39 protein-coding genes and 4 pseudogenes (1 of these 43 running past the window's edge) are annotated in these 57,671 nt (G+C 34.1%); 27 read left to right on the top strand and 16 right to left on the bottom strand.

Features of this window, described 5'->3' with window-relative positions:
• Nucleotides 1-314, bottom strand: a pseudogene (gene ligD / locus EPI11_RS19295) (non-homologous end-joining DNA ligase LigD) (it extends 192 nt beyond the left edge of the window).
• Between the two features lie 160 nt (nucleotides 315-474).
• Between ligD (EPI11_RS19295) and EPI11_RS18380 the strand changes: the two are divergent.
• Nucleotides 475-1,491 (top strand): chemotaxis protein CheB, encoded by a 1,017-nt coding sequence (locus tag EPI11_RS18380; RefSeq protein ID WP_128391455.1) that lies wholly within the window; start codon nucleotides 475-477, stop codon nucleotides 1,489-1,491.
• 68 nt (nucleotides 1,492-1,559) lie between these two features.
• On the opposite strand, the pseudogene ligD (EPI11_RS19290) reads toward EPI11_RS18380, so the two are convergent.
• Nucleotides 1,560-2,039, bottom strand: a pseudogene (ligD, locus tag EPI11_RS19290) (non-homologous end-joining DNA ligase LigD); the annotation flags it as partial.
• An 804-nt stretch (nucleotides 2,040-2,843) separates the two neighbouring features.
• Between ligD (EPI11_RS19290) and EPI11_RS18370 the strand changes: the two are divergent.
• Nucleotides 2,844-3,239: a hypothetical protein gene (locus tag EPI11_RS18370; protein ID WP_128391453.1), complete on the top strand. Its 396-nt coding sequence runs from the start codon at nucleotides 2,844-2,846 to the stop codon at nucleotides 3,237-3,239.
• Nucleotides 3,240-3,242: 3 nt separating this feature from the next.
• Here EPI11_RS18370 and EPI11_RS18365 read toward each other — a convergent pair whose 3' ends face one another.
• Nucleotides 3,243-3,593: a hypothetical protein gene (locus EPI11_RS18365; RefSeq protein WP_128391452.1), complete on the bottom strand. Its 351-nt coding sequence runs from the start codon at nucleotides 3,591-3,593 to the stop codon at nucleotides 3,243-3,245.
• Nucleotides 3,574-4,503 (bottom strand): IS1595 family transposase, encoded by a 930-nt coding sequence (locus tag EPI11_RS18360; RefSeq protein WP_128391451.1) that lies wholly within the window; start codon nucleotides 4,501-4,503, stop codon nucleotides 3,574-3,576. Before EPI11_RS18360 ends, EPI11_RS18365 begins: the two co-directional genes overlap by 20 nt.
• Nucleotides 4,504-4,882: 379 nt before the next feature.
• Here EPI11_RS18360 and EPI11_RS18355 point away from each other — a divergent pair, with 379 nt between their 5' ends.
• Nucleotides 4,883-6,301: an SDR family oxidoreductase gene (locus EPI11_RS18355; protein WP_128391450.1), complete on the top strand. Its 1,419-nt coding sequence runs from the start codon at nucleotides 4,883-4,885 to the stop codon at nucleotides 6,299-6,301.
• Between the two features lie 14 nt (nucleotides 6,302-6,315).
• Here EPI11_RS18355 and EPI11_RS18350 read toward each other — a convergent pair whose 3' ends face one another.
• A complete protein-coding gene (locus EPI11_RS18350; RefSeq protein ID WP_128391449.1) occupies nucleotides 6,316-6,549 on the bottom strand; it encodes a helix-turn-helix domain-containing protein in 234 nt (77 codons plus the stop codon).
• 204 nt (nucleotides 6,550-6,753) lie between these two features.
• On the opposite strand from EPI11_RS18350, the pseudogene EPI11_RS18345 reads away from it, so the two are divergent.
• From EPI11_RS18345 to EPI11_RS18325, 5 genes and pseudogenes are all read left to right on the top strand, one after another.
• Nucleotides 6,754-7,450, top strand: a pseudogene (locus EPI11_RS18345) (VIT1/CCC1 transporter family protein).
• A 76-nt stretch (nucleotides 7,451-7,526) separates the two neighbouring features.
• Nucleotides 7,527-7,958, top strand: coding sequence for a thioredoxin family protein (locus tag EPI11_RS18340; RefSeq protein WP_128391448.1), 432 nt, complete (start codon nucleotides 7,527-7,529; stop codon nucleotides 7,956-7,958).
• Between the two features lie 11 nt (nucleotides 7,959-7,969).
• The gene (locus EPI11_RS18335) at nucleotides 7,970-8,893 is read left to right on the top strand and encodes an FAD:protein FMN transferase (protein ID WP_206619143.1); all 924 of its coding nucleotides are present in this window, start codon (nucleotides 7,970-7,972) and stop codon (nucleotides 8,891-8,893) included.
• Between the two features lie 7 nt (nucleotides 8,894-8,900).
• The gene (locus EPI11_RS18330; protein WP_128391446.1) at nucleotides 8,901-9,122 is read left to right on the top strand and encodes a DUF4266 domain-containing protein; all 222 of its coding nucleotides are present in this window, start codon (nucleotides 8,901-8,903) and stop codon (nucleotides 9,120-9,122) included.
• 19 nt (nucleotides 9,123-9,141) lie between these two features.
• Entirely contained in the window at nucleotides 9,142-10,326 is a 1,185-nt protein-coding gene (locus tag EPI11_RS18325) for a DUF3570 domain-containing protein (protein WP_128391445.1), read from the top strand.
• Nucleotides 10,327-10,353: 27 nt separating this feature from the next.
• Here EPI11_RS18325 and EPI11_RS18320 read toward each other — a convergent pair whose 3' ends face one another.
• Both EPI11_RS18320 and EPI11_RS18315 read right to left on the bottom strand, forming a co-directional pair.
• Nucleotides 10,354-11,739 carry a sensor histidine kinase gene (locus EPI11_RS18320; protein WP_164879215.1) on the bottom strand — a complete coding sequence of 462 codons (1,386 nt, stop codon included), beginning with the start codon at nucleotides 11,737-11,739 and terminating at the stop codon, nucleotides 10,354-10,356.
• A gap of 8 nt (nucleotides 11,740-11,747) precedes the next feature.
• Nucleotides 11,748-12,419 carry a response regulator transcription factor gene (locus EPI11_RS18315; RefSeq protein ID WP_128391443.1) on the bottom strand — a complete coding sequence of 224 codons (672 nt, stop codon included), beginning with the start codon at nucleotides 12,417-12,419 and terminating at the stop codon, nucleotides 11,748-11,750.
• A gap of 92 nt (nucleotides 12,420-12,511) precedes the next feature.
• On the opposite strand from EPI11_RS18315, the gene EPI11_RS18310 reads away from it, so the two are divergent.
• On the top strand, nucleotides 12,512-13,318 hold the full coding sequence (locus EPI11_RS18310) for an IS3 family transposase (RefSeq protein WP_241657654.1): 807 nt from the start codon (nucleotides 12,512-12,514) through the stop codon (nucleotides 13,316-13,318).
• Here the strand turns inward: EPI11_RS18310 and EPI11_RS18305 are convergent.
• The 3 genes from EPI11_RS18305 to EPI11_RS18295 form a co-directional block, all read right to left on the bottom strand.
• Nucleotides 13,295-13,960 (bottom strand): IS6 family transposase, encoded by a 666-nt coding sequence (locus EPI11_RS18305; protein ID WP_128391441.1) that lies wholly within the window; start codon nucleotides 13,958-13,960, stop codon nucleotides 13,295-13,297. The genes EPI11_RS18310 and EPI11_RS18305 overlap by 24 nt on opposite strands.
• 861 nt (nucleotides 13,961-14,821) lie before the next feature.
• The gene (locus tag EPI11_RS18300; protein ID WP_128391440.1) at nucleotides 14,822-15,850 is read right to left on the bottom strand and encodes a S41 family peptidase; all 1,029 of its coding nucleotides are present in this window, start codon (nucleotides 15,848-15,850) and stop codon (nucleotides 14,822-14,824) included.
• Nucleotides 15,851-15,947: 97 nt separating this feature from the next.
• The gene (locus tag EPI11_RS18295) at nucleotides 15,948-17,099 is read right to left on the bottom strand and encodes an aspartyl protease family protein (RefSeq protein WP_128391439.1); all 1,152 of its coding nucleotides are present in this window, start codon (nucleotides 17,097-17,099) and stop codon (nucleotides 15,948-15,950) included.
• A gap of 189 nt (nucleotides 17,100-17,288) precedes the next feature.
• On the opposite strand from EPI11_RS18295, the gene EPI11_RS18290 reads away from it, so the two are divergent.
• On the top strand, nucleotides 17,289-17,921 hold the full coding sequence (locus EPI11_RS18290) for a TetR/AcrR family transcriptional regulator (protein ID WP_128391438.1): 633 nt from the start codon (nucleotides 17,289-17,291) through the stop codon (nucleotides 17,919-17,921).
• Nucleotides 17,922-18,101: 180 nt separating this feature from the next.
• Here the strand turns inward: EPI11_RS18290 and EPI11_RS18285 are convergent, their stop codons facing one another.
• On the bottom strand, nucleotides 18,102-18,728 hold the full coding sequence (locus EPI11_RS18285; RefSeq protein ID WP_164879214.1) for an RNA polymerase sigma factor: 627 nt from the start codon (nucleotides 18,726-18,728) through the stop codon (nucleotides 18,102-18,104).
• A 239-nt stretch (nucleotides 18,729-18,967) separates the two neighbouring features.
• Between EPI11_RS18285 and EPI11_RS18280 the strand changes: the two genes are divergently transcribed.
• The 7 genes from EPI11_RS18280 (at nucleotide 18,968) to EPI11_RS18250 (ending at nucleotide 30,451) form a co-directional block, all read left to right on the top strand.
• Nucleotides 18,968-20,008, top strand: a complete 1,041-nt coding sequence (locus EPI11_RS18280; RefSeq protein WP_128391436.1) for a FecR family protein — start codon at nucleotides 18,968-18,970, stop codon at nucleotides 20,006-20,008.
• Between the two features lie 161 nt (nucleotides 20,009-20,169).
• The gene (locus EPI11_RS18275; RefSeq protein ID WP_128391463.1) at nucleotides 20,170-23,349 is read left to right on the top strand and encodes a TonB-dependent receptor; all 3,180 of its coding nucleotides are present in this window, start codon (nucleotides 20,170-20,172) and stop codon (nucleotides 23,347-23,349) included.
• 126 nt (nucleotides 23,350-23,475) lie between these two features.
• A complete protein-coding gene (locus EPI11_RS18270; protein WP_128391435.1) occupies nucleotides 23,476-24,333 on the top strand; it encodes a T9SS type A sorting domain-containing protein in 858 nt (285 codons plus the stop codon).
• Between the two features lie 157 nt (nucleotides 24,334-24,490).
• Complete coding sequence (locus tag EPI11_RS18265) at nucleotides 24,491-25,264, top strand: hypothetical protein (RefSeq protein ID WP_128391434.1); 774 nt, start codon at nucleotides 24,491-24,493, stop codon at nucleotides 25,262-25,264.
• A gap of 55 nt (nucleotides 25,265-25,319) precedes the next feature.
• Nucleotides 25,320-25,601, top strand: a complete 282-nt coding sequence (locus EPI11_RS18260) for a hypothetical protein (RefSeq protein WP_128391433.1) — start codon at nucleotides 25,320-25,322, stop codon at nucleotides 25,599-25,601.
• 584 nt (nucleotides 25,602-26,185) lie between these two features.
• Entirely contained in the window at nucleotides 26,186-28,630 is a 2,445-nt protein-coding gene (locus EPI11_RS18255; RefSeq protein WP_128391432.1) for a T9SS type A sorting domain-containing protein, read from the top strand.
• 69 nt (nucleotides 28,631-28,699) lie between these two features.
• Complete coding sequence (locus EPI11_RS18250; RefSeq protein ID WP_164879213.1) at nucleotides 28,700-30,451, top strand: choice-of-anchor tandem repeat GloVer-containing protein; 1,752 nt, start codon at nucleotides 28,700-28,702, stop codon at nucleotides 30,449-30,451.
• Between the two features lie 89 nt (nucleotides 30,452-30,540).
• Here EPI11_RS18250 and EPI11_RS18245 read toward each other — a convergent pair whose 3' ends face one another.
• The 3 genes from EPI11_RS18245 to EPI11_RS18235 all read right to left on the bottom strand — a co-directional run bounded on the left by EPI11_RS18245 (nucleotide 30,541) and on the right by EPI11_RS18235 (nucleotide 32,567).
• Entirely contained in the window at nucleotides 30,541-30,891 is a 351-nt protein-coding gene (locus EPI11_RS18245; RefSeq protein ID WP_128391430.1) for a nuclear transport factor 2 family protein, read from the bottom strand.
• An 82-nt stretch (nucleotides 30,892-30,973) separates the two neighbouring features.
• A complete protein-coding gene (locus EPI11_RS18240) occupies nucleotides 30,974-31,981 on the bottom strand; it encodes an LLM class flavin-dependent oxidoreductase (protein ID WP_128391429.1) in 1,008 nt (335 codons plus the stop codon).
• A 199-nt stretch (nucleotides 31,982-32,180) separates the two neighbouring features.
• Entirely contained in the window at nucleotides 32,181-32,567 is a 387-nt protein-coding gene (locus tag EPI11_RS18235) for a hypothetical protein (protein ID WP_128391428.1), read from the bottom strand.
• A 453-nt stretch (nucleotides 32,568-33,020) separates the two neighbouring features.
• On the opposite strand from EPI11_RS18235, the gene EPI11_RS18230 reads away from it, so the two are divergent.
• From EPI11_RS18230 to EPI11_RS18205, 6 genes are all read left to right on the top strand, one after another.
• Entirely contained in the window at nucleotides 33,021-38,231 is a 5,211-nt protein-coding gene (locus EPI11_RS18230; protein ID WP_128391427.1) for a hypothetical protein, read from the top strand.
• The gene (locus EPI11_RS18225) at nucleotides 38,218-40,986 is read left to right on the top strand and encodes a hypothetical protein (protein ID WP_128391426.1); all 2,769 of its coding nucleotides are present in this window, start codon (nucleotides 38,218-38,220) and stop codon (nucleotides 40,984-40,986) included. Before EPI11_RS18230 ends, EPI11_RS18225 begins: the two co-directional genes overlap by 14 nt.
• Before the next feature lie 7 nt (nucleotides 40,987-40,993).
• Nucleotides 40,994-44,371, top strand: coding sequence for a hypothetical protein (locus EPI11_RS18220; RefSeq protein ID WP_128391425.1), 3,378 nt, complete (start codon nucleotides 40,994-40,996; stop codon nucleotides 44,369-44,371).
• A gap of 121 nt (nucleotides 44,372-44,492) precedes the next feature.
• Entirely contained in the window at nucleotides 44,493-45,476 is a 984-nt protein-coding gene (locus tag EPI11_RS18215; protein ID WP_128391424.1) for a hypothetical protein, read from the top strand.
• 9 nt (nucleotides 45,477-45,485) lie between these two features.
• On the top strand, nucleotides 45,486-46,370 hold the full coding sequence (locus EPI11_RS18210) for a prenyltransferase/squalene oxidase repeat-containing protein (RefSeq protein ID WP_206619142.1): 885 nt from the start codon (nucleotides 45,486-45,488) through the stop codon (nucleotides 46,368-46,370).
• Nucleotides 46,371-46,561: 191 nt separating this feature from the next.
• Complete coding sequence (locus EPI11_RS18205; RefSeq protein WP_164879212.1) at nucleotides 46,562-47,734, top strand: hypothetical protein; 1,173 nt, start codon at nucleotides 46,562-46,564, stop codon at nucleotides 47,732-47,734.
• Between the two features lie 12 nt (nucleotides 47,735-47,746).
• On the opposite strand, the gene EPI11_RS18200 is transcribed toward EPI11_RS18205, so the two are convergent.
• Nucleotides 47,747-48,178 carry a DUF1801 domain-containing protein gene (locus EPI11_RS18200; protein WP_128391422.1) on the bottom strand — a complete coding sequence of 144 codons (432 nt, stop codon included), beginning with the start codon at nucleotides 48,176-48,178 and terminating at the stop codon, nucleotides 47,747-47,749.
• A gap of 220 nt (nucleotides 48,179-48,398) precedes the next feature.
• Between EPI11_RS18200 and EPI11_RS18195 the strand changes: the two genes are divergently transcribed.
• The 4 genes and pseudogenes from EPI11_RS18195 to EPI11_RS18180 all read left to right on the top strand — a co-directional run bounded on the left by EPI11_RS18195 (nucleotide 48,399) and on the right by EPI11_RS18180 (nucleotide 57,190).
• Nucleotides 48,399-49,151, top strand: a complete 753-nt coding sequence (locus tag EPI11_RS18195) for an SDR family oxidoreductase (RefSeq protein WP_128391421.1) — start codon at nucleotides 48,399-48,401, stop codon at nucleotides 49,149-49,151.
• Nucleotides 49,152-50,131: 980 nt separating this feature from the next.
• Complete coding sequence (locus EPI11_RS18190; RefSeq protein WP_128391420.1) at nucleotides 50,132-56,149, top strand: fibronectin type III domain-containing protein; 6,018 nt, start codon at nucleotides 50,132-50,134, stop codon at nucleotides 56,147-56,149.
• Nucleotides 56,150-56,255: 106 nt separating this feature from the next.
• Nucleotides 56,256-56,481, top strand: a pseudogene (locus EPI11_RS19190) (FAD-dependent monooxygenase); the annotation flags it as partial.
• A 280-nt stretch (nucleotides 56,482-56,761) separates the two neighbouring features.
• Complete coding sequence (locus EPI11_RS18180) at nucleotides 56,762-57,190, top strand: response regulator (RefSeq protein ID WP_128391419.1); 429 nt, start codon at nucleotides 56,762-56,764, stop codon at nucleotides 57,188-57,190.
• Nucleotides 57,191-57,453: 263 nt separating this feature from the next.
• Here EPI11_RS18180 and EPI11_RS18175 read toward each other — a convergent pair.
• The coding region (locus EPI11_RS18175; protein ID WP_128391418.1) for a T9SS type B sorting domain-containing protein at nucleotides 57,454-57,671 on the bottom strand (218 nt) is incomplete at its 5' end.

Raw genomic sequence — 57,671 nt, 5'->3', positions numbered from 1 at the left:
TAAGGAATATGCGCAAGCCATAGTTTTCCCTTTGCCATTTTGTAAAAAATCCAAATATATTTTCCCATTACGTTTTGCAGGACTCCTTTCTAAACTCGTAATTTTTGGTAATGCATTATTTACTGCCTGACTTATTATATGCGAAAATTCTCTTGTCTGATCATAAGTATATTTTGGTTGTATGGGAATAAATACGTGAAGCCCTTTGCCTCCTGAAGTTTTTAAATAACCTTTTATTTCTATATCTCCTTGACCTTTTTTGCAGTGGCAATAAGGTCTTTTAAGCTTGCTTCGTTAGGATCGAGATCGAAAATAATATAATACGGATTATTGATGCTACCAACCCGGCTGCTCCACGAATTAATTAAATATAAATGTTATCACTTACAAAATGCAAGAAGATTTTTCACTGGTAATCAGTATTTGATTTAGAAATTATCCTATTACATGTTTTTATACCTTAATTTCGTAGATATGAAAACATTAGTTAAAAATGTAGAACAAATAGTAGTAGTGGGAACTTCGGCGGGTGGAATGAAAGCACTCAAAGCTTTGGTTGAGCAGCTTCCTGAAAATTTCCCTGCACCTCTTCTAATTGTACAGCACATCTCTGCGGACGCTTCCGGAGATGCATTACTGAATGAATTAAATAAAATTGGAAAACTTAAATGTATCCATGCCAAAGAAGGAGAACGTGTCAAATCAGGTTATATTTATCTAGCTCCATCCGATCACCATCTAATGATTGAAAAAGATGGCAATCTGCTTGTGACAAAAGGCGCGCAGGAAAATCGTTCCCGTCCGGCAATTGACCCTTTATTTAGATCGGCAGCTGTTTCCTTTGGGAACAATACAATTGGAATTCTTTTAACGGGATATCTTGATGACGGTACGTCGGGACTGATTGCAATTCAAAGATGTGGAGGAACATGCATTATCCAAGACCCGACTGATGCTGATTATCCTGATATGCCCAACAACGCACTAAATCAATTGAAACCAGATTATTGTATACCGATAGCGGAAATGGGTGGTGCACTTTCCCAACTCATGGCAAATAACCTGGGGAAAGCACATCCGATTCCAGACGATATATTGAAGGAAGTAAAAATTGCTGAACGCGTACTAAGTGATTTACCTTCGGTCAATTCGCTTGGGGAACAAGTACCGTTTAACTGTCCGGGATGTGGCGGCGTATTGTGGAAAATGGACAAAGGGCCAGGGATGCGGTATCGATGTCACACAGGACATGCTTATACAGCCGAAACTCTATTGGCAGAACAAACTATGAAAATTGAAGAAACGATGTGGACTGCATTACGCATGTTTGAAGAAAGAAGAAATCTTCTGACCACTATTGGAAAAGAACAAAAAGGTGCTACTGCACGTTCTGCCACTGAAAGGGCCAAAATGTCGCAGGTTCACATTGATCGAATAAGGGCTATTTTACTGGCTGATGATAAATCAAGTATTAGTGATTCACCAGTGTAACAAATACAATATTCGAATTTTCGAGAGCATATTTTTTCAGTACTTAATGAGTTGATACCCTATCCATTTTATTTGAACTTATCTAAAATAGTCTTCAAATCTACTGCATCATTAAAGAAATTTTCCCATAAGTCACCTTTCACCTTTACTCTTTCAGGAACTGTCTTTATAGTATAATTTTTTATATCGAATGCAGCTGTCAGCTCATCCCATTCTAATGGTGTACTAACGGTGGCTCCTTCTCTTGGTCGTAAGGAATATGCGCAAGCCATAGTTTTCCCTTTGCCATTTTGTAAAAAATCCAAATATATTTTCCCTTTACGTTTTGCAGGACTCCTTTCTAAACTCGTAATTTTTGGTAATGCATTATTCACAGCCTGACTTATTATATGCGAAAATTCTCTACTCTGATCATAAGTATATTTTGGTTGTATGGGAATAAATACGTGAAGCCCTTTGCCTCCTGAAGTTTTTAAATAACCTTTTATTCCTACACCATCTAATATCTCCTTTACCTTTTTTGCAGTGGCAATAAGGTCTTTTAAGCTTGCTTCGTTAGGTAAATCTTAATTTGAAATACACAGCTTGAAGAATTATAGTTTTTGGATAACAATGACCTTTGGTTTTCATTACATTATGAATTTAGAAGAATAAAGGTAACACTCATTCTTAGATGCGACAGAACCCAATGTACTATTATACTTTATTTTAAGTACATTTATAGACTCCTATTTCTTTATAAAAAAGGCATTAATATACCATTTTACACAAACTTGCTTTGTGTTTTACACTTGTTAATATTTATTTGATTTAGTTTTCTTACTTTAGCTCTTTAAAAACTTACATAAAAGTATCGAATAAATCCTTCGTGGATAAACAAGATATTAATTTTAGTTTTTACAAGACTATGAAAATACTAAGGAAATTTCCGAAGTATAAAACTATAATGAAGATATTAAAAGTTCTAAAAATTACTTTTATTATTCTTTTATTAATAGTTTCTCTTTTATGTAAGTTAAAAGAACTAAGAGCAACTAACACTTGCTCTTTTTTGTTTATAACAATATGGGAAATAACTTTTAGCTGCTGAAAGCACTAGCTAAAAAAGTTATTCTCAGATTGTATATATTTGTAATTGAAAATATTTGTAGCGTTAGCTATTATCATGGTATTCGGAATCTGGACAATTCACAAATACGCCAAAAGATAATAAGACTATGCTCATGCCTTGGCGTGGGTATAACTTATCTTGGCGTAGGGTTTGTCCAGAACCTCGAATGCAGGTATGGTTATAAACCCACGCTTTTTTATTAACTAATATTCACTAGGGTTTAAGTGATTACTTAAATCTTATGAAATTATTTTACTTATTCTTATTAATTCCTTTTATCTCTGTTTCTCAAAATGATATAGCATTTAAATGTTATAGTTTAGGGATAAGCCCTATAAACGATAATACAATTACCAATCATGAAATTGATATTACATTTACTTTTAGACTTAAATTACAAGATATCGAAATGAAATCTTATAATTATTCTACACATGAATATGTTATAAATACATTTCATTATTATAGAGAGGAAAAAAAAGAGGATGGAACTAGATCATTTTTAATAATGAAATATGAAAATGAATCTTTACCTACAATAATTGCAGTTAATGCTTCTAAATATCAAATAATGACTATAGATAATGAAAATTATTGCATATTTAAATACAAAAATTTTGAAATAATTAAAGAGTAGAAATTATTCTTTTTTAGTTTTAATTAATTCAATTAATACTTTATCAAACTCAACAGTATCTGTACTTTTCTCAGGTTTAATAATATTAACCAATTTTTGAAATTCATTAAAATCTTTTGATACTTCTAACAAAGTATTGATTTTTATAGCTCTTGTTAGTATTTTTTCATTATCAAAATAATCTAGAGTCTTTACTTTAGATATATCTTTATTATGTTTATTAAGCACTTCTAATAAGTCTTTATCTTCTACAGCTTCAATAATGTACTTATAACAGAAATCATCAAATAAAGACTCGTTATGAGTTTTATTCTTGAACTCTTGCTTTAATTCATTATATACTTCCTTTACCATTAATCAATGATTTATAAGTTAATCTTTTACCATTTGTTGTTTCTAATAACATATTAAATCTTGTATCAGTTTGATTAGATTTAGTATTATATCTAAACACAGATTCATTTACATATTGTTGTAAATGTTTCCGTGATGTGTGATAATATACTCCTATAATACTTCTTTTAAAATGTGACCAGAAATTCTCAATTGAATTAGTTGTACAATCATCGCTAAGATATTGCTTTTTACCATGATCTATAAACTTATGCTGATAATATTTGTTCATACCTTTATAAGCTTTCCATTCATCAGACATTAGCTTAGAATTTAGTTCAATGTTTTGCAATAGCAGTGGCTGTATAGCTTTACTTGATGTATTAGGAATAACAATTGCTCTTAATAAACCTCCACGTTCTATCATACCTAATACAGGTGTTTTATCTTTAAAACTACGACCTTGTGACATAGGTACTTTTTTATCACGATGTCTATTTTTATTCTTACCACCAACAAAAGTTTCATCAACTTCTACAATACCTGTTAATTCTCTTAAAAATGAATTATGAACAGTAGAATATCTAAGACGTTGTAATATAAACCAAGCACTTTTTTGAGTGATATTTAAATCTTTTGCTAATTGATAACTACTAATACTTCTCTTATGAGAAGTGAATAGATATATAGCTATAAACCAGTTTTGTAATGATATTTTAGTTCCTTCAAAAATGGTATTAGTTCTTACATTAAAGTATTTACCTGTGTTTTTACACTTGTAACGATTGTTTGCACACTTATACACCTTAGAAGCACTATCAAACGGGCTTATAACTATTCCATTCCAACGAACTTGTTCTAAATGTAAGATACAAGCTTGTTCATTTGGGAATGCTCTTAAAAGGTCTAAAATACTTTTGAATGAAAACATAAAATATTGATTTATAACTACTTAAATATAGTAATAAATTCGTATTAAAACAAATAATTTATCGTAATTATACTACATTTGTTTCAGCTTATTGATAGTATTAATAATATCATAGATTATTAATACTATAACAAATTGTATAATGTAAATGATTTTAATGAACCTGAGAATTACAAGATCTAAGGGAAAACATCAAATTATATTTAAGATTAGTTTAACTGAGCTTATAAGTATAATATTATTGTTTTATCCTTTATAGTTAAAAAGAGGTAGTTAACACTACCTCTTTGTTTTTAGTGTAGACTTGTATATTAGTGCCATAAAAAAATTAGACTTCTTTTTTATAAAGGTGATTATTGGCTACCTAATACGATGAATTATGAAAATACTACTTACAGGTGCAACCGGTTATATAGCACAGCGCTTACTTCCTGCTTTACTTTCGGACGGACATCAAGTGGTTTGCTGTGTACGGGACAAAAGACGATTCGATACAGAACGATTCAACAATAAAGGGTTAATCACCATAATTGAAGCTGACCTATTGGACAAAGAAAGCCTTAAGTCCTTTCCTGCTGATATTGATGCAGCTTACTACCTTGTCCATTCAATGAGTTCAAACGGAGAGTTTAGTGCAATGGAAGAGGAGTCGGCAAAGAATTTTGTTGAAGCGATCAATACAACAAAGGCAAGACAAATAATTTACCTGAGTGGTATTGTTAATGACGAAAAACTTTCAAAACATCTTTCTTCAAGAAAAAATGTGGAAGATATACTTGCCAGCGGAAATAAGCCACTAACTACCTTAAGAGCAGGAATTATAGTAGGCTCAGGAAGTGCTTCATTTGAAATTATACGTGATCTCGTAGAAAAACTTCCTGTCATGGTCGCACCAAAATGGCTGAATACAAAATGCCAGCCTATAGCCATCAGTAATGTTATTCAATTTTTGTCTGGCGTTTTACTCAAAGAAGTAACTTTTGGACAACACTACGATATCTATGGCCCCGACATTCTTACGTATAAACAAATGTTATTGGAATTTGCCAAGGTAAGAGGGCTGAAAAGGTATATAATCACAGTGCCGATTATGACACCACGCCTGTCCTCCTACTGGCTGTATTTCGTCACATCAACTTCCTATCCATTAGCTAAAAATTTAGTGGAAAGCATGAAAATTGATGTTGTAGCGCATCCCAATACTCTTATGGAAACATTAGGTATTATCTTACTGCCTTACAAGGAAGCTATACTTATAGCATTTGACAAAATAGAACAAAATCTTGTTCTATCCAGTTGGAAAGATGCTATGGGAAATACTAACCTAAGCAAGGACTTATCAAAACAGATAAATACACCTCAATATGGAGTATTTATTGATGAAAAAACAGCTTTCGCTAAAAATCCTGAAGTGTCACTTGAAAGAATATTTGCCATAGGTGGCGAGTCGGGTTGGTATTACGCCGATTGGTTATGGAGTTTCAGGGGATTCCTCGACAAACTGTTTGGAGGCGTTGGCCTTAAAAGGGGCAGAAAAAACAAAACGATTATCGCTGTGGGCGAATCACTTGATTTTTGGCGTGTTATCTATGCTGATCGCACAGAAAAAAGACTGTTGCTCTATGCCGAGATGAAACTTCCCGGTGAGGCATGGCTGGAATTTAAGATGGAAAACAATACAATAATTCAAACTGCTACGTTTCGCCCTTTAGGAATTGCGGGACGATTGTACTGGTATGTAGTATTACCTTTCCACTATTTTATTTTTAATGGAATGATAAACAAAATTGCTAAATAGTATTTAGTGAAAAATTAATCCTCAAGATCTACATTCAATAAATCTGCTGGGCTTACACCTATACCTTTGGCAAGTTCCAAAAAAGTTGTGAATGCAAAATTCTTATTCCCTTCTTCAATAGCCTGAAGATCCCTACGTGATATGGAGCTATTTTCAGCAATATCATTCGGTTCTAAACCGAGCTTAAGCCGAAAATCCTGTATATGCTTTCCGAATTTCACCAATCTTTTATCTTTAAAATGCAGCATAGTCCTTGTGAATAATGTATTATCTAAGCTCAAAGATAAATTATCTTAATCCGTAGCCCGCCAACCATATCTAATTCATACTTGGTATAAATTAAAACTAGGATGTAAATGCTTAAATATAAAATACCTGTAATTTAAATATGATTATAGCCTAACTTTACTAGAGCCTTTTGTCTTTACAATAGATCTATTCCTATAAATGATATGAATACAAAACCGGAAACACATTTTATCAACCGAAGTGGCTGGCTGCGTGCAGCTGTTCTGGGTGCTAATGACGGCATCCTCTCTACAACAAGTTTGGTAATTGGTATTGCTGCTGCCAGCGATACAAGGAATCCCATTGTTTTGGCAGCGGTAGCCGGTGTCGTTGCAGGTGCACTTTCAATGGCTGCCGGAGAATATGTGTCGGTAAGTTCACAAAGCGACATTGAACATGCCGGTCTGGAAAGGGAAAGGAAAGAGTTGGAAGAAATGCCTGAAGCCGAATTACAGGAACTAACTGAGATTTACATTGTAAAAGGTCTTGAACCGGAACTGGCACATCAGGTAGCCATACAATTAACTCACCATAATGCCTTAAAAACACATGCCCATGATGAGTTGGGTATAAATGAGATGACACAGGCCAAACCGTTCCAGGCTGCTATGGCTTCTGCAATTGCATTTATTGCCGGGGGGATACTCCCCTCTTGCCGTGGCTATTGTAGCTCCTATTAAATACATGGTTGTTTTCCAATATGCATTTGCTATATTGTTTTTAGCTGTTTCAGGATCATTGGCTGCCAAAGCGGGCGGTTCTAATCCAATAAAATCAATACTCCGCATCTGCCTTTGGGGTACCGTTGCTATGTGTATTTCAGCATTGGTAGGTTATGTTTTTGGCGTGCAGACTGCTTAATCTTAAGCCAATCTTAAGTTTTCTATAATACTCCTGTCTCTATATTCGCGTTATTTTATTATAAAATCTTACGAACATGAAATGTATAGCCCTACTGCTGATAATACTTATCCCCTTTCAATGGGAAACGGATTTTGAAAATGCAAAAAAAACCGCCAAAGAAAAAAATGAGCTGATATTACTTAATTTCTCAGGCTCCGATTGGTGTGGCCCCTGTATTATGCTCCGAAAGGATTATCTGGAGAGTGACACATTCCAGGACATGGCAAAAGGCAACCTTGTTATGGTCAATGCCGATTTTCCAAGAAAAAAGAAAAACCAGCAATCAGCAGAACTCGTAAAAAGAAATGAAGCCCTTGCGGAAAAATACAATAAAGAAGGTCTTTTTCCTTATACCCTGCTTCTCAATGCGGATGGTAAGGTTTTAAAAACCTGGAAGGGAAAACCGGAAGTGCCAGTAGAGAAATGGGCAAAGGAAATAAAAGCGATCTGTACAGCAAACAAATAATTTAAAAATTGATGAAACCTTATTCTCAGTCCTTAAAATTAATGGGGAATAACTTTACCATCACCGTGGTAGCAGCTACTACTGCTATTGCTCAAAACCATATAGACAATGCTATTCAGGAAATTAAAAGAATTGAAAAACTACTTACTACTTTTAGTAATGATAGCCAGACAAGCTTAATCAATGATAATGCAGGCATACAGCCTGTTAAGGTAGATCGTGAAGTATATGAGCTTATTGAGCGAAGTACTGCCATATCAAAAATAACCCAGGGTGCTTTTGACATCACTTACGGCAGCATCGATAAGAGTCTTTGGAATTTTGACAAAAACATGAAAAGGCTTCCTTCTAAAGAAAACGCTTTAAAAATGGTCCACCTGATCAATTATAACAATATAATTCTTGACCCCGAGCAACTAACGGTGTACTTAAAAGAAAAAGGGATGCGTATTGGTTTTGGGGGCATTGGAAAAGGCTACGCCGCTGAAAAAGCGAAAGCCCTTCTCCTTAAACAAAATGTAAAGAGCGGCATAATTAATGCCAGCGGTGATCTTACCGCCTGGGGTCTGCAACCCGATGGTAAACCCTGGCGTATCGGCATATCCAATCCGGACAGGCCGCAGGACATATTTTCGTATATCGATATTTCTGAAAAAGCAGTGGCTACTTCCGGAAATTATGAAAAATACATAATGATCGATGGTAAAAAATACTCTCATACTATCGATCCAAAAACGGGATTGCCCATATCGGGAATTAAAAGTGTAACAGTAATTAGTCCCAATGCAGAATTTGCCGATGCTATGGCAACGCCAATAGCTGTAATGGGTATAAAAGCAGGTCTCTATCTGATCGACCAGATACCAGACCTGCATTGTATTATAATAGATGACAACAATATAATTTATACCTCCAAAAATATTAACCTAAACTAAAAGTTACATGAAACGCATTTTCTGCATTTACGGTGCTATTATCATTATTGCCAGTGCCGTCACTTCTTGTACTTCCGTAAAAGAGTATCAGAAAAACAAGATCAATGATGCCGAAATGGCACTCAGTAACCGTAAGGTAGAAAAAACAGAACTAAGTTTTCAAACGTACCGTGAAGGTTCATCCGGCGCTAACTCAGGAAAAAGCGGCGGTGGCTGCGGCTGTAATTAATATCAATAAAACAAAGTAAATGAAACGCATATTTATTACAGGTTTTGCCCTGCTGGGGTTACTACGCTTAAGTGCACAGGATGAAGTCCCTGCAGATTCTACGGCCTACAAAGCCCAAAAACTGAAACTCGATGAAATCAATCTTGTATCAAGTTATTACAAACAGGATGGTAATAACTCTGCTGTAACAGGTGGAATAGGCACTGAAAAATTGACGGACATTTCCAACAGCCTTGATGTAAAGTTTGTCAAGTATGGATTAACAGGGAAAAAACATACACTGGATGTTGAAGTCGGTGTAGATCAATATTCCTCTGCCTCTTCGGATATGATTGACCTTAGTGCCAATACTTCTGCTTCCTATTCTGATATTCGTTTTTATCCTTCGGTAAGCTATACCCGGGAAGATGAGCAGAAAGGAAATACTATCGGTGTTGGCCTCTCCTCTTCCACCGAATTTGATTACCAGTCTTTTGGAGGAAATATCAGTTACTCTAAAAAAACGAAGGATCGAAATGGTGAATTTACGGCCAAGTTCCAAACCTATCTGGATCAGGTAAAACTGATTAATCCTGAAGAATTGCGGCCAACAATAGGCAATGGTGGTACAGAAGGAAGAAACACCTTTGCCGGAACCTTGAGCTACTCTCAGGTTGTCAATAAGAACTTTCAGATATTATTTCAGGCAGATATTGTATCGCAGCAGGGCTACCTGAGCCTTCCTTTCCATAGGGTATATTTTAATGACGGCAGTGTGCATCAGGAAAACCTTCCCGACAGCAGGTTCAAGATACCACTGGCAGTTCGGGGCAGTTACTATTTAGGAGATAATGTAATAATAAGGGCCTACTACCGCTATTATACGGATGACTGGAAACTAACATCACACACAGCGGATATTGAAGTTCCTGTAAAGCTATCGCCTTTCTTTTCAATAAGCCCTTTTTACAGGTACTATACCCAAAGTGCTGCAAAATACTTTAATGGTTATAAAGAACATACCGGATCGGAAGAGTTTTATACCAGCAATTATGATCTGTCTAAATTTGATAGCAGTTTCTTTGGTATGGGCATTAGGTTTGCACCACCAAACGGTGTCTTTGGAATAAAGCATTTCAGTGTTCTTGAAATACGATACGGCCATTACAGCCGCTCAACAAACCTGAACTCGGATATTGTAAGCATCAATATAAAATACAAATAAGATAAAAAGCAAAAGAACCGGCAGCTATCACTGCTGGTTCTTTATTTCTAAAATAACCTTAGTTCCTATATCTTTAATACTTTCAATATCTAAATTTAGATGTAAAAGCAAAGCAATCTTTTTCACTATAGCCAAGCCAAGTCCGGTACCTTTAATTTCCGAATGTTCCGTAGCCTCAGCCCTATAAAACTGATTGTATATTTTATCCAGTTCCTTATGTGAAATTCCAATGCCTTCATCGGTAATGGTACAGATTGTACTTTGCGTATCGGAAAGACTAAGATCTATAGTTATTAACCCTGACTTTTTAGAATACTTTATAGCATTCGATAAAAGATTTTCGATAATAATCGAAAGCATCAAGGCATCGGAGAGCACATAAAAATGCTTTTTTACAGTAAAAACAATCTTTAAATCCTTGCCTTGTATTCTAGTAGCATAACGTTCAAGAATTTCCTGTATAATCTGATCCAACGCTACATCCTTAAATGTTACCGTCTTATCATAACTTTCAAAACGAGCTAGCATAAGCAATTGATCGACAAGGTTATTGATCCGATTTACCTCCTCAATGCAATATTTAATTTTTTCAATATACTCTTCTGTAGTCCTGGGTTTTCTTATCAGTATCTCCAGTGTACCCTTTATAATAGCAAGTGGTGTTCTCAGTTCGTGTGAAGCATCAGATGTAAACTGTTTCTCTCGTGTTATAGCATTCTCAACACGATCGAGCAGTTCATTTATAGTTACAGAAAGTACAAACAGTTCATCTTTATGTATTGGAAGGGTAATCCTTTTATCAAAATTATTATCCGTGATATTTTTAGTTGTTTCGATGATATCTAATGCTGGCTGTATACTGCGCTGAGCAATAAAACGAGTAACAAAAAAGAGCACCAGCAAAAAAACAGGATAGATCAACAGAAGGTTAAGTCTCAGGTTTTCCAACACTCTTGTTTCCGATTCAATAGACATTGCTATTACGGCATACCCTACAGTTTTTCCATTATACAACAAAGGAGTCTGTACCTGTCGTATAGGAATACTATCGATATGGGTATCAATAAAATCCCCCTTACCTTCATGCTGGGTTAAGGACAACCCCATGTCTTTCAAGTTTGGTGATTTCTCTACAGGTTTCTTATTTGCATTATAAATTTCCACAAAAACCGGATTCATAAATGCCGACTGGTGTTCGGGTTCCTCCCACTCCCCTTCAGGCACAAAGGAAATAACACCATTACGTGCGGAAATCTCACCCTGGTGGACATTTATTTCCCTGTTAAGGTTTTCATTGATATCATAATTAACCGATAAGGAGACAGTCCAATAAATGCTTATAAAAACAATCATCGTGAGAATTGCTATACCTAAAAGATTGTACAGTGATATCCTGTTTTTAAATGATTTCATCTTCATAATTAATCGATATCGTTGACTATATACCCTATCCCTCTAACTGTTTTTATCAGTTTATTATCTTTTCGCAATCCGAGTTTTTTACGGATTCCATTCATATAAACATCAATAATACTGGTATCGTAATCAAAGTAGATATTCCATACATTTTTAATAATGTCCTCTCTGGTACATATTTTTCCCCTATTTTTTAAAAGATACTCCAGTAACAGGAATTCTTTTTGTGTGAGATGTATTTCCTGACCGTTATTGAAGATCTGGTGCGTCAATGTCTTAAGCACAATAGTATCCAAAACATATTCTGTTTTAAGGTTGGTTGTGCCGCGTAGCTGTACATTGATCCTTGCAAGCAGTTCTTCAAAACTGAACGGCTTTTTAATATAATCGTTTGCTCCAGCATTAAGTCCTTTTATAGTATCTTCAAGCGTATCTTTTGCCGTTAGGAAAATTATGGGAGTAAGTTTATTGGTTTTTCGTATTTCTATACATAACTCTAATCCTGTAATTTTTGGCAGCATCCAGTCCAACAGAATAAGAGAATAATCCTCAGTTTTTGCTTTAATGAGCCCGGCAGCACCATCCTCAGCGATATCAACACTATATCCCTCTTCTTCAAGACCTTGTTTCAGGAAACTAAAAATACCGCTTTGGTCTTCTACAATTAAGATGTTCATGGATAGATATTAATATATAAATATACTTTTTATTGCTATAAGGATCGTAAAAATAAGTAATCTTTACTCTACTACTGTACCAATGATCTTTGGTGCTAATTTTATCCATCGCCTATACCGGCAAAAACTGGCAGTTCAAGAATTGCAAAAGAACTGGAGACTTCAGGTTTTCATGCTTCGGAAAAGCTAATCAGAAAACTGATGAGGAGTGCGTCGCTTCAAACTGTTTTCAAAAAAAGTACAGAGTAACTACCAATTCGTCCCACAAATATCCGGTTGCCGAAAACATACTTGACAGGGAATTCTCAGCGAAGAATGAAAATGAAGTTTGGGTTTCGGATATAACGTATATTAATGCGTCATTAAGATGGCTCTACCTCACGGTGGTGATTGATCTTTTTGACAGAACCGTAATCGGTTGGGCATTGTCTACCAGCCTTGCAACAAAACAAACCAGCATAAAAGCATTGGAGATGGCTCTTGCTAATAGGCAAATAAAGGTCGATTCATCTCTGGTTTTCCATTCTGACAGGGGGATTCAATATACATGCAAAGAATTTGTTCAGGAAATAAGCAAGAACAAGTCAGTTATCAGGAGTATGTCGAGAAAAGGAAACTGTTGGGACAATGCAGTTTGTGAAAGTTTTTTTAAAACATTGAAAGTAGAATTGATTTATAAAAATAATTATAAGACCAAACAGGAAGCCGAAAAATCCATCTCAGAATATATCAAGACATTCTACAATACCCAAAGAAGACATACCTATTTGGACAATCTCACTATTCCAGAGTACACTCGTTACAATCAGATGCTGTACAGATTAGGTTCTGTCGCATCTGTTTGTAAAGATCCAAGATATTCAAGCACTCTAAATTTAGACGGACAATTTACAAAATGATTTGAACATAGTTATCCCAGGATTAATCATCTGATTTTTTCTCAACATGTGTACTATTTCAATTCCATTTATAGTTCTCTTTGCAGATTCAAAATTTTTAAAGCCCAAACCGTTTTGTATCCCCCATTTAATAAAACGATGATCCTGTTCAATAATATTATTGAGATATTTAAATTGTCGAATCTTAATTTTAGAGAACGAACGCTTATTGTAAATCTTGATAGCTCCAGTATTGGAACCACTTTTATCAATCGTAATTACTCTCGGTTTGTAATTATTGTTGATTGCTTTTATTAGAAAAGATTGGGAACTTATCCTCTGTCTCCTTTTCGTCAACAGAAAATCAACAGTATTCCCCAGTTTATCAACTGCTCTATACAAAGAACACCACTGCCCTTTAACTTCGATATAAGTTTCATCCATTCTCCAGCTAGTCCCTACTCTAAGTTTTCTTTTCTTCATTTGCAACTCTATAAATGGTGTAAATTTATATACCCAACGCTGGATCGTAACATGATCAACCTGAACGCCACGCATCTTCATTATTTTTTCAACATCCCGATAGCTTAAAGTAAACCTAAGCTTTAAATATACTGCCTGCAGAATTATAGATTTAGGATAACAATGACCTTTGGTGTTCATTATATTAAGAATTTAGAAAACTAAAGGTAAAACTTATTCATAGATGTGACAGAACCTAAGCAGGTGTTAATAAGCAATATCTCAATAGGAAAAAGCCCGTGAATTAAGGTGCTAAGATATCGAGTACATTTTTATTATTCTTCGGTCAATCAGAATGCTATTAGAAAGTCGCAAAAATGGCTCGAATTATATTGTAAAATTATATATTTGTAATATAATCAGTCCCAAAGTTCCTATACATCTCTGACATACAAACTATTGGTTTGTTTGTGATGTTTATCGATATTTCGATAAAATTTGTACCCTATTTGTACCTCGCCTTTCTAAAAGGCCTGTAAATGCTGAGAAGTTACTTTCTGTATTGGAAAGTAACTAACACAAAACACCAATACACAAAAAGCAAATTTAAAAAACATTAAATCGATGTAAATTAACAATGTAGTGTTTTCTATTCAGCATGTTCCGTAATTTCTGAAACTGAAAAGCTAAAATTGCCCGTCTTTATCAAAATTGCTTTTTACCTGCCCAAAAACTGTTGGAGCAACCATCATAAGCAAAGAATTTAAAGCACATTTCTCTATAAAACGATAAGCACACACATATTTTAAATAACTGTTATAGTTTTTTTAAGTTGAAAGCCCTATTCAAAAGAATTGCAAGGCTTTTATTAATTCTAAAGAAAATAATTTAAACTCTGCTACATCCTATCGGAATTAAAGTTACCATCCAATTTACAAAATGATTTAAACATAACAATTCCTGTTTTTTTCTTAGCATACATATAACTTCAATATTTGCCTTATAACTCCATTCATCAGAAAAGATTTAAAGTTTTTTAATTTTATCTATAAGGTATTACTATCACTTTGCTAATATAAATTTTATAGCTTCCAGAATATTTTTGTCTGATAAAAGATCATTAAAACTATCTTGTTTAGAAATGACAATATCAGGAATGATGCGCTCATGAAAACTTCCACTTCTATCACAGTCATAAGCTGTACTTAAAACTAGTAATGAATCAAAAGGTAACTCTCTGCCAATATTTGATGTTGTCATTCCAAGTGTTTTTTCTCCTATAAAAATAGTGTTTTGCCTGCCTTTAAATGCTAGTGCAGTTACCTCTCCTGAGCTTGCAGTCACCATACTTGTAACTACCGCCACTTTCTCTTTGTCAAGCAATGCACCTTTAGGATTAATGTAGGATAGTTTTTTAGAATTATCCATATATTTTCCTTTCGATAATTTTATTTTACTAACGATTTTTTTATTTACATCAATTGTACCTCCAACCTCATTATCTCCTAGAAAATCATATAAAGCAAGTAACATAGGCCAAGAATTCCCACCAGTATTAAATCGCAAATCTAAAATCCATCCTTCAATATTATTTTGGTCTTTAAATTCTGCTATCTTATCATACAGTGGCTGCGCTATTTTGTGAATATTCCCAGGACTAGTATCTAAAAATCGTATTGAAGGCAATAAAATATAACCAAACTTTCCGTCAAGTACTTTTATTTCAAAACCAGGGTTAGACACATATTTTGCTTTCCATTGTTCACTTAAGTTTTCTTTGTCCACATTGATCTTGACACTGTACTCTTTATTTTTATATAATACCTTAGAGTGCGTTGCGGCAATTTTTTTAAATATTATTGCTATTTCATTTAATGAACTTCTAAAATCAGAGTACTTTATCAAATCCTGATTCGTTTCTGTTTCAACTGCCTTCCAATCTACTTCATCTTTAAGCACATATTCATTTTTCAATATTGAAAATAGCTTGTCATAAAATATGGATATACTATCCGTAGAAGTTGCGTTTTTTTGAGCATTTAATTGGAGCGATAAATTAAAAATAAAGAGCAGGGTTACTATTTTTTTCATGTTTTGTAACATTGATTTTTTTATGAATTATATGTAAGTGCGATTCATAGAGATAATGGCTCACATCTGATAGTCCAACTACAATTAGTATTTATTACTACGATCTATCAATATAAGGTTCGTCATAATGAGAATTAGGTATAAGATAAACGGCATTATTTTGGAAATCCAGATAAGTATTAAACCGTTTAAGTACTTCGCTGCCCAAAATATGAATATTAGATCCAAATTGGGTTTTGCTTGTTGTCATGATTTGTGCCGGGATATTCTTTAATTCATATTTCCCTATTTTTAGGCTATGCAGATTAGAGGTAATCACAGGAACTTCGTTTCCTATTGTGCCATGCATAATCACTTTATTAATAAATTCCATTTTATCTATCGGAAAATTTTCCTGTTTCAGCAGGTCGTTATCCAACATTATTGTTTTTTGGTATCCGGTATCAAATAGAAACCAATTTTTCACTGTAGTTCCATTTTGAGCTATTTGGGCTTCCATAAAAAATCTATGGTTAAAATATCTGATGTTCAGTTTAACTGCTCCTTTATCACGCTTTACTGCTTTTGGAAGTCTGGAATGGACAACCATAATATTTTTATCGTAATTAAGTTCTACAACCATACCATCAAAGATATCCCATCCTAAAAGACCATCAACCTCATGACCTGCCAGCTTAATGTCATATATTTTAGTTTTGTAAAACCTCTTCCCTATTTCAATATCATGAAGGGTATTATACAAATGTATATCTCCTTTCACCTTATTTTTCAGTGCATCTTCTATAATGGTAAGTTCTGTAGCGCCTGTATCAAAATTTAGGTTTATGGTATCCGTTTTATTAATAATTACCTTTATGTAATTTGTATTATACTTATTAATAACAAATGGAATAGTGTCATGTATCTGGGGCACATGTTTACGGTAATCTTTAACTTTTGGGCTTTGAAAGCGGGTATAGCATGAATCTTTGCCGTTAAGCAGGACGATAAAATCTTTATACTGCCCTTCTTTTAGCGTGATACTAATAGAATCAACATCGGTTTTAAGCTTTATAACTGTAGGTTTCGTGAGCTTATTAGTAGTATAAGCATCTATTTTAGTCTCCGGACTTAAGTTCCAGCGTGTTGACAGCTGTCCCTCCTCAAATATTATGGCAAATTTAGAGGAGGAATTTATTACTGGCAGCTTTTTTTGAGAAAAGCAATACGTAGAGAAAATAAGAGCAAGCAAAAATAATATGGATTTCATTGTGTATTAGCTGTTTTTACTATAGCATACTACAGTATCTCCCTGTTATTTTAAAAAGCAGAGCTATCTCTGATTTTCTTCATAAATAAAATTTTAACTGTTCGATTTTTGATTGATTCTGCAAATATATGCAAAGTCACCAAATAGTGACTTATTATTAGCTATTTTTGTTTAATAATTTTTTTACTTATGGCAGAGCAGCCCAAAAAGACACATGTAAGAAATAAGGATAATACGAAACAACAGTTTCTCGATGCTGTAGGGAAACTGCTTCGTACGAAAGGTTTTGCTGCATTAAAAGTTAATGATATTGCTACAACAGCAGGTTTAGATAAAAAGCTTATTTATAAGTATTTTGGAGGTAGAGATCAGCTTGTAGACCAATATCTGATATCAGTAGATTTTTGGAGTAATGTAAAGAAAGAAGATGCAAATTTTGAAATAAATGATGGAGGACACTATTTTGCGAAACAGATGCTTACTGAGCAATTTGATTATGTTGCTTCTAACAGGGAGTTTCAAAAAATTTTGTTATGGGGGCTTTCTGAGAAAAGAAAATCATTGGAAAATCTTGCCGATCAGCGGGAATTAAATGGCGAGGTTCTGCTTAAAAACATTACCGATCCGTTCTTTGGTGACAACGCCGAAAATTTTCGGGCTGCCATGGCAATACTGATTTCAGGGTCTTACTATCTCAATATGTATACATCATCAAGCAATAGCACCTTTTGTGGTATTGATCCCTCAAAAGGAAAAGGTAAAGAAGCCATAAAAACAGCCCTAAAATATATAGTCGACCTGTTGTATAAAGATAATAAATAGAGATATCTTCATCAAATACCACCATCGTAATCAACTTACTTAACCTCAATACAGTTAGTTAGTTAGTTAGTTAGTTGTGATAATAATGCTGCCTGAAAATTTTGTAATCACCTTGTATTTAGTGATATTAACCAATAATTCTTCTTTCTAACCTAGTGTAACCACCTCGGCTTGGCTTTATCACGAATGTAATGAAAGTACCATAAAGACAACATAAAATTCAATATCTGCATGGCGGAAAAAATAATCTGAAATTAAACGGAGTGAGTCAGAAATATGACTTTGGACGGTGTGCGGAGATATATGCATAATTTCTGCTATTTCCTTATGCGACTTTCCTTCATTTCTGCTCATTACATATATTTTTCTTTTTTGCTCTGAGAGTTCGTTAATAGCTGCTTCTAACAGAGCCTGATATTCTTTTATAATAAGTTTTGTATCGGCATTTTCAGCTTCACTTGCTTCTTCCTGACGAATCAGGATATTCTCCATAATTTCCTTTCGCTTTGCAGAACGCAGTTCATTTAGAGATTGATTTTTAGAAAGCGTATAAATATAGTTAGAGAAAGACTGATCTGTATTTAAGGTTTTCCGCGCACTCCATACTTTTATAAAGACTTCCTGCACTACATCCTGAGCTACTGTAGGAGACTTAAGCATGAATAAGCAAAATGACTGCAGCCTATTCTTGTAACGAACATATAAGACTTCAAATGCAGTTACCGAATCCTGCTGTAATAGCACTAAAAGTTCTGTATCGCTAAGTGCAGTAAAATTCTCTTCCCTTATTATTTCGTTCTTCTTCATTTCAATATGCATGATTGATTATTATTAGCGTGTTATAAGATGCAGTTAAGAATAATTTTTTCAGCGCAAAGTTCACCTGTAGCCTATTAAAACATCATATAATAGAAATTAAGGTTGTGTTACGATTATGATGCTAATATTACGTTTTCATCAATTCATAAAAAATGCGTCATAGATAAACGGCCTTGCGGTGTGTATAGATTGTAACGAATAAACAGAATGCATTTAATGCAACTATTATGGCAAAAAAACAATCACCTGCACGATTATTATTCCTGTTTCAACAGTATATAAATAATGAATGTAATGAAGAAACACTCGCGGAATTGCTGGAAGGTTTAAAAGATACATCGGCAGATCAATATCTTGATACGGTAAGCCTATCGCTTTGGGAAGCGATTAAAAAACATAATTCAAAGACACTTACTGAAGTAATGAAAATGGAATTACAGGCAGAAGCGAGACAATTAATCTCTGAATCAGACAACAGAAAACCGGTATACAAACTATCCAAACGCCCGTCTTACAGAAAGATAGCCGCTGCTATTATTCTTTTTATATCCCTGGGTGCAGCATTCTACATTTTTGATGGTACAAATCGAACCGATTCAAAAGAACAGGTAGAACTTGCAATGGAGTATTTCCAGTCAGGTGCGAGGCAAAGAAAACATATGTCATTGCCAGATGGTTCTGTAATTTACCTTAACAGTGATACAAAGCTTGGCATCAGAACAGCTTCATTTAATAGAGAAAAAAGGGAAGTATGGCTTGAAGAAGGTGAAGCTTTTTTTGAAGTGGCTAAAAATCCTGAGAAGCCTTTTATTGTACATACCCAGGATTTAGAAACCACTGTAAAAGGAACATCTTTTAATGTAAAAGCTTATAAAGAGCTTGACGAAAGCTCAGTATCTGTCAGAAATGGTAAAGTGCAGGTTCATAATGAAAATAAGCTTTTAGGCACGCTTACACAAAACAGGCAGATTGTATACAACAAAATAACAGGCCGTTTTGATGAACAACAGGCAAGTTGGAAAGATCCAGCGGCCTGGATGGAAAGCAGACTCGTTATGAAACAAGCGAATGTTAAAGAATTAAAGTTGAGGCTCAAACAGCATTTTGGAGTAGATGTTGAAATAAAAGAAAATGCACTACAGGGAAAATTACTTAGTTGCTCTTTTCATAACAGAGTCTCGTTAAAAGAAGTTCTTGACGGAATCACACTACTCTACGGTCTTAAATATGACATAAGCAATCCCGGCAAAGCAATCATATACAAATAAGTATGCAGCATAGATATTCATATAGCAGTACTAGTTAATCACTACTAGTGCCTGACTTCTCTATTCTCAAAAATGAATTAAAAATTAAATTATTAACTGTCCTAAAATATTAATCATTTATAACAATGTATAAACATTACTTATTAGCAATCACTGTGTTGATGTCTTTTTTATCCATAGAAAGTTTAAACGCGCAAACAAAAGAGTTTTCTGCAGAATCACTCGAAAACAGGCTTAATAAAATAGCTCAGGAAAGTAAACTCAACATTCTCTTTGATGCCACTGAACAAATAAAAACCGCAAAAGTACCCGCCCTAAATGGTAATGGTAAAACATGGGAACAAATTTTAGAAGCCTCTTTACAGACAACTAAATATATATACAAAAAAACGGGGAACTCTTATGCTATTATCAACAAGCCTGCTCCTGCCCCAAAGAGAAAGCCGGGAAAGATAAAAGGAAAGGCGGTTGATAATTTCGGTCTTTCCTTACCAGGTGTCACTATCCGAATAGTTGAAACAGGATTGGTAACTATTTCTGATACTGATGGAAATTATACCCTCATTGCAGAACCAGGAGTTTACACCGTTGAAGCCAGCTATATATCGTTTCAAACCCAAAAAATAACAGGAGTAAATGTTTCTGAAGATAATATTACTCCCCTGAATATAGCGCTAAAAGAAGATGCAAATTCGTTGGCAGAAGTTGTTATAACAAAGACCTATCAAATGGCGACCGCTTCTACCGAGGGGATGCTATTAGAACAGAAGAATGCAGCCCAACTATCTGATGGTATCTCTTCTGAGCAGATTGCCAGGACTCCCGATAAAGATGTGGGTGCAGTCCTAAAGCGTATTACCGGCGTAACTACAATTGATGATAAATATGTTGTTGTAAGGTCTATGGGTGAGCGTTGGAATCAGGCAGTGATGGATGGTATAAACCTGCCCAGTACCGATGCTGTACAACAGCAATTCAGTTTTGATATTATTCCTACTGCTATGGTTGAGAGCGTAGTAGTAAGTAAAAGCGCTACGCCGGATATGAATGCAAATTTTGCGGGTGGTTATGTAGAAGTAAGGACAAAGGCGATACCAAAAGAAGACTTTACTTCATTTTCAGTAGGGACATCCTATAACAGCCGGAGTGCTTTTAAGCCTCGTCTTACCAAGCAGCAAGCTGCTACTGATTATTTAGGATTTGATGATGGCAGAAGAGATTATCCATCATTACAAAATCTTTCCGCACCCGCAACCGAGGCAGAATCCGGGCCATTTATGGAGCAGTCTAAAAGGTTTACGCAAGATAATTTTACGACCTACCAAACGTATGGTGCCCCGGGAACCTCACTCCAATTTGCATTGGGGCGTGCATATGACCTGAAAGATGGCAACCGTTGGGGATTTGTAGGTTCACTGATCTTTAAAAATACCCAGGAAAAGTTGGAAATAGAACATACCGAAAGAGGTAACCGCGTACGGAATACTGTATATACACCAGAAGTAGGTGAAGGTTATTCAACTCTAAAACAATTTGGTTTTAAAAACTATGGGGCCTCATACAATTTCAATTCTACTATGGGTGGTATGTTCAATGCAGGTATACAACTGGGCAGGCATAAGCTTACAGTGCGCAATATCATGATGCATATGTATGATGCTACGCTTACCCAGACTACAGGTTGGGGCTTTTATTCAGCAAGGCTTGAAGAAATACTTAACGGTACTGACCTGCCATTTACAGAAGAAGCAAATTATCCTGTATACCAAACATTTATACAAAATAAAATTGAAGGTGAGCACAAACTGGGCGATTTAGAAATTGACTGGTTTGCAGCATACAGCACTACAAGCAAAGATACCAAAGACGCTACTTTTACAAAACAAGGAAGAATAAAAGTTGGAGATGATGTTCTTGTTGGCCAGGGAATATATAACGCTGATTTTGATCAGTTTAAAAGGGCAAACTTTACTAACGAGGAAAAAAACTATAATGGCGGCATCAATTTTAAGTACGCATTCAATTTTGGCGAATCGTTTCATAACTATATTAAGGCAGGATATTTTGGCACCTATAAAAAAGCGACTAACCAACAGGAATCTGCCGGGTTAGCAATAGTGGGACAGGGAACAGACGTAGTTCTTAATATCAATATGCCTGTTTCGGAATTATTAAACGGGTCCAACTATAAATGGGGTGGTTATGGCTGGCAAAGGACAACTAATTATGGTAAGGAATACATAGGCGATGTTAAAATACATTCTCCTTTTTTAATGCTGGATAATAAACTAACCCGATTTGTAAGACTGGTATGGGGTGTTAGGGCAGAAAGTTTTGTGTACACCCAGATTGCCAGCCAGGCAGATAATCCGAAGAATTTTGGTACAGTGCAGAGGGATGAGAAAGTTTGGCAATACCTTCCTTCAATAAACCTTACGGTAAGCCCCACTGAAAAAATGAACCTGAGGGTGGGTTACAATAAATCGGTGTTACGTCCTCAGTTTGCAGAGCGTCTTAATATGCCCTACTATGACCCTGTTCGTAACGCGAAGGTTTTAAACTGGACAGGCGGGATTGTTTCTACTGTAGTAGAGAACTACGATTTTAAAGCAGAATGGTTTCCCTCGCGTGGTGAAATTTTATCCTTTGGTATATACAGCAAAAACATGAAAGACCCTATTGAAGCAGTTGCAGAGATAGGGGGCGATGGCGGAACAAGAACCATTTATAATATGAATTCACACAGTGCCAAATTATGGGGTATTGAGATGGAAATTTATAAAAACCTGTCGTTTTTAGGAGAAGGCGATGCCCTGAACAGGATTTTCCTCTATGCCAATGCCGCTGTTAATAACACTAAAGTAACAGGTTATGTAAATATAGACGGTACAGGTGGGCTTTATGAGGCTAACCGTCCATTGTATGGCCAGTCTCCATACAATTATAACTTAGGGTTAGACTACATTGGCGACCGTCTCGGCTTTAGTGTGCGTCACAATGGTATGGGCGACCAATACCTCCTAGTGGGGTTCAGCTATCTTGCCGAGGAGATACGAATGCCTTACGGTATTACTGATGCCCAGATAAGCTATAAATTTTTTAAAGATAAAAACCTGGAATTAAAATGTGGGGTTAAAAACTTATTTGACACTGCTATTGAGACATACAGCAATGTTAACAGTTATACAAAAGGGGTTAAAGATTATCAGGGTAAAAATCCACGGGATCAATTTACACTTGGCGCCGGGGCGACCGATAAGTATGATGAAGGTATAGATAACAAATTTTTTAAAGCCTGGAGCGGCAAAACGTTAAGCTTATCTGTGAACTATTCTTTTTAATCCCAAAAAACAGTTTAATAAAAAGTTTAACACAAAAAATAAAAAAAAATGCCAAGGAAAGCAATTGTTGCCCTTTCCTAAAGCATAACAAACAGGCAGCAAATAAAACTATTAAATATTTTAAAGATGAAAAATTTATTACTTTTTGCTTTTGTGGCTTTATCCTTTTCTGCTAATGCACAATTTACAGTTTGGGAAGATGATTTCAATGATGGTAACATAACTGACTGGACAGTATGGGATTTAAATGGGGATGAGCATAAATGGCAAGTTAATAAAAACGTGCAAGTGGGCGAAAGTGGTGCTATAGATCTTACTACGGGCACACATAACGTTTTAGCTGTATATGCTTTTGATTTTGAAACAAACGAATTTTTTCCCAATCCAGACTTTGAGTGGACTGTTAGTCCGGCAATTGACCTTTCATTTTATACAGGAGTTACTGAGTTAGTTATCAATACCCAAAAGATGATATATGATGGTGCAAGTGATTTATATATTTATGGATCAATATCTCCGGAAAAGGAATCTTTTGTAGTACTGGACACAATCCATATACATCGTGACCCTCAAGCGGATTTAGACACACATTTTAGTGATTATACTATTGATATATCACAATATGCAGGTAAAGAGCAGTTCTATTTTGCTATTGTAACGGATCAATTTGCTCTTTATGCAGGACATGAAATAGACAATGTAAAAATTACAGCTACAGAAGTTGTTACTGGTATTGATGATGTTACTAAAACGGCTACTAAAATAAAACAAAATCCGGTGTCAGAAACACTGCAACTGCAGTTAAGCACAGCAATAGACGCAGAAGCTTTAAATGTGCAGATATACAATACAAGTGGTATGCTTGTTAAAGATGGTAGATACACGGAATCTGGTATTTCTGTAAGTGACCTTTCCAGTGGTCTGTATTTCCTGAAATTGTCTAATGGAACCGTAACTGAAAGGATTAAATTTATTAAAAAATAATAGCATTGAATTATGTTTTATTTAGAAAATACTGTTGATGTTATATAACATCAACAGTATTTTTATAGTACTATGGTAAAGCATAAAAATGACTCCGTTTCCCTGAGTTAACAAAACGGAATATTATAACTGATTTAAAATACAATTTACAACTGATATGAAAAATATATTTAAAACAATGTTCCCTGTTTTGATATTTGCAGCTTTTTTTCTGGGCTGTTCTAATGAAGACTTGAAACCAATATATGGTGAACAGGTAGCAGGAAAAGTAGTAATAAGGGGCTACAGCACCTTAAAAGATTCTGTACAGATAGTATCGAATGGTAAGATACTCAAAATAGGCGAAAAGAATACTTTCATCGGAAAAATAATAAAAGACTATGAATTTGTATACTATGACAATAAAGAAAAAAATATAGATATTATCAACAAAGCTACAGGTGAAATACTTCACTCCTACAACTTTACTGCAAGTAGTCCAAATGATACACTTTCATTTTATGTAAAAGACGGGATCTGGCTGGACGATGTATTATCCTTTAAACCCGGGGTATTAAGCGGAACTGGTGTAACTGGCTATAAGTTTATTTTTCCTACCATGAACCGGTATTCGAACAGCGGATATGATGGCCCAATCGATGGCATTATAAAAAAACTAAATGGAGAGATATTGGGCGTAGCAGAGAACATAACCAAAGATAGTTTCAGCAATTTTGTGGAATTTGCCTTTGCTCCACCTCCCATATTTACTGTACAACTTGTAAAACACGGCACTACCGACTCTTATATTGCTGGTCAGCAGGTAGTTGTACAGATGGTTATGCAAAACAATAAGTCAAGAATGATCGTCCTGGATGAAAAAGTAAATGAAAATGGCACTTTTTCAGGTGTTGAAGGTATCATTAACCTAACTGATTATTTTGATTTTTAATCTATGCCTCAACAAAAGAAATAATAATAAATACAGGTAAAACGGCTAAAAGGGAATGCAGGCACTAGATCAGAAAAAACATCAAAACATGCTTAAAGTCATCTGTAAATTTGATGAACTCATTACTATTTACGGAAATATTGTTCCCGAAGGGCAGAATGAGATTATCAAAGGTAATATAGCTGAATTTAAAAATTCATACGATTATTATAACCTATTGCTAAAGGAACTCGAAAATTGTATTTGTACTTATAAGGAAGTACAGGAATCACTACAGCGAATCATGTTTCCTAATGTAAGGAAGATGAATACCAAGGCAAGAAATAAAGGGAGTTAGAAGTTTTTTATAGTTTTTATTTTGAAAGCAGAGTATTTTAGTATACTCTGCTTGTTTTTTGAGCCTTATCTGGAGCATAAATTTAAGAGAATTCGAATTCTTACGTCTTTTATTTTAACTAAAATCTATATTTTTTTCTGTAATCAATTCCCATACATCGAGTTATTATACATTTAAACTATTTTTTAAAAAAATAATGCTAAAAGATTGATTCGTAATATGAGGAAAATATCAGTCCGATATTAAATAAAATCTAATGGATATATTGGGATAAAATAGTAATCTAATTAAAATTTAGATTTAAACAAAAACAGCAAACGCCTAGTAATCAAATAACAACAAAAAAAACATCTATTATTCTTATCAAAAAAAACTTACTTTTGGATGGATTAAAAATGTTTTCTTATCAATAGTAAACTGCTGCGGCAAGTGTCGTTGATTAAAATATAAAAGAGTTGTTATTATTAGTAAGCTTCCATTTAAATCCAAATTGTTACATGGTTAAAAGCGCATTTAATCAAGATTCAAACACTAGGTTGGGCCCACTTAGTATTATCTAATTTTTAATATTTTAAACCAATCTTATGAAAGAACTTATTTTATTTAAAAAGAGTACCCTACGCGGAATTGCGTTTTGGATGCTCATGTTAATTAGCCCCATGCTGTGGGCACAACCAACAGTAAAAGTACCTGCAAATTGTGAGGTAGTTGTTACAGGATCAGGAATAGGCGTGAGTCTTGGACTTGGGGGTACAGTAGGAAGTGGTGGAATTGTTGTTATGCCAGATCCATTTGATATTCCCGGTACAGGAGGTGATTTTACATTAGTTCCAAACGGAACAACTGTTACAAACTGGTCACTCGCAGGAGATTTATCGGTGCAAACTGCTAACGTACCCCCTGCTGCTGCTGTACAAAATGCTGGCGCTGTTGCATTACTTAATATAGAATCTTATAATAAAAATTTACGCCCGGCAGAATATGCACCTCTATCGCCGGCATCAAATTCAAAATGGGGACGTAGTAAAGGTCGTGTAACTTTAGGCTACAGCCAGCCTCCCTGTAACAATTCAATTACCTTTGAGATTTATAAAAAATACAGTAATGTTTCTCCTGGCTGGGCACCGCCAATTATTGGGCCTGAGTGCCTTTTGCCAAATCAAAAATATACCTATTCAGTAGACCAGATCGCTAGTGATAATGCTTCCAATGCTATTGGTTTTGACAGATACTACTGGAGCGGATTGCCAGTGGGATCAACTGGGGTATATACATCAGCAGATGAAAGCTCTATAACATTTACAACTGGGAGTTCTGTATCTCAATTTACAATTAAATGCTGTTTTGGCAGAGCCAATAACTGGGATGGAGATGCTGGTGCGGCAAATACTACCTGTGTTACGAAATTTATTGGTGCTATACCTGCTACACCTGCCTTTATCACGGCACCTCCCACATGCCTTGCAACAGGTGTAACCTCTTTTAATATTACGCTTACACCTGTTCCTGGCTATACATATACATGGTCTGAAGCAGGAACCTCTTGGTCACTTAACCAATATGGAGCACAAAATGCAAATCTTGCAGTTTCAGGAGTAGACAATAATTCAGGAGTTCTTACCCTGACTGTTGATAACGGAACTTGCGAACCTGCAGAATTTATCTATCCAATAAACAGGAATTTTGTAGCACCTTCAGCGGCTATATCAGGACCAACATGTATAAGTCCAGGTAGTACTAACACCTATTCGTTACTGGGAAATACCTTAATTAATAATACTACCTGGACATTACCATCTGGCTGGGTTATATTAACCACCCCACCAACAAACAGCCGTAGAACTATTGTTAGTGTTCAGGTGCCCTCATCGGCTCCGGCTGGTGCATATACGCTTATTGCACGATCTACAGATTGTCCAAGCACTTCAATTAGTTACACTGTATATGTTAGGCCTCTAACCCCAACTTTTACAGCAGCTCCAAATTGTTTTGTAAGAAATAGCGGAACACCACAAACCTATACTGTTACCACATCACCTGGAGCAACAGGATATTCATGGGTATTTCCTTCCGGTTGGTCTCCTGCTAGCATAACAACATCAACGCCAACAGTAACAGTTACTCCAGGAGGCACTCTACCATCAGGAATTGTTACAGTAACTGCTTTAGGTGCTGCCTCTTCTTGTAATAGTGCTACTACAAGTTTTACAGTAAACTATGTTACAGTTGCTCCCAATACTATAACAGCCAGTTGTTGGAATGTTGGTCTTGCAGGGACTACAACATTAACTGTTGCGAATGCTCCAAGTCCTTTTTATGGCACTTACACTGTAACATCAGTACCTGCTGGATTGTTTAGTTCTTATTCCGTTAACTCAGCCGGAATTATTACACTTAATACTCTTGCAACTGCAAGCGGTACATACAGTTTAACAATAACACATGTATCGGGAGGGCCGTGTACTCCTGCTTCAACAAATATTCCTGTCACTGTTACAGGTAACGGATCAAGTGTAGCATTAACTGCAGATGTGCCTGGTGCAGGAAATTGTGACCAATATATTGTTACGCGACCGGTAGGGTCAACCGTAATTTGGAGAGTTGATGGTATTGTTGCTGTGAATTCACCTACAGTCAATATTTTTGGTAATACTCTTACTTTATGTGGCAGTACCGCACCAAGCACTGTTTGCGCTGACGTAACTTTTAATGGTTGTACAACAAGAACCTGTGCTACTAGTGTTGGAACACATGGTATGAGATTAGGAAATACTGGTAATACTGATAATACCATTAAAGGAGTGAATCTATATCCAAACCCAAATAATGGTAATTTCTATATAAACATAGATGATATTAAAGAATCTGCCAGTGCTATATTAAATGACAGTGCAGGTAAACACATAAAAACCTTTACTCTTAAAAAAGGAGAGAACAGAATTGATAGTGAAGGAATTGCAAAAGGAAATTATATTGTTGTACTGATTATAGATGGCAAAAAAGAATCAAGACAGATTATAATTAAATAAATTTAAATGATTGGGAAAGTTTTGGTGTATTACACCAAAACTTTCTTATTTTTAATTAGTTATTTTAATATGATGAAACAAAAATTACTTGTTATTTGTTGTTATTTTTTTCTTACTTATGCTTCTGCTCAAAAAGAATATTGGGGTCTGATAAGCGGAACAACGGCTGCTACCACATTATATGGTAATGGATCTATTTTCAAGACAGACCAAAATGGTGCCAATCCGCAACCTGTATATAATTTTGATTCAACAAACGGGATGAGGCCCTATGGCAGATTATTTGTAGCATCTAACGGAAAACTATATGGTACGGCATCACAAGGTGGGTATAATATACCCGAAACCGATAATACAGGTGGCGTTTTATTTGAATATGATCTGACTATAAACCGTTTCAAAGTTGTTACCTCATTTGGGAGTACTCAATTACCGACTATGAAAAACCCTCAGTCTGGTATAATAGAGCCAATTGACGGAATGCTCTATGGGATAGCTTCGGGAGTAGGCATTTTTAAATACAACATTATCAATGAAATCACTACCGTTGGGTCATTGGTAATTAATCCTTACAATGGAATGAATGGATTCCCTAACAGAATAACAGGAGAGCTTATGGAGGCATCTGATGGCAATTTATATGGCACAACTCAATATTACTCCTCCTGCCCTACATTAACTCCTCTTTTAGGATCTATAATACGATTTAACCCTTCTAATAATTCGTTTAGTTACATTTATCCTTTTAATTGTACATATTACGACGGAGCCGGCCCAACAGGTTCTTTAATAGAAACTGTATCTGGAAAACTTTATGGTACAACGATGAGAGGTGGCAACTATGGTTATGAAAACAGTATTGGCGATGGCACATTATTTGAATATGATATTGACACAAATACATTTACAAAAAAAGTAAGTTTTAATGGCAATACTACAGGCTCTATACCTGGGCCTTTAACAGCTGGGCCAAATAATAAACTTTATGGAGTACTAACAGGCAGTGGCAAAAATCCAGATAATCCAGAACAAGAGGTAAAAGGATCATTGTATGAATATGATCCTGCTACAGGAAACATAACAATTATGCATTATTTTGCAAAAATCGGTAATGATTATCCCACAGGACTCACACCTGCCCTTAACAGCTTGCTATTGTCATCTGATGGTAATTTCTACGGTATAAATGGTCATGGTGTTTTTAAATTTAATCCAATCACTAAGGAGGTAACCTTAACCGGGATTACATCAATTGATTATTTTTATCCTTCTGACAGCAGTGATCTTATAGAAATATGCCGTAAGCCAACATATAAATATTTTGATACTGATACTTACACTTACTGTATAGGCGAATCCTTTGCATTTGATATTAAAAACACCAATGCAACTTCTTATATCTGGAAAAAAAACGGAATAGAACTCCCGACACAAACCAGCGGTATTTTAAACCTTACTGCAATGCAGCTAAGTGATAGTGGTGATTATAGCTGCGAAATGCTAAATGAATGTGGAACTACTACTACCATGATGCTGCACCTTACAGTAGAAGGATGTATGGGATTAGAGGAAGTTATAGGAATGAAAAATACTATTACACTCTATCCAAATCCTGCAACTAATACGATAAATTTACAAATGCCGGAGAATAGAAATTTTGAGATACAAAGCCTCACAATCTGGAATATGTTGGGACAAAAGATGTATTTTGATACACAAAGGTGTGAGCAAATTAATGTTAGTAGTTTTAGTCCAGGTATGTACCACATTCAACTACATACTGATAAGGGAAATTGGGAAAATAAATTTATAAAGAACTAATTGTCAAAATCTACCTTCAAAATATTATATACCATTCTTTTAAAGGCATATTATAAATGATTGATTTTAATGATTCTGTAGCATCATATCTATATGCTTTTAATAACGAATGCCTTTAATTCAGCCATCTTACCATTGTAGAATCGCCAGATATCACAATAGCTGTAATCAACGATTTTGCCGCTTTCATCCTTCATGTTGATCTTGCCTATTGCAGTAACAAAATCATCCTCAGCAACTAAGTTTTCAACTAGAAACTTTGGAGGTTCCAGATAGTTAATCCTCATATATTCGCGAATGGCTTCTTTGCCTCGCATTGTCTTATCTCCAACAAATTCCCAAACTACATCGTCACTACAGAAAGAAAGAAACCCTTCATTATCACCTTTTGAGACAGCTTCATTTGCATTTAGTAATATTGTCTTATTATCTGAATTCATAGGTTTGATTTTAAAATTTATATTCTGATTTAAACAGATAATTTTATTTTGCTTATTGGTTATAATGATTTAGATTTTTCTTTTACTTTGCCTGCATAATCTCCGATACTATTTCATAAGACTTCAGCCTATCTTCATGATTGTGTAGATTCGACACGATCATAAGTTCATTAACTCCTGTTTTTTCTAAGAATCTGTCAAGCTCTTTCGCTACCGCTTCTTTTCTACCTACAAACGAATATTTTAGCATATCCCTCACTGTAGGATTATGTTGGATCATCATCAAATCATCGGTCATTTCCATAGGAGGCTGTAATGGTTCTCTCTTGCCTGTTAATATTCCCAGGAACATACGGATAAGGGAAGTGAAATTTTTTTCAGCTTCATCATCTGTATCTGCTGCTATTACATTTACCCCAGCGATGGTATAAGGCTTATCCAGATATTTTGAAGGTTTAAATTCCTTTCTATAAATATCCAATGCTTCTTGGAGTAATGATGTTGCAAAATGGCTTGCAAAAGCATAAGGAAGCCCCATTTTTGCTGCAAGATGAGCGCTATCTAAACTTGAGCCTAAAATGTATATGGGTACATTTACGCCTTCAGCAACCACAGCTCTTACATCAGACCATTCATTCTCATCTGAAAAATATTTTTGTATCTGCTCTATTTCTCCAGGAAAATTGTGTACTGACTGCATTCTATCGCTACGTATAGCGTGTGCTGTAATCTGATCAGTGCCTGGTGCTCTTCCTAGTCCTAAATCAATTCGATTAGGATACAGCCTCCCCAATGTACCAAACTGTTCGGCCACAATAAGCGGCGAATGGTTAGGCAGCATGATACCACCTGATCCTACCTTTATTCTTTTAGTATTTCCCGCTATATGTCCAATAAGCACTGAAGTGGCTACACTCGCAACATGAACCATATTATGATGTTCTGCGAGCCAAAAGCGGTTATACCCCATTTGGTCTGCCTTTTGTGCAAGATCGACACTATTTTTAAATGTTTGTTCTATTGTTACTCCACTAGAAACAATGGCAAGGTCTAATATCGAATAAGCTATATTGTTTTTTGTTTTATTCATAATTATATGCTCGCACCTGAATTTAGATTTACAATTTTCAGGTACTGTAATTTATTTGTTTATTAAGCTCGTAAATTTCTTAACGATTGTGAATTAATAATCGTAAAAAGTATGCCAAAGCCTATGCAGCAAGTACAAATTATGTGTAATCGGCTGTTTTGTCATGATAAATAAATAGTAAAACAACAAAAAGAAGGTATTACTTTTTATCAGACTCACTTTCCATGACTTTAATTTCCGTTTTTTCTTTTTTTATTGCCTGCCTTAATAATGCAAACAAGCTCATATAAATATTAGCAAGAAATACTAGTGCAAACCCCGCAATGATATAGCCACGCGAATCAGAAAGTAGTAAATGAAAGTCTGTGAAAATGATAAAAAATAATGTAATATAATGACTGAAGCAATATTCGCATGTAAAAAGATAGAAAAATTTTCGTTCAATGACGTTTGAAGATACTTTGCTACGTTTAATACAAAATTCCCTAGGCTCTCTGAAAACTTCTTCTTGTGTAATAGTCCATGCGATACAGGCTATTGGAATAGCAAGAATAAATAAACTTAAAATTTGGGTACATAAATCCATCGTTGCTGATTTATAAATAGTTATAATTAGTGGCAAACTAACTCAATGTTTAATCTCTACTGTCAAAAAAACACTTCTGCCAACAAAGAATTTTAAGAGAAACATTATCCGAAAGATACTTTTCACTTAATGATAAAGTTAAATCCAGAAAAGAATCTTTAAAAAGATTTATAAGAAGTTTAACTTTTATTACTACTCTCCAGCTTAGCTAATTTTTGGTTGTTTTTATCTGGCTACTCTATATTATAGATAAGAATACAGAATTAATTCTTGATAAAACGATAATAATCAAAAATTTATTGGCTCATCATTCAGGTAAAAATACGGGCTTTTTATTGCTTATAATTCAGGTAGAAATACGCATATTTTCTTTAAAGAATAGTATTAGTTTTGAAATCATTCTTTTTTATAAGAGTAATATTTTCAGCATCTTAACCAACTAAAAATAAAAAAATGAGTAATGTTATAATTAAAAAATCAAATATCCATCAAACTATTTCATACAAAGAAGATGATTTAAGTTTTTTAGAGAACACTGTACAACCTTATATTTTACAAGGAATAAAATTAGGTCAGGCAACAAATCTTTTATACGGTCTAAAAACTGGACTTAGTACTAAAACATCTAATGTTTCTCCTTTTTTCACACCAGCTATTGAACCATTACCACTAATAGATGCTGTTATTTCTCCAAATGATAAAGCATATTGGCAATTACCCAGAATAACTATTCATAGCAATGTAAATAGTTTGCTAAGTGCAGTATTTCCATATACTATAAACCCTTTAACAGGAGATTTAAGTACCTTTTCTTTACCATCTGGTCCTCTTTTGATTGAAGATTTAAATAAATCAGCTGTAATTACTGAATTATCAAGTTATTTAGGTGTAGATCTTACTGTTCAAAATTTATTTATGTTGGTCGAATTGAATAGATCGGTTGGTAGCGCATCTCACAATTATACTGCAGGAACCGGTGGAAATGCTAACGAGCACCTTACACCAAAAGCAGAGCAAGCGGTTAATAGTCTTAACGAAATGTTTTCTGATAGTACTGGTAAATTAAATGCGACTAACGCGAAAGAATTTATAAATTCTTATAATACTGTTGGTACACATTATGTATCTAAGATTACTGCCGGAGATAGAATTTTTCAAGTCTTTGCATATAATAGTAAGACTTTTGTTGAACTAACAAATGCATTTAATGCAAGCTCGGAAGGAAAAGGATACGTAGATGGAATCGAAGCTAATTCTTTTCAATATTATACGACGCCATTTAACTCATCTACAGGAGTCGAATTGGGTTATGTAACTCAATTGGGAAATATCAATATTGTTAGTTCTGATAGTGTTTTTCAAAATTCACTTAAAGCAGGTTTATGGAATGACGCTAACAGAGCACATGGTAATTCCATTTTTTCAGCATTTAATAATCCTGAAAAAATTCAGCTAACTGATTTTAAATCTGTAGTTAGAGTTTCTTTTGAGTTAACGCCAATTGGAAACCTTATTCCTGTTGATAAATCTGAGAAAGGTAGAAATTACTGGAATCGTTTGTTTAAAGGAGCTATGTTACAAAAATATGGACACAATATACGTGTAACATATCCTACACAAAATAGCTATCAATGGAAAAATTTATTATCTAACTCAGGAGCCTGGGTATCAACAATAGCAACACCAAGTGTTAATGTCTATGATGGTCACTTGGCTTTAGATAAAATACAACTTACTAACAGAGAAATTGTAAAAGATTTTAGTTCATGGAGCGTTGTAATGGAATCTCAGAAGTCTTCAACACCAATTCCTGGTGAAGCTATTTCATTATTTTCATACTTAATTGATACCACAGGACCAGATGCTCCACCTTCCATTGAATTATCAAGTAAAACGGCATTTAATAATATAAAAATGGCGTGTGGAGAAATGGATGGAGCATTAACCATTGGGTATACAAATGCTACAGAACAAAAAACAGTAATAGATGGTATTGTGTTAATATCAAACACCTCGAAAGATCAAAGCGATCGTAGCACCATTACAATTAACTCTGATTTATTTGGCGAACAGGATTCAGTATTACTTACTAATCAATCCCAAAATTTAAATTTTTCAATTGTTACTTGTCAGACATTATTGTATTCAAGAGGAAATACAGCTAAAGATGCACAGGATCTCGCTCATAATTGTTTGGTATGGCTAACAGATATAATACCAAATACAGAAACTATTTCTTCTGAACTGGCTACCGTACGTCTTAGAGCATCATATTTAGCGCATGTAGCAGGTAATTTAGAAGAAGAAGGAGTAACAGTTCCTTATTTAACTTATAAAAGTTATGAGAAATATATAGATGAAATGTCTAAAGCGGCAGGTTCATTAAATGCAACAATTTATAATTATCAAAATAAAATTGAACTTCAGAAAAATGCTGAGCTTGCAGCTACAAATGCTCAAGAAATTAATGATAATATAAAGAAATCAGGAAATTTATTAAAAGAGTATATTGATGCTGTTGCTATAAATCAAGGAGATATTGCTGCTAATTATGATAATATCATTAATACAAAAAAACGAGAGCTAAAATCTACCATATCCAGTTTCTCCAGCCTTGTTAAAGGAGTGGAAGATCAGAAAAAGGCTGTTCGTTATGCCAAACAGGATTTTGAAAAGGCTATGGTAGATTATGAAACTACCTTAATCATAAAAGCTGTTATCGACATCAGTATGGCTTTTATGGCAGTCGGGTCAACAATTGTTATTCCTTCATCTTCGATAAGTGCTCTTGCGAGTTTAGGAAGTACAGCTCAAAAAATACAAAAAATACTTAATGTAACGACTAAAATATACGATCTAGAAAAAACTATTGAAAAATCGGTTAAAGATATTGTATCAGTAACAAATACTTTAGATCAATTAGCAAAAGCTCAATTAGATATGCCTTCTTCATTGGAGTGGTCAGAAATGGGCATCAACTTTGAGGCATCACTTGCCAGTACACCTTCTGAAGTGGCTGGGGCCAAAGCTAAATATGTTGCTGCATTTAAAATATTAGTTTTAAGAGCACAGGCAATGATTAGTGCACAATCTAAAATTGCTCAGATAAATGCCGAAATCATGCTGAATGAGGCACAGTCTAAAATTAATCAGGATCAAAAAGACCGTCTTAATAAAATCGTAAAAGGTTTAAATTATGGCAGCACAACAAAACCTAATCTTTCTGAAGTAGACTTATTAAGTTTAACCGGATATGTTCAGTCACAACTAAACCAGGTACTTGGATCATTAGCCCAAGCACTCATTTTACAGGATAGTGCTGTACAGTTTGAATTACTAGCAAACCCTACACCAATAAAAAAATTCGATTTAAATAGCTTGCACCTTGTTATGGTTAGTCAGCAGGCTAATATAATTACTGCAAAACAAGCATTTAATCCTCCCCCATTTGTTGTTAATGATCCTATACAATATATCATAAAAAGTGTGCCTGTAAAAGAGTTTACTAAAGGGAACACTTATGAATTTACGATACAACCGAGTGCAAAAGAATTTCAACCCTACAACATGATCCGAATTAATCAGGTTGTGGTTGATGTTCCTCAGATAAAAGGATCTAAAAATGGAAAATACAGATTAGATCTTTCTTGTCTTGGAAACCCATTCCAGGATAGAAATCCATCAGGAGAACCATTAGTTTTTAATACCATGGCTAGATATTTCGGCCCATTTGAATATCAGGCAGATAATCATAAACCAATTTTTGGTAATGAAACCGGGGCTATCGCTAAAGATATTACACATATTACGCCACTATCAACCTGGCAAGTAACTATGCCAGAATTACCGGTAAACGAAAACATTGATTTTGGTGAAAATGAATTTGTAGACATAGTGCTTTCATTTAGAATAGAAGCTTTGGCTCAAAATGCATTGTCAAGATTTTGTGCACTTAAAGGCAAATCCGCTAATAAGATGTCTCATAGTGATTTAGTTAAAACTATGTTGCTAATGGCAAAAAAAGTACAGCCTCTAAAGAATAAGTCTGCAACTCCACAATTAAATGAGGCAACTCCACAGGATGCAACATTACAGAATATGCTTGAGCAAATGAATCAGGCACAAGGAGTATTAAAAGGATGGGATTGCGTACTTAATATGTTAGAAGAGCCTGTTAATAAATTTTTAGCAAAGCAATACGAAGAAAAATACCCTACACAAAAACCAATGGTCGTTGAAGTAGGATTTTGTGTGCCTTCTCCTTCCCCAATTCCTAGTTTTCCAGGAACTATTTTTAACTATACAAAGTTCTCTGTTAATTTGGCTCAGCCTTTATTAGAATTTCAAGGAAATAATAGTAATTACGTAAAAGTTACACAATTAATCCAAAGTGGATTTATTCAGACTGGTTCTATGTTTAGTCCTAAAGAGAATCAGGCATGTCCAATACCTTTGAACATTGAAAATCCAGAAATAAAATGGGGCGAGAAGAAAATTATTGATGTTTCAAAAAAGCCAAAATTAGTTGGAACAGTTGGTTTAGGGCTGGTACAGGGATTGGTAGAACCTATATTACCTGATGGAAAAAAAGGAGATAAAAATGATTCACATTCTGTCATATTAGATTTTTCAAAAGGAAGTTTTATTGCTGAAAATTTAAATATAGATACAGATAATGCCACATTGAATTTACAACTATCAAATTGGTTTGAAACCAGTGAGATTAAATATTTAATTAATACAGTTGTTTTTAATGATGCAACAACATTAAAATCTTTACAGCCTACAAAATTCAAGTTGAATGTTCTAACCACTAATAGTTTAAAAAATATTTTACAGGTATTTATAACTACTACGGGGCAACAACAAAGCAACCTTACTATAAATGTAAACGAACCAATACCTGATGGATATCATAATTCATTAATGATCAACACCAAAATAATGTTTAACAATATTTTTGTTGATAGTTTTAATCGTGGAACAAGTAATATACAGGTTGCCCCTGTTATCCCTAAAAATGATTTTACTACATGGTCTGCAAAAATAACATCAGGAACCGTTTCAGGTGAAGCCAAATTTAATAATACAGGTAGCAGTGAAACCAGAATAAATGCTTCCGGAAATACGATTGTCTGGCCACTTAAAGATCTAACTTTCACACCAACAATAGAAAATGGTATTCAACTTACATATGAGGCTAATCAAAATGTAGGTTTCCAAAACAGAAGATATACTTGTTATGCATCAGAATTTGGGTCAAATTGTTCTTGGGGTTCCTGGAATAGTTACAGTGTAGATGTTAATGTGAAACTTACAGGAAATTATCCTTTACAGGTTATTAACTCTGGTAAACAGCAAGAAATACAAATTGCAAGTACTCCTCCAACAGTTACAGTTACCCCACCGGATTTAAAACCAACAGGGCCATGTGAATGTAATGATAATGATCTAAAAATTCAGGTTGGAAATATACTTTCAGAACAAGTACCGCAAAAATTAAAAGATTCAATGGGAGGAATTAAGTTTTCTCCAATTTCAGTATTTGCTTTATATAATTTGTTATTTCCAACCGATAATTTTATTGAAATGAAAAGTGCATACGTACCTGGTGACTTAGTTGTACTTGGAACGTTCAATAAGTTTGTTGATGATAAAAAATAATTCCAAGTTAAATATAAAAGAGAATGGCCTTCCTAAAATTGGGGAGGCCATAAATCTCTTATCACTATTGCATAAAAATCAATTTGGCTTTAATGAATTTAAAAAACCTGAAGAAACAGCTTTAAAACAATTTGAATTAAATGAATTTTCAAAAAATAGTTTTACCTGGGATCCGCTGCAAGTAACAGTTCATAATGGAGTCGAATCGCTATTAGATCAGGTTGCTCTTTATAAAGTATGCCCACTATTTTCTGAAGATAATGAGTATAAACTTTCTCCTGATATGTTCGGAGAAACTATTGATAATTACTTTAAACAGTATGAAAATGATTTTAAAATAAATCTAAAAAAAGACAGCTATTACATGTTGTTTGAATTATCAAGAATAAAAATTCAAGCAGAACATGAAGTTACTGCTCAACCTAGTCGGGCATATTTTGATAGAGACACACATTTAACAAATGATTGGAAAGTAAAATCAAGACAATTAAGACCTGGTACGCGTGTTCAGGAAAATGATGAGCATGATACTATTGTTTCAGTTTCCCAAAGTCAAAAATATTTAGAATCATTTTATAATTATGGAACCCATTTTATTTCAGCAATTGAGATCGGCGATAAATTGTTACAAGTAATAGAATTGAAAGACCATATAGGAAAACAAACTTATGAATACTGGAATGAATTAGGAAAAGGTAAAGCCGTTATGGGAACAGAAGCACTTCATTTTAAATTTTTTACGGGTGAAAATTTTGCAGAAACTGTAGGAGATATAGTTAGTTTTGGAAAAGATCATGGCCTTGCTGATATAACTAAACAAGGGCTATGGGAAGATTCAAACAGCATAACCGGAAACAGTTTAATGGCAATATTTAATGCTGATGAGAGATTAATAAAATTACTTAATTCAAAGTTAACTTTAGTCATTCCCATAAAAATCGAACTAACATCTTTAGCGCGTTTTATGGAATATTTTAGAGCTATTAACTTTCAAAAAATTTTAAAAGGAGCATTAATTCAACGATGGGGAACTATAGTTCAATCACCTATCAGGAGAATGACTAAAACTATTGATAGAATAGATTTAAAAGTTTTAAATGAAACACGTTCTTTTTGTTTTGACGATAATAATTTTATTTATGGCGATAAAATAACTGAACAAGATTTTCATACAGCTAAATTGAATAAAAAAAATATAAATAGCTGCCATAGAATACTATCGTTACATGAAACGCTGTCATTACAAGATATTCGTCCCAACATTTTAACTCAATTATTAGATTCAAATTCACTATCTAATAAAGCATCTTCTCTATTGCTTTCAGATACTGATTTTGATAATGTCCCAATTGTTTGTCAGCAAATGGATGGAATATTGATTTTAAAAAACAGTGATGAATCAAAAAAGGATACCATAGTTAATGGCTTGCGTTTTTCAAGTATCAAAGAGGATGACTCTGAATTGAAAATTTTCATAAAAGAGGATATACACAAAATTGACCTTAATAAAATAGAAATCCTACTCCCCTGCATCTATATTACATTGATTAATACACAAGCTAAATTGGCTTGTCCTAAAACCAATAATACACAACGGGAAGAAGTAGTTTCTTTTGTTAAATGGATTGCAACACTATTGTCTTCCGATTCAGAAATAAAAAACATTAATAAATTACATTTATTTGCATCTCATCTATCAGATGTTGAGTCGATTGAGGTTGATTATTCAATTATTTTTGATGAAGATGTACTCACAATAGTATATAAATATTTTATTCAAATAGCAACAATAATAACGCAGCCAGAATTTAGTATTGTTGGGAGAATATTAGATTTTAAAGACGAAAAGGAACTTTTTACAATTAAAAATTTCATTAAAATAAGAGAATATCAAATAAAGCTATCAGAATCTTATTTGTCGATGCTAAATCAGTTACATCAGGCATTAAAAGATAAAATGAAGGAGTTCGACTTATCTCTTAATCTTGCTAAAGAAAAAGTATCAAAAGGAGTAAATAAATATAAAGAAACTTTTAATAACAATGCGGTATCTCCATCATGTAAAGTATTATTTGAGGGTATTCTATCCGGAATAGCAGGATTTTCATTTACATACAACAATGAAGAACTTAGAGATCATTATGACGATGAATCTGTTACTACTGCAAGTGATTTTGCGAATCATGAAAACATATTCTATGTGCTTTTTAGGCAAATGGACTCTATTAATATTCTTTATAATAATTTCAATAGTGGTAAAATAAAATACAATGTTAATTTATTAGATCAACTTCCAAAAAGTCATGAAAGAAAAATACCTGAGCCATTCTGTTTATCTAAAATGCGTAAAACATTTATAAATTCTGGAGCAATTTTTCCTGATGAAAAAGAGATTGATGTTTTGTTGTCACTATGGGATGACTTTGAAAAAGAACGTATTAGAAACCTTAAAAGCAAAGAATGTTTGCTATCACTGTCCTTAGAGTTTGGTTATTTATCCATACCCGATGAAGAGATAAATTTCTATAGTAATACGTCTGATATAAATTATAAAATTGATTTAGAGTGTTTTAAGATAAATACAGTTCTCAATAAAATTGTAAGACTTCAAGAAGCTGCGGCCTCTTATGAAAATATATACATTCCTAAAAATTTAGAGCATATCAATAATACATCAATTACCTATTTAATTAACGCATTAAATACTGCACTAGCAGAATTTTTTAATGAAAAAAAAATAAGTCAACAAAACTAAAACTGTAATGGGAACAACAGCTACAATATCAAATTTAATTGATCAAATGTCTAGAGGTAGTTCTATTTTAAATCAGTGGGATGCCGTTTTAAACATAAAAGAAGAACTAGTCAATCAGCTATTTCAAGCACAGTTTGAGTCAAGTAATAATGAGAACTGGAAAAAAATAACTATAGCATATTGTCAATTATTTCCAAATCCAGTAGGAGAAGGAAATTTAGCTGTTTATAGCAAAATTGATGCAACTTTAGCAAAGCCAAGCCTACTCTTTTTAAGTAACAACCAAGCTTTTGTAAAAGTTCATTTTTATGCAACTGGCAGTTCTGGTGTTGCTTCAAAAGTAGTTGCTTCAAACTTTGACCCTAAAAAAGATTGCAATCCAAATGATCCGGATTTAGTATGGAAAGAAACAAAACTAACAAATACAGATTTTATATGTGAAGTTCCTTTAACGGCAATCACAGGATCAACTAACGCTAATGAAAAGAGAACAGAATTTGTACTTGATTTCCCTGCCGGAAGTTTTAATTCACCTCTGTTTTTAGAAATAAAGGATAAAAATGAACTTCAATTGCAAATAAAAAACTATTTGTTAACTAATAAAGTTAGTTATGTGATTAATAGTATAAAAACTGATTTATTAGGTCAAATACCTCAAATGGTACCTAAAGCATTTAAAATAAATGTTTTGACAACCAATGAAGGGAAAAATATATTTCAAATATTTATAGCGACAGTCAATCCTGCACAAAATAATTTAACAATTGGAGTTAATGAACCAATACCAGACGGGTATGGTTTATCTGTCTTTTTTAATTCTAAAATTGTTAAACAACTTGAATCGTCTTTAATGATCCAAGTGTGGGGATTTATGCAATCTAACCTCATTTTTCCAGGAGAAACCAACTTACAATTAGGACCAGAATACAAACCGGATGATGCTGTAGTTCTGGGTAATTTATATATAAATACAACTAAACCAACAATTCCTATTAATCCAATAAACAACAAGATTATGTTAGACATTCAAAAAACAAAACAAATTAGTATTCCGGGACAACCATCGTTTACAATTTATGGAGATGATGTTCCAAATTCAAATGCATGGTATATTACACCAAAAGTTGTATTGTCCAAAATATCAGGAACAGATATACCGCAATTTTCACTCGTAAAATATAATTCTAACGGAGGGAAAATTAGTGGCTTTTGCAGGTTTTCTGTGCAGCTGATGATTGATCCTACTCAAAAGGATGTAGTAAAAAAAGAAATACCTAATGCCGAATTTCCACAATTTGATTGGATTCAAAGTGGAGCAACTTTTACCTATACTATAGATGGTAAAACTACCTCGATAGTAAGTGAGCCATCAAACTTTGGCAGTCAACAAGCCGTATTTAGTGTTCCTCTAATTGACGAAAAGGCAATTGCTGCATTTACAAATGCATTTTATTCAGGTTCTGGTGGAGGATTATTTAGTATTTCGTATGATCTTTCTGCAAATACGCGTCTTCCAGCTGTTACAGTAGTTACAAAATTTGATTCTACCTTAGCATATCAATATCAGCAAGAGAACAGGTATAAAACAGAAACCAGATATTCAAGAGATACTTGGGGACATACTCATTCACAACAAGTTCAGGTTTATATAGGTACGTTTGTTAAAGAAATGCTTACCCAAACACAAGCGGCAACAGTTGTTGTTACTCCAGGTGTAGGATTGACCCCTACATTATTGGACATGGTTAAAACATGGGCTAATCAACAATTGCAAAATGATGTAGAGCAATCAATAAATATGGCAATGAATTTAATGAAAAATCCGTCAAATGATTTTTCTCTACAAAATGTGTCATCATTTACTAATACATTAACAACGTCGAATGTTGTACCATGGTATTTTGAGGTTGAAGGTAGCTTACCTCCTTTTGATAGTGAAACTTGGAAAAAAGTATATTCTGAGGTAAATCAACAGGAATTGGATGTAACTTTTAATATTCAGGAAGATTTATCAGCACACGGTATTGATCGTGTTAATCTTACTTTTCAATATGGAGATGTACCATCTGTTACCCATACTTTTTCAACTGCTGATCAAAGTTTATGGAGCATTAATAAGCCTGGGCAATTTAATGGAGATACCTTTAAAAAAGATTATAAATATAAGTATGATGTTATTTATTCAACATCAAAAGAAACAGGAAAGACACCACAGCCTTTAAGTACGGACTGGATTACATCAGAATTAAATATCGTAAATATAAGTTTGGTAGATCTTGGACTTATGGCCGTTACTTTTGCTGCCAGTAATATTGATTGGGAAGATTCTAATAACAGCGATAATACAGTAAAAGAAATAACTGTTGATTGGAACTGGTTAGTTGGTACTGGTGAAGCTATTTTAAATGAAACACTTATTTTAAATAAAAAGAACGATACTGTTACAAGTACACTGCGTTCAGTACATCCAGCCAATAATCAAGTGTACCAATACTCATTAACATTTTTAATGTCTGATGGGACTAAACTTTATTCTAAAGGCATAAACGGAACATCTTCATTGCAAAGAATTAATCATCCATTGTCTGAAATAAATGTGAGCGTATTACCATTATTTTCTGATGATGTTAAAGCGGTAGTTCTAAGAGCAACTTTTGATGATAATGAGAATAACATTCATTTAAGCCAGCAGTGGAAAGCCATATCTAAACCGGATAAACAGGGGAACTATACTTTAGATACTTCATCATTTAATACATGGGATTTTAAAGCAATTGTAAAAAACCTTAATATGGCAACAATTGTTTTTTCCGGTACATGGGTAAATGGAAAAAATGTTCAAAAAGCAATACCAAAAACATTGATCATAGGAACAAATAACACACTTCTTATTAGTGATACTCAAAAAACGGTAACAGCTGTTATTGATGCTTCTAACGTTAATTTTATTGATCCAAAAAAAGATGGTGTATATCGTGTGGTAGCTCAGGTTGGAAATACTATTCTTGGCGATGCTAAAGCTCCGGGTAACTTATTAGACAATTCAAAAACAATTACATTTATTAAAAATTACTCGGCAGTTCAATATTATGCTGCAGAAAATATTGATATAGATGCTGTACCGGAATTTCATTTCCAATATACTTTTACAGAGAATATAAATAATGCTGCTAATACAAAAGTTACTGATTATTGGCCAACTATACAAAGTACTATAAAAACAGATTTACCAGTAATTCCTGGAACCCCTACAACTTCTGGTATCCAAAAAAGACCACGTATTGTTGATGAAAATACTGGAATTGATGCAAGAACAAAAGCATTATTTGAAAGACATGAAGCATTTAGTAAGAGCTGCGAAATGGCTTTAGAAGATATATCTTAAAACTGAAAAACTGTTTAGTTTGCTTTAATAGTTTACTCACTGTTCATTCAATGGGTAAACTATTTTAGCTAATTAGAGTATATGTTTAAGAATTAATCCATTTGTATTATAATTCATTTGTATGACCGAAACAATTAATATTCCACAGCATTATGAACAAGTTCTTGATGTTTGGGAAAATGAATATCCAGAAGCTACAAAAAGAGCTAGGATAGTGCTACCTATTTTATTGGAAGGATTAATAAGTTCACATGATAAAAATGCATTGTCGAGTAGTGCATTAACAATGACAGGAAGTCCTTTTGAACCGGCTTTTTCTCTTACAGTACCTGGCATTAGATATACAGTATGCCCTGCCCCACCAACCATACCTTTAATAGATAGTCTGGAATATTCTATTTCACTATTATTAAGATTAAATGAACAGTTACAAGAAAGTAATTATTTTACCCGTATATCAAATCTTCAAAAAAAAGGAACACTCACTTATGGTGCACAAATAGGTGTTAGACATAGTGATACTGAGGATTCTTTTAAATTATATATTGAGGTACCGCCAGAAGCAGCAATAGAAGCAGATGTAATTGCTGAAGAAATTTTAGGTGGTAAACCTGTTTTAAATATTCCAGACCGTAATGCAAAACCTACAATATTTGGATTAGACTTAAAAAAAGGGACATACGAAGTGTATTATAGAATTGAAAATTTACATCCTTTAGAAATTGCTACCTTATTATCACGTATTAATGCATCTGAAAGAGCTTCAGAATTATTAGAGATGATTTCTGAGACACAGTCATTACCTATAAAGCATAAGCTACCCGGATCTACCTGGGGTTTTAGTTATTCAAAAGAGACAGACACAGAATTCACTTTCAGTCTGTATACTTTTGCAAGTACATTATTTGGCCCTGATGGATGGGTAAGAGATGGAATATTATCATTAGGCGCAAAATATAATTGGAACCTAAAAGGATATTACGAGATGAGTCAATCACTTAAAGGATCTCGCGGCTTTACCTCTCATCATGGGATTTTTGGATTGGTTATGCCACCCAAAAGAAAACCAGCAGCTTGGATAGGGCTCTCACCTATTAATGTTTAAGATGTAGTAATGATGACTGAAAAAGAATTAATAAACCTTATTTTAAATTCACAATTACCAAGCGGCGCCTTTCCCTCTATTGCATATGTTTCTGAAGAAAATTTTGTTGACGAAAACTCATTTACAACAGCTTTAGTCATTAGTATATTGAGTGAGTTTAATGAAGATACGCAAATTCATAATGCATGTAAAAGAGGTGTTGATTATCTGTTAAACTGTGAAAACCCAAAGGGTTCAGGCATGTTCGGATTTTATCCGGTTAATTTACAACCAAAATGGATTCCAGAATTTTTACCTCCAGATACGGATGATACAGCCCTTTGCTCACTTGCTTTATTTCATAATGGATATTGGAAAAGAGATCAATTAAAACACCAAATAAATAAAGTTCTTAAACCTTACCAATTAAACCAAAGGGTTTCTGGAATGGAGTGGTTTAAAGTTGGTATGTATCCAACGTGGCTAGATAGGAAACGAATGAATAACCCAATTGATATTTGTGTAAATATAAATGTAGCAACTCTTATTAAGGAAGCACAAATAATAAATCAAAATACAGACAAAATATTTGAAATGGTAAGTTGCTCTTTTAATTGGGTTGGAAATGATCAAAAAAGAATGCAACAAATAATGCCTTTTTATCCAGATCCAATAGAATTATATTATTCATTACAACGTGCCAGAGAAGCAGGTTTGTCTGAAGCAAATAAAGCACTGATTGATATGAAATTATTGCCATGGAGAATGAGTTCGAATTTCAATACCCCGATATGTTGTTCAATAGGTGGTGGTGTAATATGGAAAAGTCCAATACTTCAAAAGGCAAGGCATTTGAAAGCATTGAAAAAAGGAATTGGTTTATTTTTTAATCCCCAAAACGACATGTGTTTTTGAGAGGTTCTTTTAAAAATTTAAATTCATTATCACCTCAACATCATGATAAGCTAAAATAAATTTGAGTTTGAAATTACTACCTTAAAGATCGTTGATTTTTAAATAGTTTTAAAGCCTGAATCTTATTCTTACGTAAGACAGAAACGTTATTTGAAATGGATTCTTTATATTTGAGAATAATCTCTCAAAAAATGGATAAAAAATTAAAGCAATTCTTCATAAAGTCTATTGTAGTACTATTGTTGATTCATTTGGGCTATTTTTTATACGGCTATTTTAAGTTTGAAGGAATAGGAAATATCAACATCTTTACTGAGTTTTATAGATTTAAGTTTTATGATGACGTGTCTATTTCTCATTTTTTTATAAGTGGATTGTTTTTACTTTTCTTCCTGATATTTTTGCTAAAAAATCATACGAAGCAAAAGTTTGCTTTTGGAAATTTGCTTAAAATTGGTGGCGTATTACTCATGATTTCATTTTTGAGCTTTTCGTTTTTTGTGAGTTATAGTTTTGGTATGAATGCAAAAATGAGATCAGAATTGTCTGAGGCAAAATTGAATAAAGACAAAACTTTGCTGAATACTTTAAATCCGTTTTTATATAATTATACTTCTTATAGTTCTGAAAAATTGTTTAATCCGCTTAATATCCTGTATCCTAAACCTTATCCGGTTATTGAAGTCGTTGACAGCACTTTGGTTTCAGATCAATACTATAGCGTTGAAAGTAAGTATTACAGTATTGACACATTGAAAATGCTGACAACAGATTTAAATAAAGTTTCTGCTGCAACGAGTACGATTCTGGATAGTATTGGCTTTGGTAAAAAAGAACTTTTGGAGAGAATAATTAAGAAGAATGTTATAAAAGACAGTACCGAAATTATCTATAAAGGCAGGGAAGTTAATCCGAGATATGATGGAGATATTTGCATATTTATTGAAAATAATTTTCTGTATAAACCTGTAAAAGGAATTCCTATAGAAAAACAACAATATGATGCTGCGGTAAAGCGATATAAATTGATTTATAAATACAATCAGGATTCTTTGCTGTCTAATTTCCAAAAGTTAGATACATTACTTAAAAAGTATAAAATTGAGACTAATATCATTCCAAAAGATCTGGCAAAAGATGTAGTATATTATAAGGAACATAATAATGAACTGCTAAACGGAATCAAAAATAATTTTGACAGAAATGCTTTAGAAGAAAAATTTACCACTTTGGAGCGATTATTTTATGAACCTAATTATCTACATTCGTCTATTATTGCGATCTTTTTTGCCGTTGTTGTGGGCGCATGGTTGATTGGTTTTTCAATTTATATCCTGGTTAATTATAGAAGAAGAACTGCCTAAATAAAACGAATGCTACTCAAGGAGAGAAGCTACAACCCCATATCGTACTGCCATTTCAAGTACATCAAGGTTTATGTCTTTTAGGTTTTTAAACTTAATACAATATCCGGTAACTTTCGCTTTGCCAAGTTTTTCCCCATACGTTTGAGGTAAATATGTTTTATCTTTTATACCAAGGATATAAACAGAGATTCCGGTGCTGTTTGCACTTATACCTATTTGAAAAAATTCCCTGGTTTTTCCATCAGCATATTTAATGGTATAAAGTCCATATCCGATATTAGGATTGGAAACCGTTTTATTTTCGCTGTTTTTACCATCGTCAAACCATAATTTACACTCCGGCAATACTCGAAGCATAAATTGGTGTAGCTCTTGTATATCACTACGTTTTGCTTCAGGAAGACTGGCAATATAATTATCGATTTGTTCTTGTACATTCATTTATAATTAAATTAGGTCTTGCCTACTTCAACATGTCGGATTGATAATACAGGATTGTAAATTCTGTTACTGTACTAATAATTCAAATATAGTAATTTTTAAATTTTATAATTAAATACAACAAAACTTAAGAAGCAGTTTCAGAATACATTTAGCAAGTTTCGGGTTTTATTACTGCTTAACTATGTGAAATTTTGCATTTGAATTTAAAATAATAGAAATGCAAAAATTTAAAAATAAAGTAGCCTTAATTACTGGCGGAACAAGCGGAATGGGTTTTGCTACTGCACAAGAATTTATTAAAGAAGGTGCAACCGTAATCATTACTGGTCGCAGTAAGGAAACCGTAGATAAAGCACTAAGTAATTTAGGTTCAAATGCCATTGGACTTGTATCAAATGCAGGAAAACTATCTGATATTTTAGATTTACAAGCGCAGGTTAAAATACATACCGATAAACTGGATGTATTATTTGTAAATGCGGGATATGGTAAGTTTGCATCTATTGAAACGGCGGACGAAGCTCACTTTGATGAACTATTTAGCGTCTTGGTAAAAGGAACGTTCTTTACAGTTCAACAAATGTTACCAATAATGAATGCAGGAAGTTCTATAATTTTAAATACGTCTTTCGTAACAGGATTTGGGATAGAAAATTTTTCAATTTATTCGGCAGCTAAATCAGCAGTTCAATCATTCATAAAAACATTTTCTTCTGAATGCACAGTAAAAAAAATCCGGGTAAACGGAATAAGTCCGGGTTATATAAAAACCAATATTTTTAATAATACAGGGCTTGCACCAGACCAAATTGAAGGAGCTGTAGCAGGCATTATACCAACACTTCCATTTAAACGTTTTGGTGAACCCTCTGAAATTGCTAAAACAGTAGCTTTTCTTGCTTCTGAAGATGCTTCATACATACACGGAATAGAAATTTTAGTTGATGGAGGATTATCAAATACAAAATAGAATAAGTAAAAGCAGGCGGCCAGGCAATCCATAAAACACGTAGATTTATACAATGGAAATAGTAAATATACAAACTAGACGACTTAACAGCTGAAACCAGAATGGGATAGCAGAAAATTATAATTCTTTCTTTGTAGAAATCTTAAGATATTAAAAAAACAATAGCCCACTATATAGTGGGCTATTTTAAGATGTATGAGATTTACTCGTTTTTTTTCTCTTTACATTTAATAATCTTTTCAATCGCATTTTCATTTTGCGTAGTTTTTAATAGAATTATTCCAATCATTACTTTTAAAATAAGCACACCCAAACTATCATACAAATCATAATTATTAGGCATTATACTAGCGGCATATTCAAAAACCTTAATAGCGTCTTTTGAATTCTGTTTTTCCTTTAGCCATTCATATCATCAGTAAAGCCCATTGTAATAAGATCTTCTTGCGATAAGTTTTGCGTACTAATTATTTCTTCTATAAATAATGTTGGATGTTCTGCATCGTTATATTTAAAATAAAAACTTCATTGTTTTTTTATGTTACAATCTTTCTATAATTGTAATAATCCATAAATATACAAAACTCTTCTAACGTTTCTACTTTCCATCTTTAGGCGTTACTTCATACTTCCCTGAAAACAACAAACTCCAATATTCATAAAGTGAATAATTAAGATTCATAATTTAATTATTCTTAGAAAATAGAAACTAACATGATTTTTAATGATAAAAAACAAGAAATAACCTACTAAATAAAAATAACTTTCTATGTTTGTATGTTAAAAAAATAAGATTTAACCTATTAATTACTATTTAATTATGAATTAACAATTATTATTTACTTCCGTACTTTTCTATTTAATTATCAGTTATTTTAAAATAAAAAACTCTTTAAAAAACATTTTATTTTTTAATAGCCAATCAAAAAAACAGAAAATATCTTAAACAAAACCAACCAAAAAATTCTTATCAACACCTTATGAAAACAAAAATTACACTGCTCAGCGTTTTTGCTTTTTTATTTTTTATGACTGGGGCAATAGCGCAATGTATTACGGGTTCAAAGTATCCCACAAATAATTTTCCAACACTAAACAATGATACCGTTGAAACAATCACTTCAAACGCTTATACTGGCGAATATTGTATAGTGACCGGTATATTAACAACCAGAACATATACTTTTTCAAGTTCTATTTCCACAGATTATGTCACTATTACAGATAGTAACAATACTGTTCTTGCTCACGGATTATCGGGATTATCATGGATCCCAACAATATCAGGAACCATCAAATATTTCCTCCACTCCAATGCTCAATGCACCACACAAAATAGTAACAGGACAAGATATATTACATCGGTTCTTACCTCAGCCTGTAATGCTCCAACTGCATTGAATGTTTCAAATAAAACATCAAATTCATGCCAGCTCAACTGGACTGGAACTTCAATCACAGGATACGAAATTTATGTTAGTTTATCAAATGTAACACCTACCACTTCAGTTACTATAACAGCATCTTCAACTACTGCTAATAAATTAATAAGTAACTTAAGTCAAGGAACAGCTTACTATTACTGGATCCGTTCGAAATGCGATTCTGCACAAGGAATTTGGACTTACGGAGGTACATTTACAACAAATTCATTTGCTTCCTGTAATGGAGCTGACTATGGATTATACCCTACAGCAACTTTCACCCCTGCATGTAGTGGCAATGCCGAACAAATAGCTGCCGACAGTTGGGCAGGACAATACTCAAACATTACCATCGCAACTGGAAAAAAATATACATTTTCAAGTTCTGTTGCAACCGATTATATTACAATAACAAACGCAGATGGAACTTCTGTTTATGCTACCGGCACAACACCGTTAGCCTGGTCATCAAGCAATGTAGCAGAAGTAATTAGATATTATATACATTCAAATTCAAACTGCGGGACTCAGAATATAAATAGAGTTAAATTAGTTACTTGTGCGGAAATAATTTGCGAAGCTCCAAAAAATGTACAGGCTTCAAACATTACGTCAAATTCTTGTAAAATCAGCTGGTCTGCTCCATCCATTTTGCCCGATGGAGGCTTTGAAGTTTACGTAAGCAACTCTAGCTTAACACCTTCATCAGGAACTGTAGCTACAAAAACTACAACCACAAATTCAATAAATCCATTAAATGGGTTAAATGCAAATACAATATACTACTATTGGGTTCGTTCTGTTTGTGGAACAGTGAAAAGTGCCTGGATTCGAGGCGAAGGAGGAGTTTTTAGAACTAATGCGTTTTTAAGCTGTAATGGAGCCGCTAATGGGCTTTATCCTCAGGAAACATTTACTCCGGCATATACCGGAGCTGCCGAACAAATTGCAACCGACAGTTGGGCCGGGCAATATTCCAATGTAAATATCATGATGAATAAGCAGTATACTTTTACAAGTTCTGTAGCATCTGATTATATTACAATTACAAATGAAGCCGGAGATGAAGTATATGCAACGGGTAAAACACCTTTAAGCTGGCAATCGTACGTTAGAGGTGGCAGAATTCGTTATTATATTCATTCAAATTCATCATGCGCTGTACAAACTACAAATCGTACACGTTCAATTACTTGTACCCCTATTGGGCAGTGTGAATGGCCTGTAGGAGTATACGCACTACACATTACTTCAACGTCAGCTTCAATTTCATGGTGGTCTTCAAATGATTTTGAACCTGCAAGCAGTTATCAAATATCTGTAAATTCTTCGCCAGATGCTGCCCCTACTACAGGAACCACAACTGGTGGATCTTCAACAATCAGTATTACCGCAAATCAGCTTCAGCCGAATACCGTATATTACTTTTATGTACGTAAATCCTGCACCGGCGGTGGTGTTACACCATGGGTTTCCGGTGGAAGTTTTAAAACCCTGGCCGAGATTTATCAAAGCTGTAATGGTGCATTTTACGGATTTTTTCCTACAACATTTTTTACCCCTGCCAATACTGGTGCCTTAGAGCTAATTACCGACGCAAGCGCTGCCAGCCAGTTTTCGTACGTAAATATTGTGGCGGACAAACAATATACTTTTCAAAGTTCCATTTCTACTGATTATCTTACCATCACTAACTTTGAAGGAACGGCAGTATTAGCAAAAGGTTCGTCTCCATTAACATGGAACTCCGGTTCATTTTCAGGTCCTGTTAGGTATTACCTGCATTCACAGGTTGCTTGCGGCTCATCAAGCTCTGCAAGATCAAAATACATTAAGTCAACATCTTTATGCATTACGCCATCAGCACTTACTGCAAGTGATATAAATACAAAATCCGTAAGGTTATCATGGACAGGAAACTCCAGCAGCTATCAATATTATTATTCAACTGTCAACTCGGCTCCTGAAGACAATTATCCGACAACGACAGGAATAACAACTTCAAAAAATGTTAATCATACAAATCTTATTGCTGGAACAACCTATTATTTCTGGGTACGCTCGATTTGTAGTGACCAAAACTCTGTATGGGTAAATGGTGGAAGCTTCACCACTTTTGCTGGAGGGTGTATAGCAGGTACACTATTTCCTAATAATAATTTTACTCCTCTGTGTACAGGAGTTTCTGAAACTATTACAACATCGACATACGCCGGAGAGTATTCTAACGTAAATATTATCCCATCTACAAACTACATATTCAAAAGTTCTGTAACTACTGACTATATAACTATTACCAATGCTGATGCAACGGTTTTATATGCGCATGGAACTACGCCGCTAAACTGGCCTTCAGATACAGTAACCGGTTCAATACGTTTTTACATCCATTCCAATTCAGACTGTGGAACCCAATCTGTAAGCAGGATAAGATCTATAACCTGTGGCGTACCAGTTTTAGGTTGTAACGATACCGTTAACGGTTTATGGCCATCAGAGACATTCAATCTTAGTTGTAGCGGTAATAATGAAGTTATTACCACCAATGCCAAAACCGGACAATATTCAAAAGTCAATATTGCTAGCAACAAGACATATACGTTTACCAGCAGTGTTGAAACCGATTATGTTACTATCACAGACGTAAACGGATTAGTAGTTTATGCTTCAGGAACAACCCCATTAGTGTGGAAATCAAACGCTATGTCTGGAACGATACGCTATCATTTGAATACAAATGCTTCTTGTGGTATTGATCAAATGGAAAGAACAAAATCGGTTAGTTGTGTTCATCCGGTTTGTAATGCTATCGAAACAGTTAATGTTTATCATTTAACTTCAAACTCATTATCATTAGAATGGATGCCAGTTACAACAGCTGAATCCTATCAATATTATATAAGCACTCAAAATGTTGCACCAGCAGATTCTTCTATTAAAACTTTAACCTCAATGTTCGTTCGAATACAGGAATTAAATCCTGCAACAGTATATTACTACTGGGTAAGAGTAAAATGTACTACAGGGGGATACAGTACCTGGACTACAGGCAGCTTCACAACCAGAACTGCACTTCCGTGTAATGGAACATCTGTGCCTTCAGGTTCTTCAGGGCTATATCCGCTTAGTACGTTCACTCCTACCTGCACAGGATCTTCGGAAGTAATAACGACTTCTAGCTGGGCAGGTGAATTTTCTATTATTGCCATTATACCAGATAAAACATATATATTCACAAGCTCAGTAACAACAGATTATATTACAGTTACAAGTGCTGATGGAAATACAGTTCTGGCTCACGGTATTACACCTATAACCTGGTCATCTGAAAATAATTCAGGAACTGTTCGCTTTTTCATGCATACTGATGCATCATGTGGAGGAGCAAATATAAACAGGGTAAAATCTATTATCTGCGTACTACCATGTACTACTTCTGCAACACCTGAATTCACACAGGTAGAACCAATATGTTCAGGAGCATCTCTTAACCCACTCCCAGTCAATTCAAACAATGGAATATCAGGTTCATGGTCACCTACTTTAAACAATATGGCGACTACCACCTATACCTTTACACCTCTTCTTGGACAATGTGCCATCTCTACAACAATGACAATTAGTGTAATTACAACTCCTAATATCACTCCAACATTTACACAGGTAGAACCGATATGCCCAGGAGCATCCCTTAGCCAACTTCCTGTAAATTCAAACAATGGAATATATGGTTTATGGTCACCTGATCTAAACGAGATAGAGACTACAACATATACATTTACGCCGGCTCCGGGACAGTGTGCATTGTCAACAACAATGACAATCGAGATGAAAGCCCCTACCATTATACCAACATTTACACAGGTAGGGCCAATTTGTTCTGGATCAAATATCAACCCGCTTCCTGTTGACTCAAACAATGGAATTCATGGTTCATGGTCGCCTGCTTTAAACAATAAAGCAACTACAACATATATCTTTAATCCGGCTCCTGGACAGTGCGCTGTGTTTACAACAATGACAATCAGTGTAAGGTCAAATCCATTTATCACTCCTGAATTTACACAGGTAGGTCCAATATGTTCAGGATCTTACATTAGTCCACTTCCGGTTGATTCAAACAATGGAATACACGGTTCATGGTCGCCTGCTTTAAACAATACTGCGACTACAACCTATACTTTCACACCGGCAACGGGACAGTGTGCGCTTTCAACAACTATGACGATAAACGTTACATCTGATCCATACATAACGCCTGAATTTACTCAGGTAGCACCAATATGTATAGAATCAAACCTAAGCGTGCTTCCTGTAGATTCAAACAACGGAATACACGGTTCATGGTCACCTGCTATAAACCATATGGCAACTACAACCTATACTTTTACACCAGCACCGGGACAGTGTGCGCTTTCAACAACTATGACAATCATTGTGAAAGATGTAAACATTACACCTGCATTTACACAGGTAGCGCCAATTTGTTCAGGATCAAACATCAACCAGCTTCCAGTTGATTCAAATAATGGAATACATGGTTCATGGTCACCAGCTTTAAACAATATAGAGACTACAACGTATACTTTTACTCCGGAACCTGGACAGTGTGCGTTTCCAACAACAATGACAATCATTGTAAAAGATGCAAACATTACACCTGAATTTACACAGATAGGTCCAATTTGTTCTGGATCAAACATGAGTCCGCTACCAGTAGATTCAGATAACGGAATACATGGTTCATGGTCGCCTGCTTTAAACAATAAAGCGACAACAACGTATATTTTCAATCCGGCTCCGGGACAATGTGCAGTCTTTACAACGATGACAATTAATGTAACATCAAGTCCATATATTACTCCTGCATTTACACAGGTAGCACCAATTTGTTCAGGATCAAATCTAAGTGCACTTCCTGTTGATTCCAACAATGGAATACACGGTTCGTGGTTGCCAGCTTTAAACAATACAGCAACTACAACGTATACCTTTACTCCTATTTCAGGACAATGTGCTGTTTCTTCAACAATGACAATAGTAGTATATGACAATGTTCCATCGTTACCGGTTATGCAAGATGTGGACGTATATGATTCATACACTTTACCAACGTTAGCAAACGGATATTACTATACCAATGTTAACGGCTCAGGAACAATGTTAGAGGCAGGTACTATAATTTATACTTCTCAAACATTATTTGTTTATGATACTAATGGTAAATGCAGTGATCAAACCAGTTTTTACATTAACATAAACCAAACGAACGGTACCAACAACGTTTATAATGATCGCACCAACACATTAAATGTTGAAAATATTGCCAACTCGGATAACTCGGAAGGATTGAAAATTTACCCGAATCCAAGTAACGGTCAATTTATTATTGAAACCGAAAATATTTCAGAGAAAATAACAGTAATAGATAATACAGGCAGAGTCATCAAAACAGTAATACCATCTTCGTCCAGGACAGATATGGACATCGCTGAATTTGCTGACGGAATTTACTTTATAAAGATTGAAAATAAAGGAACTGAAACCACTAAAAGATTAGTACTCAGAAAATAGTATTGTAAATTTTAATTATAAAGCTTCTGGAAACTCTTTTGAATTTCCGGAAGCTTTTTTTTTGATAAGATTCTATAGCATCTATTGAAATTAATATAACTTAAAAACTGTATTTCAAACCGCTAATGGCAATGAACGAATATACTAATGCCTTATCAGACTCAGTAATGTGGCAGCTTAGCTTCCAAATGGCTGAAAAAGAGGCTGAAAAGTTAAGTACCCAAGGACCTCAAGCACTTAAGAAAAAAGTATGTCGTAGAACTTAGTGGCACGATCCTATTCCTCAGATTTTAGTGGCAACCCATGAAGCTCAGATTTCTGGCTATCCAGTCGATGTGTAAAGAAAAAAGACACATAATAAACCGCTTAGATACAACTTAAATAAGTTGATTTTTAAATCTTTCTAAACATAAAAACAATAATTATTTTTATTTTTTGTAGTATCGTGCAGAAAATAGTCGTATATTTCACTTACACCTTTTACATTTAAAACAAGTATTACTACAAAAATTATAATACTTTTTAAATAGATTTAAACTACTCCTCATCTTACTATATAATGTTTATCAATTTTGTACGCAATCTATTGCCGTTAACTTAATAAATACAATTATGAGGAAGAAAGTAATGCTGGCTGAAGACGATCAGGATGATCAAATGTTTTTTAAAGAGGCTATAGGCGAAATAAGCAATGAAATCCAACTACAGATCAAAAATAATGGAGAAGAACTTATGACTACGCTCATTAATGATCATGGTCCAGTACCTGACATTATATTTATTGATCTAAATATGCCAATTAAAGATGGTTTTTCCTGTCTAAAGGAAATCAAGGTGAGTGAAAAACTTAAAAATTGTACTGTCGTAATTTTAACAACAAGTAACAATAAGGATCACATGGATCTTGCCTATAAACTAGGAGCCACACTTTATGTATGTAAACCCAATAATTTTAAGGATTTAAAATCCGTCTTGAATGAAATATTTTTAAGAGATTTTACCGTCTCTAATCTAACTGGAAAGATGAATTATCAAGCATAATTTTTTGACAAATAGACCTTTCGATTTAAGAAATAACAAAAATCCCTGTTTAAAACAGGGATTTTTCATTATCGTTAATTCTTTCTACTATTCAGTACCCTATAATATAGTATGTACGATCTATATAAAGACATCCCAAATTTTCAGTCAATCAATATAAATAACCAATTCATCGATCCTTAAAAAAGCCCTGATATAATAAAATATACAGGGCTTTTCAACTAAAAAAAACTCTTTAAAAGTTATTTAAACCATGTGTGTGCTTATCGTTTTAAAGAGAAATGTGCTTTAAATTCTTTGTTTATCACGGTTGTTCCCAAAGTTTCAGGGTAGGTAACAGTGAACCAGTAATCAGTTGCCGGTACCGGGTTACCGTTAAAGGTTCCGTCCCATCCGCCATTTTCATCAGGACTCACCTGTTTCATCAGTTTGCCATAACGGTCAAAGATGTAGATTACCGCTCCTGTGCCCTGAAGTCCTA

Origin of the sequence: Flavobacterium cerinum (assembly GCF_004028155.1) — a bacterium.
GTDB lineage: Bacteria > Bacteroidota > Bacteroidia > Flavobacteriales > Flavobacteriaceae > Flavobacterium > Flavobacterium cerinum.
Note: the sequence above shows the minus strand (reverse complement) of the source record. Positions and strands in the feature narration are given on the sequence as shown.

What these genes read in the sequence shown, in the direction of transcription:
- EPI11_RS18290 (WP_128391438.1), top strand. Translation starts at nt 17,289, where the DNA reads ATGGCAGAGCAGCCCAAAAAGACACATGTAAGAAATAAGGATAATACG.
- EPI11_RS18215 (WP_128391424.1), top strand. Translation starts at nt 44,493, where the DNA reads ATGACCGAAACAATTAATATTCCACAGCATTATGAACAAGTTCTTGAT.
- EPI11_RS18380 (WP_128391455.1), top strand. Translation starts at nt 475, where the DNA reads ATGAAAACATTAGTTAAAAATGTAGAACAAATAGTAGTAGTGGGAACT.
- EPI11_RS18305 (WP_128391441.1), bottom strand. Translation starts at nt 13,960, where the DNA reads ATGAACACCAAAGGTCATTGTTATCCTAAATCTATAATTCTGCAGGCA.
- EPI11_RS18245 (WP_128391430.1), bottom strand. Translation starts at nt 30,891, where the DNA reads ATGAATTCAGATAATAAGACAATATTACTAAATGCAAATGAAGCTGTC.
- EPI11_RS18335 (WP_206619143.1), top strand. Translation starts at nt 7,970, where the DNA reads ATGAAACCTTATTCTCAGTCCTTAAAATTAATGGGGAATAACTTTACC.
- EPI11_RS18190 (WP_128391420.1), top strand. Translation starts at nt 50,132, where the DNA reads ATGAAAACAAAAATTACACTGCTCAGCGTTTTTGCTTTTTTATTTTTT.
- EPI11_RS18200 (WP_128391422.1), bottom strand. Translation starts at nt 48,178, where the DNA reads ATGAATGTACAAGAACAAATCGATAATTATATTGCCAGTCTTCCTGAA.
- EPI11_RS18195 (WP_128391421.1), top strand. Translation starts at nt 48,399, where the DNA reads ATGCAAAAATTTAAAAATAAAGTAGCCTTAATTACTGGCGGAACAAGC.
- EPI11_RS18260 (WP_128391433.1), top strand. Translation starts at nt 25,320, where the DNA reads ATGCAGGCACTAGATCAGAAAAAACATCAAAACATGCTTAAAGTCATC.
- EPI11_RS18230 (WP_128391427.1), top strand. Translation starts at nt 33,021, where the DNA reads ATGAGTAATGTTATAATTAAAAAATCAAATATCCATCAAACTATTTCA.
- EPI11_RS18330 (WP_128391446.1), top strand. Translation starts at nt 8,901, where the DNA reads ATGAAACGCATTTTCTGCATTTACGGTGCTATTATCATTATTGCCAGT.
- EPI11_RS18255 (WP_128391432.1), top strand. Translation starts at nt 26,186, where the DNA reads ATGAAAGAACTTATTTTATTTAAAAAGAGTACCCTACGCGGAATTGCG.
- EPI11_RS18360 (WP_128391451.1), bottom strand. Translation starts at nt 4,503, where the DNA reads ATGTTTTCATTCAAAAGTATTTTAGACCTTTTAAGAGCATTCCCAAAT.
- EPI11_RS18315 (WP_128391443.1), bottom strand. Translation starts at nt 12,419, where the DNA reads ATGAACATCTTAATTGTAGAAGACCAAAGCGGTATTTTTAGTTTCCTG.
- EPI11_RS18280 (WP_128391436.1), top strand. Translation starts at nt 18,968, where the DNA reads ATGGCAAAAAAACAATCACCTGCACGATTATTATTCCTGTTTCAACAG.
- EPI11_RS18240 (WP_128391429.1), bottom strand. Translation starts at nt 31,981, where the DNA reads ATGAATAAAACAAAAAACAATATAGCTTATTCGATATTAGACCTTGCC.
- EPI11_RS18220 (WP_128391425.1), top strand. Translation starts at nt 40,994, where the DNA reads ATGGGAACAACAGCTACAATATCAAATTTAATTGATCAAATGTCTAGA.
- EPI11_RS18320 (WP_164879215.1), bottom strand. Translation starts at nt 11,739, where the DNA reads ATGAAATCATTTAAAAACAGGATATCACTGTACAATCTTTTAGGTATA.
- EPI11_RS18225 (WP_128391426.1), top strand. Translation starts at nt 38,218, where the DNA reads ATGATAAAAAATAATTCCAAGTTAAATATAAAAGAGAATGGCCTTCCT.
- EPI11_RS18295 (WP_128391439.1), bottom strand. Translation starts at nt 17,099, where the DNA reads ATGAAATCCATATTATTTTTGCTTGCTCTTATTTTCTCTACGTATTGC.
- EPI11_RS18180 (WP_128391419.1), top strand. Translation starts at nt 56,762, where the DNA reads ATGAGGAAGAAAGTAATGCTGGCTGAAGACGATCAGGATGATCAAATG.
- EPI11_RS18350 (WP_128391449.1), bottom strand. Translation starts at nt 6,549, where the DNA reads ATGCTGCATTTTAAAGATAAAAGATTGGTGAAATTCGGAAAGCATATA.
- EPI11_RS18355 (WP_128391450.1), top strand. Translation starts at nt 4,883, where the DNA reads ATGAAAATACTACTTACAGGTGCAACCGGTTATATAGCACAGCGCTTA.
- EPI11_RS18250 (WP_164879213.1), top strand. Translation starts at nt 28,700, where the DNA reads ATGATGAAACAAAAATTACTTGTTATTTGTTGTTATTTTTTTCTTACT.
- EPI11_RS18365 (WP_128391452.1), bottom strand. Translation starts at nt 3,593, where the DNA reads ATGGTAAAGGAAGTATATAATGAATTAAAGCAAGAGTTCAAGAATAAA.
- EPI11_RS18265 (WP_128391434.1), top strand. Translation starts at nt 24,491, where the DNA reads ATGAAAAATATATTTAAAACAATGTTCCCTGTTTTGATATTTGCAGCT.
- EPI11_RS18270 (WP_128391435.1), top strand. Translation starts at nt 23,476, where the DNA reads ATGAAAAATTTATTACTTTTTGCTTTTGTGGCTTTATCCTTTTCTGCT.
- EPI11_RS18210 (WP_206619142.1), top strand. Translation starts at nt 45,486, where the DNA reads ATGATGACTGAAAAAGAATTAATAAACCTTATTTTAAATTCACAATTA.
- EPI11_RS18275 (WP_128391463.1), top strand. Translation starts at nt 20,170, where the DNA reads ATGTCTTTTTTATCCATAGAAAGTTTAAACGCGCAAACAAAAGAGTTT.
- EPI11_RS18370 (WP_128391453.1), top strand. Translation starts at nt 2,844, where the DNA reads ATGAAATTATTTTACTTATTCTTATTAATTCCTTTTATCTCTGTTTCT.
- EPI11_RS18325 (WP_128391445.1), top strand. Translation starts at nt 9,142, where the DNA reads ATGAAACGCATATTTATTACAGGTTTTGCCCTGCTGGGGTTACTACGC.
- EPI11_RS18300 (WP_128391440.1), bottom strand. Translation starts at nt 15,850, where the DNA reads ATGAAAAAAATAGTAACCCTGCTCTTTATTTTTAATTTATCGCTCCAA.
- EPI11_RS18235 (WP_128391428.1), bottom strand. Translation starts at nt 32,567, where the DNA reads ATGGATTTATGTACCCAAATTTTAAGTTTATTTATTCTTGCTATTCCA.
- EPI11_RS18285 (WP_164879214.1), bottom strand. Translation starts at nt 18,728, where the DNA reads ATGAAGAAGAACGAAATAATAAGGGAAGAGAATTTTACTGCACTTAGC.
- EPI11_RS18340 (WP_128391448.1), top strand. Translation starts at nt 7,527, where the DNA reads ATGAAATGTATAGCCCTACTGCTGATAATACTTATCCCCTTTCAATGG.
- EPI11_RS18205 (WP_164879212.1), top strand. Translation starts at nt 46,562, where the DNA reads ATGGATAAAAAATTAAAGCAATTCTTCATAAAGTCTATTGTAGTACTA.